Consider the following 57,671-nt stretch of genomic DNA (forward strand, 5'->3'; position numbering starts at 1 on the left):
GCCGCCGAACACCGGGGGCATCGCCGCGAGCAGTTCGCCCCGGCCCCAGAGCACGCCGATGCCGGTGGGGCCGCACATCTTGTGCCCGGTGAAGACGATGAAATCGGCGTCGAGGTCGACCACGTCGATCGGCTGGTGCGGCACCGACTGCGAGCAGTCGAGCAGCAGCAGCGCCCCCACCTCGCGAACCCGCGCGGTGATCCGGGCGGTGGCGTTGACGGTGCCGAGGACGTTCGACATGTGCACCAGCGAGACGATCTTCGTCCGCTCGGTGACCAGGTCGTCCAGCCCCGACTCGTCGAGTCGCCCCTGGTCGGTGACCGGGAACCAGCGCAGGGTCGCGCCGGTGCGCTCGGCCAGCAACTGCCACGGGACGATGTTCGAGTGGTGCTCCATCTCGGAGATCACGATCTCGTCGCCGGGGCCGAGCCGGAAGCGTGGGTCGGCGTCGGGCCGCGGCGAGGCGTTGGAGAACGCGTACGCCACGATGTTGATCGCCTCGGTGGAGTTCTTGGTGAACACCACCTCGTCCACGCTCGGCGCGTTGACGAACGTGGCGATCTTCGCCCGCGCGCCGTCGTACGCCTCCGTCGCCTCGGTGCCCAGCGTGTGCACCGAGCGGGACACGTTGGCGTTGTGCAACGCGTAGTGCTCGGCGAGCGCGTCGAGCACCTGGCGCGGCTTGTGCGAGGTGTTCGCGCTGTCGAGGTAGACCAGCGGGTGTCCGTTGACCGCCCGGTCGAGAATCGGGAAGTCCGCACGCACCGCCGCCACGTCGAAGCGCGGCACGTCGTCGAACTGCGGCATCCCCTCGGGGATCGTGATGGTGGTCATCTGCGTGACCGGCCCCTTCCTCAGGCCCGCGCCGAGCCGGCCCCGGCGACGTACCGCTCGTAGCCCTCGCTCTCAAGCTTGTCGGCCAGCTCCGGACCGCCCTGCTCGACGATCCGGCCGGCGACGAAGACGTGCACGAAGTCCGGCTTGATGTAGCGCAGGATACGCGTGTAGTGGGTGATCAGCAGCAGGCCGGTGTCGCCGGTCTCGCGGACCCGGTTGACGCCCTCGCTGACGACGCGCAGCGCGTCCACGTCGAGGCCGGAGTCGGTCTCGTCGAGGATGGCGATCTTCGGCTTGAGCAACTCCAGCTGCACGATCTCGTGCCGCTTCTTCTCGCCGCCGGAGAAGCCCTCGTTGACGTTGCGCTGGGCGAACGCCGGGTCCATCTGCAGGCGCTCCATCGCCCCGCGCAGCTCGCCGCCCCAGGTGCGCAGCTTCGGCGCCGTGCCGTCGATCGCGGTCTTGGCGGTACGCAGGAAGTTGGCCACCGAGACGCCGGGCACCTCGACCGGGTACTGCATGGCGAGGAACAGCCCGGTGCGGGCCCGCTCGTCGACGGACATGGCGAGCACGTCCTCGCCGTCCAGGGTCACCGAGCCGCCGGTGATCTCGTACTTCGGGTGACCGGCGATGGAGTACGCCAGGGTGGACTTGCCGGAGCCGTTCGGGCCCATGATGGCGTGGGTCTCGCCCGACCTCACGGTCAGGTCGACGCCGGACAGGATCGGCTTGAGCTCACCCTCGGGCAGCTTGACCGACACCTTCAGGTCGCGGATCTCCAGGGTGCTCATTATCGGGTCACTCCATTACTCGGCATCGGGCGGCCGTCGGCGCCCACGGGAAGGTAGATGTCGCCGTCGCGGATCTCGACGGCGTAGACGGGAATGGGTTCGGTGGCGGGCAGCCCGGTCGGCTCACCGGTACGCAGGTCGAAACGGGAGCCGTGCAGCCAGCATTCCAGCGTGCAGCCCTCGACCTCGCCCTCGGAGAGGGCGACCGCGGCGTGCGAGCACTCGTCGTGCACGGCGTAGAACCGGTCGTCCTCGCCGTGCACGAGGGCGACCTGCGTGCCGTCGACGTCGGCGCTGATCACCGTGCCCTTCGGCACGTCCTCGGTGGCGCAGATCCGGATCATCAGGCGCCCGTCCTGGCCAGCCGGGCCTCGATCGCCTCACCGAGCCGCTCGCGCAGCTCCTCGACCGGGATCTTGTTGATCATCTCGGCGAAGAAGCCGCGGACCACCAGGCGGCGGGCCTCGCCCTCCGGGATGCCCCGGGCCATCAGGTAGAACAGCTGCTCGTCATCGAAACGGCCGGTCGCGCTGGCGTGCCCGGCGCCGGCGATCTCGCCGGTCTCGATCTCCAGGTTCGGCACGGAGTCCGCCCGGGCACCGTCGCTGAGCAGCAGGTTCCGGTTGATCTCGTACGTGTCGGTGCCGGTCGCCTCGGCCCGGATCAGCACGTCGCCCACCCAGACCGTGTGCGCGTCCGCGCCCTGCAACGCGCCCCGGTAGCCGACGTAGCTGCGGCAGTCGGGCACGTTGTGGTCGACGAGCTGGCGGTGCTCCAGGTGCTGGCCGCCGTCGGCGAAGTAGACGCCGTACAGCTCGGCCTCGCCGCCGCGCCCGGTGTACTCCACCGAGGTGTACTGCCGGACCAGGTCGCCGCCGAGGCTGACCTGGATGTGCACCACCTTGGCGTCCCGGCCGAGCTTCATTCGCAGGTGCTGGGCCTGCACCGCGTCGGCGGCCCAGTCGGCCACGGTGACCAGGGTCAGCTTCGCCCCGTCGGCCACCGACACCTCGACGTTGTCGGCGAGGGTCGCCGAGCCGACGTGCTCCAGCACCAGGGTCGCCTCGGCGAACCGGCCCACGTCGACGAAGGTGTGCCCGAACGCCAGGTGCTCGGCGCCGTCGCCGACCACCCGCAGGACCACCGGCTCGCCGACCACCGCGTCGCGGGCGACCTCCACCAGCAGCGCATCGCCGGCACCGCCGTACGCCAGCGCGCTGACCCGGTCGACCGGGGTGAGCACGCTGCCCACCCGGGGGTCGTCCTTGCCGATCCGGGAGACGGCGACGCCGGAGGGCAGGTCGCCGTGCTCGTGCCGGACCGCGCCGGTCGAGGCCTGGGCCTCGCCGACCAGCCCGCGCAGCCGCTTGAGCGGGGTGAAGCGCCACTCCTCCTCCAGGCCGGTGAGGGCCGGGAAGTCGGCGACGTCGTACGAGCGGAGCGCCTGCGACTTGGTGCTGGGCGGCGCGGAAGCCTGGGTAGTCATCTCTTCCTTGGTCTGTTCTGCGACGACGGTGTCATCAACCGGAGGGCGGGTTGGGCTGGTCGCGACGCGACGCAACGGGTCGGGGCCGCGCCGGGTCAACCGACCGCGCCCTCCATCTGGAGCTCGATCAGGCGGTTCAGCTCAAGGGCGTACTCCATCGGGAGCTCCTTGGCGACGGGCTCGATGAAGCCGCGCACGATCATCGCCATCGCCTCGTCCTCGCTCAGGCCCCGGCTCATCAGGTAGAAGAGCTGGTCGTCGCTGATCTTGGAGACGGTCGCCTCGTGCCCCATCGACACGTCGTCCTCACGGATGTCGACGTACGGGTAGGTGTCCGAGCGGGAGATGGTGTCGACCAGCAGCGCGTCGCACTTGACCGTGCTGCGGCTGTGGTGCGAGCCCTCCAGCACCTGCACCAGGCCCCGGTACGAGGTGCGGCCGCCGCCCCGGGCGATCGACTTGGAGATGATGGTGGAGGAGGTGTGCGGCGCGGCGTGCACCATCTTGGCGCCGGCGTCCTGGTGCTGGCCCTCGCCGGCCATGGCCACCGAGAGCACCTCGCCCTTGGCGTGCTCGCCGGTCATGTAGACCGCCGGGTACTTCATGGTGACCTTGGAGCCGATGTTGCCGTCGACCCACTCCATGGTCGCGCCCTCGTGGCACACGGCCCGCTTGGTGACCAGGTTGTAGACGTTGTTCGACCAGTTCTGGATGGTCGTGTAGCGGCACCGGGCGTTCTTCTTGACGATGATCTCCACGACCGCGCTGTGCAGCGAGTCGGACGAGTACAGCGGCGCGGTGCAGCCCTCGACGTAGTGCACGTACGCGCCCTCGTCGACGATGATCAGCGTCCGCTCGAACTGGCCCATGTTCTCGGTGTTGATCCGGAAGTACGCCTGCAGCGGGATCTCGACCTGCACGCCCTTCGGCACGTAGATGAACGAGCCGCCGGACCACACGGAGGTGTTCAGCGCGGCGAACTTGTTGTCGCCCACCGGGATCACCGTGCCGAAGTACTCCTTGAAGACGTCCTCGTGCTCCTTGAGCGCGGTGTCGGTGTCCAGGAACAGGACGCCCTGCTCCTCGAGATCCTCACGGATCTTGTGGTAGACCACCTCGGACTCGTACTGCGCCGCGACGCCGGCGACCAGCCGCTGCTTCTCCGCCTCGGGGATGCCCAGCCGGTCGTAGGTGTTCTTGATGTCCTCGGGCAGGTCCTCCCAGCTGGTGGCCTGCTTCTCCGTGGACCGGACGAAGTACTTGATGTTGTCGAAGTCGATCCCGGTGAGATCGGCGCCCCAGGCCGGCATCGGCTTGCGGCCGAACAGCCGCAGACCCTTCAGGCGCAGGTCGAGCATCCAGGCCGGCTCGCTCTTCTTCGCCGAGATGTCCCGCACCACAGCCTCGTTGAGGCCGCGCTGGGCGGTGGCGCCGGCGACGTCGGAGTCGGCCCAGCCGTACTCGTAGCGACCGAGGGCGGCGAGCTGCTCCTCCTGGGTCAGGGGCTGGACGATCTGCTCGGTCATCTATCTGTCCTCACAGTGGTGACGGTTCTACCGGACTGGGCACGCCCCGGCTGGGCGGGGATGTGCGTGGTGCACACCCCGTCGCCGTGCGCGATGGTGGCCAGACGCTGCACGTGGGTGCCGACCAGGCGGGAGATCACCGTGGTCTCGGCCTCGCACAGCTGGGGGAACTCGGCGGCAACGTGCGCCACCGGGCAGTGGTGCTGACAGAGTTGGCCGCCGGAGGCGATCGTGGACGCGCTGGCGGCGTAGCCCTCGGCGGTCAGCGCCCCGGCGAGCGCCTCGGCCCGCGCGAGGGGATCGTCGCCGGCGTCCTCCATGGCGGCCCGACAGCGGTCCTCCAGGGCGGCGACCTGGTCGGCCGCGAACGCCTCCACCGCCTTGGAACCGCTGTTGCGGGCGATCCAGCGCAGCGCGGCGGTGGCGATGTTGTCGTAGTGGTGGGTGCCGCAGCGGCCCCGGGCCGCGTCCGTCAGCACGAACACCTTCGCCGGGCGGCCCCGCCCCCGGCTGCCCCGGACGGTCTGCTCGCGGGCGGTCACATCGCCGTCGACGAGCATCGCGTCGAGGTGCCGACGGATCGCCGCCGGGCTGAGCCCGAGCGCCGAGCCGAGCTGCGCGGCGGTGGTCGCCCCCCGCTCCAGCAGCAGCTGGGTCACCCGGTCCCGGGTGGAGAGGTCGGTCGCGGCGGAACCGGCGGACACGGGCGCACCGGCGACCGGACCGGTCACCGGCTGTCGCCCGGAAAGCGCCGCCGCGTTTTTCACAACGCCAACGTTACGTAATTCGCCGGAGGGCCGCAAACCCGGGGCGGTGATCCGAGCCACCGGCCCGGCGGAGTCACCCGATCGGGCTCCACTACGTTGCGTAGGATTTGCCCCGTGAAGCAATCCGTCCGGTTCCCGGCCTCCACCACCCTGCTGCGCCGCCTGGCGCTCGCCTCGATCATCGCGAACGTGGCCATCGTGGTCACCGGCGGGGCGGTCCGGTTGACCGCGTCCGGCCTCGGCTGCCCCACCTGGCCCAGGTGCACCGACGCGTCGTACACGACGACATCGGAGATGGGCGTGCACGGCGTCATCGAGTTCGGCAACCGGCTGCTCACCTTCGCCGTCGGCGCGATCGCGCTGGCGGTGGTGGTGGCCGTGCTGCTGCACGGGGCGCGGCGGCGCGCCCTGCTGCCGCTGGCGATCGGGGTGCTGTTCGGCATCCCCGCGCAGGCGGTCATCGGCGGGATCACCGTGCTGACCAACCTGAACCCGTGGGTGGTCGGCCTGCACTTCCTCGCCTCGATGGCGGTGATCGCGGTCACGTACGCGCTCTGGCGGCGCATCGACGAACCGGACGGCCCGACGACGCCCACGGTGCCGGGGCCGCTGCGGACGCTGGCGCTGGTCACCACCGTGGTGAGCGTCGCGGTGCTGGTGATCGGCACCTGGGTCACCGGCAGCGGCCCGCACGCCGGCGACCAGGGCGCGGCCCGCAACGGCCTCGACCCGCAGTCGATCTCGCAGGTGCACGCCGACGGGGTGTTCCTGCTGATCGGGCTCTCGGTGGCACTGGTCTTCGCGTTCCGCGCGGTCGGCGCCCGACGGGCCGAGCGGGCTGCCCTCGTGCTGGTCGCGGTGGAGCTGAGTCAGGGCCTGATCGGCTTCGTCCAGTACTTCACCCACCTGCCCGGGGTGCTGGTCGCAGCGCACATGCTCGGCTCCTGCCTGGTCCTGCTCGCCACCCTGGCGGTGCTCTGGTCGACCCGGGAACGCCACCCGGCCCAGACCCCGGCGCCGACCAGGACCACCACCGTCCCGGCAACCATCTGACCCCCGCGCCGCGCGACCCGCGCGCCGCCCGACCGCGCGGGCGCACTTTCACGGAAAGAGTGGCCTCGCACCCTTGCGGAGGCCACTCTTTCCGTGAATTTGCGCGATCAAAGCGGGGCGGGCTCCGCCGGGCAGGGCGGCGCGCGGGCCCGCGGGGCGGGTTGGGGTCAGCGGGGGTGGGACAGGTGGGTGAGGATCGCTTCGGCCAGGCGGCCGGGGGCGCCGTCGGCGTACCCGAGGAACAGGGACGGCTCGGTCAGTTCCAGCTCGACCAGCACGGGTGACCCGTCGGGGCCCGGGATGAGGTCGACCCGGGCGTAGAGCAGGCGCTCCGACCCGCCGGGGACCGCCGCCAGAGCCCGCTCGGCGACGGCGAGCTGGTCGGGGGTGGCCGCCCGGGAGCTGATGTCCTCGACCTTGTACAGCCCGTCAGGGCCCAGGTCGGGGCCGGTCAGCATCGGGCCCTTGCGGATCGCGTGACTGAACCGGAGCCCGTCCGGCCCGGCCAGGTACAGCAGCGCGGTCTCCCCGGCGGTGTCCACCGCCGTCAGGTACGGCTGGACCATGGTCACCCGGCCGGCCCGGGACAGCCGCCGCACGTGGGCCGTGGCCAGCTCGCGGTGCCCGGGGTCGGCCAGGTCGTACCGGCCGGTGTCCTGGCTGCCGGCGCTGACCGCCGGCTTGACCACGTACTCGCCGTGGGTGGCCGGCGGTTCCCAGCTCTCCCCCGGCAGGACCCAGCCGGTCGGCACGGTGGGCACGCCGGCGGCCGACAGTTCGCCGAGGTAGCGCTTGTCGGTGTTCCAGCGCACCACGTCGGCCGGGTTGACCAGCCGGGGCACGGTGTCGGCCCAGGCCACGAACTCGTCGCGACGCAGCGCGTAGTCCCAGGGCGAGCGGATCACGACCAGGTCGTACGCGGCCCAGTCGACCGCCGGGTCGTCCCAGACGGCGACGGTGACCGAAACGCCGCGCCCGGTCAGCGGGGCGAACAGAAGCCGCTCGTCCGGGTCGAGGTCGGACAGCTCGGCGCACGTCACGAGAGCGACCCGGGGTTCCCCCCGGGTCGACTGGTGGTGGTGTTGTTCGGTCATCTGGGTGTCAACGGGCCATCGCGCGCCGGGCCATCGACCGCCACAGGTCGTTGCTCGGGCGCATCTGGTCCATCAGCTCCCGCTCCCAGGCGTTCTCGACGGTGACTCCCGCCCTGGCGCACGCCTCCCGCGCGACGCCGGTGTCCTCCGCGAACTGGTCGCCCCAGGCCCCGTCGGAGCCTACGAGGACGATGCGCGCGCCGCGCTTGCCGACGTACTCGATGACCGCCTTCGCCCCGCCGTGCCCGGCGGCGAAGGACTTGATGCCCGCGACCAGACCGTTGGGGGTCTGGTCGGCGACGGTCTGCTGAGCCGCCAGCGTCGTATCGGAACCTTCTGCCATGACGCGAAGCCTAAGCAGAGTTCCCTTCTGAGGTGCGAGAACCATGAACTATTTGTGATGCCCATTACCCGACCGTTTAAGGAAGCCCACAGGCGCTTTGCACAGATTTATCCGACTTAGCGGGCTATAACTCAGCGACAAAGTCACCCGTTGTTACCTGAGTTGAGTGAACCCGACTCAGGGTGAAAATCATTCCGATAGGTCACCAAAGGTGGACAACTCATCAACGATGATGATTTGTCGGAGCAATACGGGAGGCCGGCGTGCACCGGACCGCCGGAGCCGGACCGCCGGAGCCGGACCGCCGGAGCCGGACCGCCGGAGCCGGGGCGGTGATGCGGCGCGGGCCGGGGCCCGAACGGCCCCGGCCCGCGCCCTCGCGGAGACCGCGTCTAGATCAGGGCGTCCACGGCGACGGCGGCGAACAGGATGGTCAGGTAGACGTACGACCAGTGGAACAGTCGCATCGGCCTGACCGCCCCGCCCCGGGCCACCTGGCGGCACAGCTTGTGCGCCTCGTACACGAAGACGCCGCCGGACACCAGCGCGGTGACGCCGTAGATGGCGCTCATCCCGAGCGGCCAGACGGCCAGCGAGGAGAGCAGGGTCAGCCAGGCGAAGCCGATGATCTCGGCGTTGACCCGGCGGGTCGAGGCGACGACCGGCAGCATCGGGATCCCGGCGCGGGCGTAGTCCGCCTTGTACTTCATGGCGAGGGGGTAGAAGTGCGGCATCTGCCAGAAGAAGACCACCGCGAACAACGCCCACGCCGCCGGGGCCAGCGAGCCGGTCACCGCGGCCCAGCCGATCAGCACCGGGGCCGCACCGCACGCGCCACCCCAGAAGGTGTTCTGCGGCGTGGTCCGCTTCAGCCAGAGCGTGTAGACCAGGTCGTAGTAGGCGATCGCGGCCAGCGTCAGCCCGGCGGCCAGCCAGTTGGTGAACGCGGCCATCAGGGCCACCGAGATCACCGCCAGCACCAGCCCGAAGATGAGCGCGCTGCGCGGCGAGACGGTGTGCGTCGGCAGCGGGCGGCGCTTGGTGCGCCGCATGAGCTGGTCGATGTCCCGGTCGATGTAGCAGTTGAGCACGCTGGCCGCGCCGGCGGCGAGCGAGCCGCCCACCAGCACCACCGCCATCAGCCACAGCGACGGCAGGCCCCCCTGGGCCAGCATCATCGCCGGGACGGTCGTGACCAGCAGCAGCTCGACGATGCGGGGCTTGGTCAGCGAGACGTACGCCGAGACCACCGCCCGGACGTCCCGCCGGGACGCCGCCGGCGTCTCGGTCACCGTGCGCACCGGCGGCTGCCCGGCAGAGTTGCTGACGGGGCGCTCGGTGATCATGCTCACGGATAGCCACCTTCCGGCGTCGGCAGGGGGGTTGGGTCGGTGGGACCCGTCCGGGTCCACACACCGATCCACACACTACGCGTCGTCGTTTTGGCTGCCCGCGCGACCCGACAACGGTGCGGGCCGTCACACCTTGGTGGAAGCCGGACCCGCACGGCGGGCGTGCGGAGATCCCTGGGCGCAGGTTTAGGGCCGCTCGATAGGGTCATCAGTGAGGGTTCCGCCCAACTGCCGAGGAGCACAACCATCGTGGCTGCCAACCGACCCGAGCAACCCGCACTCAACTGGTCCGACCTCGACCGCCGGGCCGTCGACCTCGTCCGCGTGCTGGCCATGGACGCCGTGGAGAAGTCCGGCAACGGCCACCCCGGTACGGCGATGAGCCTCGCCCCCGCGGCGTACCTTCTGTTCAACCGGGTGATCCGGCACAACCCGACCGACCCGAACTGGGCGGGCCGGGACCGGTTCGTGCTCTCCGCCGGCCACTCCAGCCTGACCCTCTACATCCAGCTCTTCCTCTCCGGGTACCCGCTGGCTCTGGACGACCTCAAGTCGCTGCGGCAGTGGGACTCGCTCACCCCGGGCCACCCGGAGCACGGGCACACCCCGGGCGTGGAGACCACCACCGGCCCGCTCGGCCAGGGCCTGGGCAACGCGGTCGGCATGGCGATGGCGGCCCGCCGCGAGCGCGGCCTGTTCGACCCGGAGTCCGAGGCGGGCGCGTCGGTCTTCGACCACGACATCTGGTGCATCGTCTCCGACGGTGACATCGAGGAGGGCATCAGCCACGAGGTCAGCGCGCTCGCCGGGCACCAGCAGCTCGGCAACCTCACGGTGATCTACGACGACAACGAGATCTCGATCGAGGACGACACCCGCATCGCCAAGAGCGAGGACGTCGCGGCCCGCTACGAGGCGTACGGCTGGCACGTGCAGACCGTCGACTGGCGCACCGGCGACGCCGACCAGGGCGACTACCACGAGGACGTCGAGGCGCTGCACCGGGCGCTGCTGGCGGCGAAGGCCGAGACCGGCCGCCCCTCGTTCGTCGCGCTGCGCACCATCATCGGCTGGCCCGCCCCGAACAAGCAGAACACCGGCAAGATCCACGGCTCGGCGCTGGGCGCCGACGAGGTGGCCGCCACCAAGCAGCTCCTCGGCTTCGACCCGGCCCAGAGCTTCGAGGTCGACGAGCAGGTCCTCGGCCACGCCCGCCGGGTGCTGGAGCGCGGCGCGCAGGCCCAGCAGGAGTGGGAGAAGGCGTACGAGGGCTGGGCGAAGGCCAACCCGGAGCGAAAGGCGCTGTGGGACCGGATGTCCCAGCGGGTGCTGCCGGAGGGCTGGACCGAGGCGCTGCCGACCTTCCCGGCCGACGCCAAGGGCGTCGCCACCCGGGCCGCGTCCGGCAAGGTGCTGGAGGCCCTCGCCCCGGTGCTGCCCGAGCTGTGGGGTGGCTCGGCCGACCTGGCGGAGAGCAACAACACCACGATGAAGGGCGAGCCGTCGTTCATCCCGGCGGCGCACGCGACCAAGGACTTCCCGGGCCACGAGTACGGCCGCACGCTGCACTTCGGCATCCGCGAGCACGCCATGGGCGCCATCCTCAACGGCATCTCCCTGCACGGCGGCACCCGCCCGTACGGCGGCACCTTCCTGGTGTTCAGCGACTACATGCGCCCGTCGGTGCGGCTCGCCGCGCTGATGAAGCTGCCGGTTGTCTACGTCTGGACGCACGACTCGATCGGCCTCGGCGAGGACGGTCCGACCCACCAGCCGGTGGAGCACCTGACCGCGCTCCGGGCGATCCCCGGCCTGGACGTGGTCCGGCCGGCCGACGCCAACGAGACCGCGTGGGCATGGCGGCAGGCGCTGGAGCACACCGACCGGCCGACCGCGCTGGCGCTGAGCCGGCAGGCCCTGCCGACCCTGGACCGTTCGACGCTGGGCGGCGCCGAGGGCGTCACCAAGGGCGGTTACGTGCTGGCCGAGGCGTCCAACGGCAAGCCGCAGGTGATCATCGTCGGGACCGGCTCCGAGGTGCAGCTCTGCCTCACCGCCCGGGAGCGGCTGGAGGCCGACGGCACCCCCACCCGGGTGGTGTCGATGCCGTGCCAGGAGTGGTTCTACGCGCAGGACGAGGCGTACCGGGAGTCGGTCCTGCCGCGCGGGGTAAAGGCACGGGTGAGCGTGGAGGCGGGCATCGGCATGTCCTGGCGCGGGATCGTCGGTGACTCCGGCGAGAGCGTGAGCCTGGAGCACTACGGCGCGAGCGCCCCGCACTCCGTGCTCTTCGAGCAGTTCGGGTTCACCCCCGACCGGATCGTGGCCGCCGCGCACGCGGCGCTGACCCGGGTGGGCGACATCACCGGTTTCACGACCGGCAACTGAGGGGAGCGTGGACGGCATGACGGACAGGATTAGCAAGCTCACCGCCGCCGGGGTGGCGGTCTGGCTCGACGATCTCTCCCGCGTGCGGCTCAGCTCCGGCGGGCTGGACCAGCTCCGCCGGGAGAAGCACGTGGTCGGCGTGACCACCAACCCGACGATCTTCGCGAAGGCGCTCGCCGACGCCGACGAGTACGACTGGCAGCTGCGCGACCTCGCCACCCGTGGGGTGGAGGTGGAGGAGTCGGTGCGCATGCTCACCACGTACGACGTGCGATGGGCGTGCGACGTGATGCGCCCGTCGTACGACGCCAGCAACGGCGTCGACGGCCGGGTCTCCATCGAGGTGGACCCGCGGCTGGCCCACGAGACCGACAAGACGGTCGCCGAGGCCAAGGCGCTGTGGTGGCTGGTCGACCGGCCGAACCTGTTCATCAAGATCCCGGCCACCGAGGCGGGCCTGCCGGCGATCACCGCGACCCTGGCCGAGGGGATCAGCGTCAACGTCACGCTGATCTTCGGCCTGGACCGGTACTCGCAGGTGATGGAGGCGTTCCTCGCCGGCCTGGAGCAGGCGCGGGCCAACGGCCACGACCTGTCCAAGATCGGCTCGGTGGCGTCGTTCTTCGTCTCCCGGGTCGACTCCGAGGTCGACAAGCGGCTGGAGAAGATCGGCTCCGACGAGGCCAAGGCGCTGCGCGGCAAGGCCGCCGTCGCCAACGCCCAGCTCGCGTACGAGCGCTACGGCGAGGTCTTCTCCTCCGACCGGTGGCAGTCCCTGGCCGACGCGGGCGCCCACCCGCAGCGCCCGCTGTGGGCGTCCACCTCGACGAAGAACCCGGACTACCGGGACGTCATCTACGTCGAGGAGCTGATCGCCCCCGGCACGGTCAACACGATGCCGGAGTCGGTCATCCACGCGTACGCCGACCACGGCGAGACCCCCGGCGACACCATCACCGGCGCGTACGACGCGGCCCGCAAGGCCTTCACCGACCTGGAGGCCGTCGGCGTCGACATGTCCGACGTGATCGCCGTCCTGGAGCGCGAGGGCGTGGAGAAGTTCGAGGCGAGCTGGCTGGAGCTGCTCGACGGGGTGCGCAAGTCGCTCGCCGCGGCGGGCCGGGGCACCGGGCGGCCCGGCCAGGCCGCGCAGGGCAACGCACAGGCCGCCCAGCAGGCGGGGGGCAACGCGTGACCGACGCTCACGGACGCGCCCCGGGGCACCACCCCGGGGCGGCCACGTGAGCGACCTGCTCGCCGGCCCGGCGGACGCGTCCGCCGGGCTGGTCGTGCACGGCGCGGATGCGGTCGACCGGTCCGCGCCCGCGTCGACCCGGGACGCCCTGGTGACCCGGGGCGTCCCGGCGAGACTGGCCGCGAAGGACCCCACGCTGTGGGGGCCGGAGGTCGAGGCCGAGGCGAGGGCCCGGCTCGGCTGGCTGGACACCCACCGGCGCAGCTGGGAGCTGCTCCCCCAGCTCGCCGAGCTGACCGCCGAACTGGCGGACCTGGACCACGTGGTGCTCGCCGGGATGGGCGGCTCGTCGCTGGCCGCCGAGGTGATCACCCGCACCCTGGGCCGGCCGCTGACCGTGCTGGACACCACCGACCCGGGCCAGGTCCGGGCGGCGCTGGCCGACCGGCTGGAGCGCACCGTGGTGGTGCTGGCCAGCAAGTCCGGCAGCACGGTGGAGACCGACAGCCACCGGCGGGCCTACCTCCAGGCGTTCCACGACGCCGGGCTGACCGAGGCGGAGGCCGGCCGGCACTTCGTGGTGGTCACCGACCCGGGCTCCCCGCTGGAGTCCGTCGCCGCCGAGCTGGGCGCGGTCACCGTGCTCGCCGACCCGCAGGTGGGCGGCCGGTACTCGGCGCTGACCGCGTTCGGGCTGGTGCCGGCCGCGCTGGCCGGGGTCGAGGTGACGGAGCTGCTCGAACAGGCCGAGGCGCTGTCGCAGTCGCTGGCCCGGGACACCGACAACCCGGGCCTGGCGCTGGGCGCTGCGCTCGGCGCGGCGGCCAGCGGGGGCCGGGACAAGATCGCCCTGATCGGCGACGGCACCGGGATCGACGGGCTCGGCGACTGGATCGAGCAGTTGCTCGCCGAGTCCACCGGCAAGGCCGGCCTCGGCATCCTGCCGGTCGTGCTGGAGTCCCCTGACGCCCCCGGCGGCGCCGGCCCGGACGTGCTCACCGTCAGCTACGGCGGGGCGCTGCCCCCCGGGGCCGTCCCCGGCGGCGGGTGCGCGCCCGACGTCGCGGTCAACGGCCCGCTCGGCGCCCAGTTCCTGGCCTGGGAGTACGCCACGGCGGTGGCCGGCGCGGTGCTCGGGGTGAACCCGTTCGACCAGCCGAACGTCGCCGAGAGCAAGGAGAACACCGCACGCATCCTGGCCTCGGCCGCGCCGGCGGAGCCGCCGTCGTCCACCGCGGGCGCGATCGAGGTGTACGCCCCGGCGGGCGGTCCCGGCGACCTGGCCGGCGCGCTGCGTCACCTGCTCGACGGCGTCGGCGACGGCTACCTCGCCGTGCTGGCGTACCTGGACCGGCTCGCCGACGCCGACGCGGCCCGGCTGCGTCCGCTGCTCGCCGAGGCGTCCGGCCGGCCGGTCACCTTCGGCTGGGGTCCGCGTTTCCTGCATTCCACCGGCCAATACCACAGGGGTGGTCCTCAGGTGGGCCGTTACCTCCAGGTGACCGGTACCGTCGACAATGATCTGCACGTGCCCGGGAAGCCGTATTCCTTCGGGGAACTTCAGGCTGCCCAGGCTGCGGGCGACCGGCAGGCCCTGGCCGGCCGGGGGCGTCCGGTGCTGCGGCTGCACCTGACCGACCGGTCGGCGGGAGTGGCCCAGCTGCTCGACGCGGTCCGGCAACTACGAACCTGACGATGGACGATGTGACACCAGCGGAGCGAGGAGGCGGCGTGAACCCGCTGCGCGACGCGCAGGACCGGCGGCTGCCGCGGATCCCGGAGCCCTGCGCTCTGGTGATCTTCGGGGTGACCGGTGACCTGGCGCGGAAGAAGCTGCTACCGGCGGTCTACGACCTGGCGAACCGGGGGCTGCTGCCACCCGGTTTCGTGGTCCTGGGCTTCGCCCGGCGCGACTGGGGCGACGGCGACTTCGAGTCGCTGGCCCACGAGGCGGCCAAGAAGCACGCCCGGACGCCCTGGCGGGAGGAGGTCTGGGCCCGGCTGGCCGGCAACATCAAGTTCGTCGGCGGCTCGTTCGACGACGACAACGCCTTCGACCAGCTCAACCGGACACTGGACGAGCTGCGCGGCACTCACGGCATCCACGGCAACGCGGCCTTCTACTTCTCCATCCCCCCGGCGGCGTTCCCCGTGGTGCTCAAGCAGCTCGCCCGCACCGGAATGGCCGACAACGACAAGTGCGGCGGCTGGCGCCGGGTGGTGGTAGAGAAGCCGTTCGGGCACGACCTGCCCTCGGCGAAGGAGCTCAACGACCTCGTCGACGACGTGTTCACCCGGCAGGACGTCTTCCGGATCGACCACTACCTGGGCAAGGAGACCGTCCAGAACATCCTGGCCCTGCGGTTCGCCAACAGCCTGTTCGAGCCGCTGTGGAACTCCAAGTACGTCGACTCGGTGCAGATCACGATGGCCGAGGACGTCGGCATCGGCAGCCGGGCCGGCTTCTACGACTCGGTCGGCACCGCCCGGGACGTCTTCCAGAACCACCTGCTCCAGCTCCTGGCGCTGGTGGCGATGGAGGAGCCGACCAGCTTCGACGCCGACGAGATCCGGGCCGAGAAGCTGAAGGTGCTCAAGGCGATCACCCTGCCGAAGGACGTCTCCCGGGGCACCGTACGCGGGCAGTACCTGCCGGGCTGGGTCGCCGGGCAGCGGGCGGTCGGCTACCTGGACGAGGAGGGCGTCCCGGCGGACTCCACCACGGAGACGTACGTGGCCGTGGAGCTGGGCATCCAGAACCGCCGCTGGGCGGGGGTGCCGTTCTACATCCGGGCCGGCAAGCGGCTGCCCCGGCGGGTGACCGAGGTCGCCATCATGTTCAAGAAGGCCCCGCACCTGCCGTTCAACGCGGCCGACATGGAGATGCTCGGCAACAACCAGCTCGTCATCCGGGTGCAGCCGGACGAGGGCGTGGTGCTGAAGTTCGGCTCCAAGGTGCCGGGCACCACGATGGAGGTCCGCGACATCGCAATGGACTTCCAGTACGGCGAGGCGTTCACCGAGTCCAGCCCCGAGGCGTACGAGCGGCTGGTGCTGGACGTGCTGATCGGCGACCGTACCCTCTTCCCCGACGCCGCCGAGGTCGAGCAGAGCTGGGCGGTGGTGGACCCCCTGGAACACGCCTGGGAGGGCACGAAGCCGGAGCCGTACCGGGCCGGCGAGTGGGGCCCCCGGGCCTCCGACGAGATGCTGGCCCGCGAGGGCCGGGCGTGGCGGAGAGCGTGAGCGGGCACAGCGAGCGAACCAGGAGGTTCCATTGATCGGGCTCTGGGACACCACCGGCAACGAGGTGGTCAAGGCGCTCGCCGCGGAGCGGCGCAGCGCGGGCGGGGTGGCCAGCGGCATGGCGCTCACCCTGATCGTGGTGGTCGACGAGAAGCGGGTCCGCGAGGCGGAGGCGGCGGCGACCATCGCCGCCGCCGCCCACCCGTGCCGGCTGCTCGTGGTGGTCCGAACCGACGTCGAGCGGGAGCGCAACCGGCTGGACGCGGAAATCGTCGTCGGCGGCCGGCTCGGCCCCTGCGAGGCGGTGGTCACCCGGATGTACGGCCGGCTGGCGCTGCACGCCGAGTCGGTGGTGATGCCGCTGCTGGTGCCGGACGTTCCGGTGGTGACGTGGTGGCACGGCGAGCCGGCGGCGGAGATCGCGACGGACTTCCTCGGCGTGGTCGCCGACCGGCGGATCACCGACACGGCGCAGGCCGCCGACCCGATCGAGGCGCTACGCCAGCGGGCCCGGGACTACGCCCCGGGGGACACCGACCTGGCGTGGACCCGGATCACCCCGTGGCGCACCCTGGTGGCCGGCGCGTTCGACACCACGGAGGCGCGGGTCACCGAGGCCAGGGTGGTGGCCCCGCCGACCGACCCGACGGCCGCGCTGATGTGCGGGTGGCTGGGCAGCCGGCTCGGGATCACCCCGCGCTGGGAGCCCAGCGACGCGTCCCCCCGGATGCGGGAGGTGCAGCTGAGCTGCGCCAACGGCGAAGTGCTCACCCTGACCCGGGAGGACAGCCTGGCCACGTTCCGGCGCACCGGGCAGGACGACCGGCAGTTGCCGCTGATGCGCCGGCCGCTCGGCGACGAGTTGGCCGAGGAGCTGCGTCGGCTGGACGCCGACCAGGTCTACGCCGAGGCGCTGGGTGCCATGGCCGGTGTCTCCGGGCTGGACGAGCGGCCCGCCCAGCGGGTGCACGTCTGGAAGGACCCGGCGACCGCGAAGCGGGCCGAGGCGGGGGTCACCGCCCACACCGGCACCAGCGCGAGGCCCTGACGACGGTGCCGGCGGGCCGGGTCCGGCCCGCCGGCCCGGTCCGCGGGCACGCGCGACGGAGGGCCGCCGGCCCCCGGGCACGACGAACAGGGACCGCGAGGGCGGTCCGGAGACGAGGGCACGAGACATGAGTGAGACGAGTGTCGCCGTCCACGCCGATGCCGAACTGCTGGCGCAGGCGGTGGCGGCCCGGTTGCTGGTGAAGCTGCTCGACGCGCAGGCGGACCGCGGCCAGGCGGCGGTGGTGCTGACCGGCGGCCGGATCGCCGCCGCCGTGTACCGGGCGGTGAACGCGTTGCCGGCACGGGACGCGGTCGACTGGTCCCGGGTCGACGTCTGGTGGGGCGACGAGCGCTTCCTGCCGGCCGGGGACCCGGAGCGCAACGAGACGCAGGCCCGGGCGGCGCTGCTGGACGCGGTGCCGCTGGACCCGACCCGGGTGCACCCGATGCCGGCGTCCGACGGCCCGGCCGGGGCCGACCCGGAGTCCGCCGCCGCCGGGTACGCCGCCGAGCTGGCCCGGGCGGCCCGTCCCGGGCACGCCGTGCTCCCCCACTTCGACGTGCTGATGCTCGGGGTGGGCGAGGACGGGCACGTCGCCTCGGTCTTCCCGGAGCACCCCGTGCACCACGACAGCCGGCCGGTCAGCGCCGTGCGGGGCAGCCCCAAGCCGCCGCCGGTGCGCACCACGCTCACCCTCCCGGCGATCAACACCGCCGAGGAGGTCTGGCTGGTCGCCAGCGGGGCCGACAAGGCCCGCGCGGTCAGCATGGCGCTGGCCGGGGCCGGCCCGGTGCAGCTCCCGGCCGCCGGGGCGCAGGGCGTCGGGCGCACCCTCTGGCTGCTGGACCGGGCGGCGGCGGCCGACATCCCGCCCCGGCTGCGCAGCCTGCGCTGAGCCCTACGGAAGGGCCCCCGCGGGGGCCCTTCCGCGTGTCCGGCGGGTGCCCCCGGCCCGGCCGCTCAGGCCCGGCCCCGTCGGCGGCGCAGGGCGGCCAGGGCCTCGGCCAGCAGGGCCTCCCCCTCCTCCGGGGTGCGCCGTTCCTTCACGTATGCCAGGTGGGTCTTGTAGGGCTCCGGGCGCGCCCGGCCCGGCGGGTTGCCCTGGTCCTGGCCGGCCGGAACCCCGCAGCGGGGGCAGTCCCACTGCGGCGGCGGCTCGGCATCCGCCGCGATCGGGACGTCGATCCGGTGGTCGTTGCGGCACCAGTAGGTGACCGACCGGCGCGGGGCCGGCGCGTGCCGCTCGTTGAAGCGTTCCGGGCCGGATCCGGTCCGGGCACCCCGAATCAGGTTGCCACTCGCCACGGCTGCTCGCTCCTGTCATCGGAGGGGACCGCCGCTCGGGCGGGCGGCGGGCGACGCGGTGCAGCGGGAAAAACAACTGCGCGCGGCCCGTCGGTGACGGACCGCGCGCAGATTGTACGACTCGGCGGGCTCGCTCTCAGGCCCCGCTGCTGAGCTGGAGTCGCAGCCAAAGCCCCAGCCCGACGATACAGGCGAACCAGACGATACCCACCAGGACCGTGTAGCGGTCAAGGTTCTTCTCGGCCACCGAGGAGCCGGCGAGGCTGGAGCTGACCCCACCGCCGAACATGCTCGACATCCCACCGCCCTTACCGCGGTGCAGCAGAATGAGCATGGTGAGCATGACGCTCGTGATGACCAGCAACACGATCAACGTGTATGCGAACCAGATCGGCATGGCTGGGGTCAGTCCTCTCGTAGCGATCCTCGCCCGGACAGGTCGGGCACTGCGGCACCGGCCGACGGACGGGCGGAGTCAAGGATAGCGAGCCGTCAGCGGGTGATGTGCTCCGGGAACCGGCAGATCTTGGCGAATTCCTCGCCGTCCAGGCTCGCGCCGCCCACCAGGGCCCCGTCCACGTCCGGCTTGGCCATGATCGAGGCGATGTTCGAGGACTTCACCGACCCGCCGTAGAGGATCCGGACCTGGTCCGCGGTCGTCTGGTCGAAGGTCTCGACCAGCCGCTTACGGACCTCCCCGCACACCTCCTGGGCGTCCTCGGGGGTGGCCGTCTTGCCCGTCCCGATCGCCCAGACCGGCTCGTACGCCACGACGACCTTGGTGATCTGCTCGCGGCTGAGCCCGCGCAGCGCGCCGTCGAGCTGGTCGCAGCAGTGCGGCACGTGCCGGAGCTGCTCGCGGACCTCCAGCCCCTCCCCGATGCACAGGATCGGGGTGAGCCCGTTGGCCAGCGCGGCGGACACCTTGTCGTTGACCAGCGCGTCGTCCTCGTGGTGGTACTGCCGCCGCTCGGAGTGGCCGACCAACACGTACGTGCAGCCGAGCTTCGCCAGCATCGTCCCGGAGATGTCCCCGGTGTAGGCCCCCGACTGGTACGGCGACAGGTCCTGCCCGCCGTAGCCGATCAGCACCTTGTCGCCGTCCACCGCGGTCTGCACGCTGCGCAGGTCGGTGAAGGGCGGCAGCACGACGCACTCGACGTCGGTGAGCTGCTTCTCGGTCAGACTCGCGGCCAGCTTCTGCACCAGCGCGTTGGCCTCGAAGTGGTTGAGGTTCATCTTCCAGTTGCCGGCCATCAGCGGCCGGCGGTTGGTCACCGCCATCAGTCCTCCAAGGCCGCGATGCCGGGGAGGGTCTTGCCCTCCAGGTATTCCAGGGAGGCGCCGCCGCCCGTGGAGATGTGCCCGAAGGACGTCTCGTCCAGCCCGAGGGCACGGACCGCCGCGGCGGAGTCGCCGCCGCCGACCACGCTGAACGCGTCGGCGGAGGTGATCGCCTCGGCGACGCCCCGGGTGCCGTTGGCGAACGCCGGCATCTCGAACACGCCCATCGGCCCGTTCCAGAAGATCGTCTTCGCCGGGGCCAGGGCCGCCGCGAAGCCGGCCACCGTCTCCGGGCCGATGTCGAGCCCGAGCCGGTGGCTGGGGATGGCGTCGGCGCGGACCGTGTCGTGCGCCGCGTCGGGGGCGAAGGCGTCCGCCACCACCACGTCGACCGGGAGCATGATCTTGCCCTCGGACCGCTCCAGGAGGTTGCGGCAGGTCTCCACCATCTCCTTCTCCAGCAGCGAGGTGCCCACCTCGTGGCCCTGGGCCTTGAGGAAGGTGAAGCACATCCCGCCGCCGATGAGCAGCCGGTCGACCTTCGGCAGCAGCGCCTCGATCACCGCGAGCTTGTCGGACACCTTGGAGCCACCGAGCACCACCACGTACGGCCGCGCCGGCTCGCCGGCAAGTTTCGCCAGCACCTCCACCTCGCGCAGCACCAGCCGGCCGGCGACGTGCGGCAGCCGGGCCGGCACGTCGAAGACGCTGGCGTGCTTGCGGTGCACCGCGCCGAACGCGTCGTCGACGTACGCCTCGCCCAACGCGGCGAGCTGGTCGGCGAACGCGCCCCGCTCGGCGTCGTCCTTGCTGGTCTCCCCCTTGTTGAAGCGGAGGTTCTCCAGCAGGGCGACCTCGCCGTCGGCGAGCGCGTCGACCGTGGACCGGGCGGAGTCGCCGACGGTGTCCTCGGCGAACCGCACCTGCGCGTCGAGCAGCTCGCCGAGGCGGGCCGCGACCGGGCGGAGGCTGAACTGCGGGTCGGGCGCGCCCTTCGGGCGGCCCAGGTGCGAGAACACCACGACCTTCGCGCCGGCCCCGGTCAGGGCGGTCAGCGTCGGCAGCACCGCGCGGATCCGGCCGTCGTCGGCGATCGCGCCGCTCTGCTTGTCGAGTGGGACGTTCAGGTCGGCGCGCACGAGCACGCGCCGACCCGACACCCCCTCGGCGAGCAAATCGTCGAGGTTGCGGATGCTCACAGAGCTGACCCTTCGTTCATGACTGCGGGGCTCGCAAGCTCACTCCTCGCACTCACAGCGAGGAACCCACCAGCTTGACCAGGTCGACCAGGCGGTTGGAGTAGCCCCACTCGTTGTCGTACCAGCCGACGACCTTGACCTGGTTGCCCACGACCTTGGTCAGCGGCGCGTCGAAGATGCACGACGCCGGGTCGGTGACGATGTCCGAGGAGACGATCGGGTCCTCGTTGTAGACCAGGATGCCCTTGAGCGGGCCCTCGGCTGCGGCCTTCAGCGCGGCGTTGACCTCGTCCACCGTGGTCTCCCGGTTGACGTTGACCGTGAGGTCGGTGGCCGAGCCGGTCGGGATCGGCACCCGCAGCGCGTACCCGTCGAGCTTGCCCTTCAGCTCCGGCAGCACCAAGCCGATGGCCTTCGCGGCGCCGGTGGAGGTCGGGACGATGTTCAGCGCGGCGGCCCGGGCGCGACGCAGGTCGGAGTGCGGCGCGTCCTGGAGGTTCTGGTCCTGGGTGTACGCGTGGATCGTCGTCATCAGGCCGTGCTGGATGCCGAACGTGTCGTGCAGCACCTTCGCCATCGGAGCGAGGCAGTTGGTGGTGCAGGAGGCGTTCGAGATGATCGTGTGCTTGGCCGGGTCGTACTGGTCCTGGTTCACGCCCATGACGACCGTGACGTCCTCGTTCTTCGCCGGGGCGGAGATGATGACCTTCTTGGCCCCGCCGGCGACGTGCGCCTTCGCCTTGTTGGCGTCGGTGAAGAAGCCGGTGGACTCGATGACCACGTCCACGCCGGCCTCGCCCCACGGCAGCTTCGCCGGGTCCTTCTCGGCGTACGCCTTGATGGCCTTGCCGCCCACGATGATCTCGTCGGCGGTCGCCTTGACCTCGTGCGGCAGGCGACCCAGGATGCTGTCGTACTTGAGCAGGTGAGCGAGCGTCGCGTTGTCGGTCAGGTCGTTGACGGCCACGACCTCGATGTCCGCGCCGGACGCCAGCACGGCCCGGAAGAAGTTACGGCCGATGCGGCCGAAGCCGTTGATGCCAACCCGGATGGTCACAGGTCCCGTCTCCTCGCGTTCTGATCCGCCGGCGTCAGCTTCGGCCGGCGAGGTGATGTGCGCCGGCCGTTGGAGCCGGCCGTTGACAGTTCATGTCGGCCACCCCGCCGCGGTCCGCAAGACCATGACCGCCCGAGGCGGTGAGCACGGCGGGGAGTGCCAGTACCGGCCCCCTTGCCGTATGCAGCGACCCTATCCGAGCGCGTGGCGGCGTGCTGCGCCGGGTGGTGATCCGCTTCGCGTTCCCGGGCCGGGTCCCGGCCCGGGGACGTGCGGCGGGGCGGGCCGGCGCCCGCCGCCGCGCGCGCCGCCGTCCACCTACCGCCACCGTCCTATCAGACCACGAGCATGTCGGGCGTGACGGCCGCTTCCGTATCCGGGATGCCCAGGTCACGGGCCCGCTTGTCGGCCAGCGCCAGCAGCCGGCGGATCCGCCCGGCGATGGCGTCCTTGGTCAGCGGCGGGTCGGCGAGCGCGCCCAGCTCCTCCAGGGACGCCTGCCGGTGCTCCAGGCGCAGCTGGCCGGCGGACGTGAGGTGGTTCGGGGCGTCCTCGGCGAGGATCTCCAGGGCCCGGGTCACCCGCGCGGCGGCGGCCACCGCGGCCCGCGCCGAGCGGCGCAGGTTGGCGTCGTCGAAGTTGGCCAGCCGGTTGGCCGTCGCCCGCACCTCACGGCGCACCCGGCGTTCCTCCCAGGCCAGCACGCTGGAGTGTGCTCCCACCCGGGTGAGCAGCGCGGCGATCGCGTCGCCGTCCTTGACCACCACCCGGTCCACGCCGCGCACCTCGCGGTTCTTCGCGGTGATACCGAGCCGGCGGGCCGCGCCCACCAGCGCCAGGGCCGACTCCGGGCCGGGGCAGGTGATCTCCAGGGCGCTGGAGCGGCCCGGCTCGGTCAGCGAGCCGTGCGCCATGAACGCCCCCCGCCACGCGGACACCGCGCAGCAGACGTTCGCGGCCACCACGTGCGGGGGCAGCCCCCGCACCGGCCGGCCCCGGACGTCGAGCAGCCCGGTCTGCCGGGCCAGGGACTCACCGTCCTTGACCACCCGGACGATGAAGTGGCTGCCCTTGCGCAGCCCGCCGGAGGCCAACACGTGGATCTCGCTGGAATAGCCGTAGACCTCGGCGATCTCCCGGCGCAGCCGCCGGGCCACCGCCCCGGTGTCGAGTTCGGCCTCCACCACCACCCGGCCGGAGACGATGTGCAGCCCGCCGGCGAAGCGCAGCAGCGCCGCCATCTCTGCCCGCCGGCAGCAGGGCTTGGGCACGTCGACCCGGCTCAGCTCGTCCTTGACCGCAGCCGTCATCGCCATTGTGCGCCCCCTCACGGACCGGTTCCGGCGTGTCGCCGGAGATTACGTACGTGCTTAACGATCGGCACCCAGGACAGGCACCAGGGCTGCGCCCAGGGCTGCCGGATCGTGATGGGGCCCGCCCTCGGTGACGGCGACCGGGGCGAGGAGCAGCCGGGCACCCAGCGATTCTGCCGCACGCTCGACGGGGCCGGGATCGCCCACCGCCTTGGAGTCCGCCAGCACGGCGTCCACCGTCAACTCGGGCAGGTAGTGCCGCAGGGTGGCCAGGTGGTCGGCCAGGGAGAGCCCGAGGGTCTCCTTCTCCGCCGCCAGGTTGAGGGTGACCAGCCGGCGGGCCGGGCTGGCCACGATGGCGGCGGCCAGCCCCGGCACCAGCAGGTGCGGCAGCAGGCTGGTGTACCAGCTCCCCGGCCCGAAGATCAACCAGTCCGCCTCGGCGATGGCTGCGACGGCCTCCGCGCAGGCCGCCGGGGCGGTCGGGGTGAGTCGCAGCGCCTCCACCCGCCCGGTGGTGACCGCCACCTGGTGCTGCCCGCTCACCGTGCGCGCCTCGTCCGGGCACGCCGGGTCGACGCCGCGTACCCGGGCCTCGATGCCGACCGGCTGGCGGGACATCGGCAGCACCCGGCCCACCGCGCCGAGCATCGCCCCGGCGTGTTCCAGCGCGGCGACCGGGTCGCCGAGCAGCTCGATCAGCCCGCACAGGACCAGGTTGCCGACGGCGTGCCCGGCGAGCCCGTCGTCGGTGTCCGCCGGGTCACCGGGGGTGCTGGCGAAGCGGTGCTGGAACAGCCTCGCGCTGCGCCTGGTGGCCGGGTGGTCGCCGGCGAGGGCCGCCAACGCCTGGCGCAGGTCCCCCGGCGGCAGGCCGCCGCGCCGGGCCCGCAGCCGCCCGCTGGAGCCCCCGTCGTCGCCGACGGTGACCACGGCGGTGATGTCCAGGTCGAGCTCGGGCGCGCAGCGGCGCAGCGCCCGCAGGGACACCGACAGGCCGTGCCCGCCGCCGAACGCGACCACCCGCGTCGGCGTCATTCCCGCCCCAGGTCGCGGTGCTGGGCCTTGGCGGCGAGGCCGGCGTGACGCAGCCGGGCGGCCAGCTCCTCGGCGATGGCGACGCTGCGGTGCTTGCCGCCGGTACAGCCGACCGCCACGGTGAGGTAGCGCTTGCCCTCCCGCTCGAAGCCGACGGTGGTGGCGTTGACCAGGTCCGCGTACGTGCCGACGAAGGCGTCCGCGCCCTCCTGGCCGAGCACGTACGCGCTGACGGCCTCCTCCCGGCCGGTGTGCTCGCGCAGCTCGGGCACCCAGTACGGGTTCGGGAGGAACCGGGCGTCGAGGACGAAGTCGGCGTCGGGCGGGAGGCCGTACTTGAAGCCGAAGGAGAGCACGGTGACCCGCAGCCGGCGGCTGTCCTCGCCGCCGAACAGCTCCTCGATCCGGCGGCGGAGCTGGTTGACGTTCAGGTGGCTGGTGTCGATGATCACGTCGGCCTGGTCCCGGGCCTCTTCCAGCAGCCCCCGCTCCACGGCGATGCCGTCGGCGAGCCGCCCGTCGCCCTGCAACGGGTGCGAGCGCCGGACGCTCTCGAACCGGCGGATCAGCACCTCGTCGTCGGCGTCGACGAAGACCACCCGGGGGGAGAAGCCCCGCTCCTTCAGCTCCCGGATCGCCCCGACCAGGTCGGTGGAGAAGGCGCGCGAGCGAACGTCGAGCACCATCGCGGTACGCCGGGCCGCGCCACCGGCCTTGACGGCCAGCTCGGCCATGTCGAGCATCAACGCCTGGGGCAGGTTGTCGACCACGTAGTAGCCGACGTTCTCCAACGCCCGCGCCACGGTGCTGCGACCGCCGCCGGACACGCCGGTCACCACCACCAGGGTGGTCTCCGCCTCCGACGCCGCCGATGTCGGGTCGCTGGTCACCGGAACCCCGGGCGTCCGCGCCTCGTTCACTGCCTACTCCCCCACGGGTGACGCCACGGTCGAGATGACCGCGCACGGCCAATCTGCGACTCTATCCCGCCGAGCCCCGCCCCCAGGCGCAGCCCGCCCCAACACCCCACCCCACCCCACCCCACCCCACCCCTCCACCCCGCCCCTCCACCCCACCCCTCCACCCCGCCCCTCCACCCCACCCTCTCCACGCCGATCTTGCACTTGCGGCCCGGACAGAGGGCGCATGAGCGACATATCGAGGGCCGCAAGTGCAAGATCGCGGTTGCGTGGGGCGGGGGCGGGGGGCGGGGACGGCGGGGTGGTGGGTGGCGGGATTGGGCACGATGGAAGAAGTCAGTCGGCGAAAGCCGCGCCACACTGCGGTTGGACATCGATCCGTGTCAATCTACTGCGTTGCGGTGGGTTGGGCGGGTGCGTCCACGCGGCCGGCGGTCACCGGCCTCCCGGTCCGGGCGTCGTCGCCAGCGTCGCCGTCGCGCCCGCGCCCGGGTCTCGTCCCCCCAGCGTGAGGAGCGCAGCGTGACGCAGACCCACAATTCCCCCCGACGGCCCGAGGTGCCGACAGGGCTCCGGCCTGACACCGGGCAGGAGGGGACGTCCGCCTTCGTCAACGGGCACTTCCCCCGGCGGCGGGCGCTGATCGTCCTGCTCAGCGTGATCGGCGGCTTCCTGCTGACCGTGGTCTGGTCGGCGGAGTTCGTGGACCAGACCATCGGCGACAACGTCGCCAACACCCTGCTCGGCCACGACGCCAAGGAGACCCCGATCCAGGGGATCGCGGCGGGCATCGTGTTCGCCTTCGTCTCCGGGATCGCCGGCACGTTCACCGCCTGCAACATCGCCGCCTTCGGCGCCCTCGCCCCGCTGACCGGCACCACCACCGGGAGCAGGTTCAGCAGGTTCGTCCAGCCGCTGAAGCCGCTTGGCTGGATGTCGGTGGGCATGATCGCGGTGTCGGCCGTCTACGGCGCGATCGTCGGCATCGTCGGCACCTCGATGCCGCAGTTCTCCACCGCCCCCACCACGCCCGGCGGCCTGTCGCCGAGAAGCATCCAGTCGATGGTCGTCTTCGGCGTGATCGGGCTGGTGATGATCTATCTCGGACTGGCCTCGATCGGCGTGGTGCGGGATCCGTTCGCCCGGCTCGCCGGCCGGTACCCCAACGCCCCGATGATCTTCATGGGCGCGCTGATCGCCGGCTTCCTGATCGGTCGGCCGTTCGGGCTGTTCCGGCAGATGTTCCGCGACGCCGCGGAGAGCGGCAACCCGCTGTACGGGGCGGCGGCGTTCACGCTCCAGTCCATCGGCAACATCGTCATCATGGCGGTGCTGTTCCTGCTGCTGGCCTGGCTCGCCGGCTCCCGACTGCAACGGTGGTTCACCGAGCGGCCGACCCGACTGGCGGTGCTGACCGCGGTCGCGTTCATCGTCGCCGGCGCGTTCACGTTCCTCTACTGGGACGTACGGCTGCTCGCCCGCCGCGAGATCATCCCCTGGTACCCGCTGGCCCCCTGGGCCTGACCCGGCACGCCGCCGCTGGTGACCGGAGCCTCGGCCACCAACGGCGGGAACCGGCCGAGACACCCGTCAGCGGCGCCGCCCCAGCGCCTTGACCCGGTCGCGGCCGAGCACGCCGAGGTAGTCCCACGGCTCGTCGAGGCAGGAGTCGACCTCGGCCGCCCCGATGACCTCGGCCAGCCGCTTCGCCAGCTCGTCGGGGTCCGGCTGGACCTGCTCGCAGAGCTGGACGTGGACCGCCCGTAGCGCACCGCCGATCTCGCCCGGTTCCTCCTCGTACGTCTCCCAGGCGTCATAAAGGGGCGGGACGAGGCGGTCCCAGACGCGCGCGGCCTGCTCGACCACCAGCAGGGTTCCCTCCGTCGCCGGCCGCTCGGCCAGCACCCGCACCTCTTCGACGATCGCCCGGCCGGCCTTCTCGACGTCGTGCAGCTCCCACCGGTCACCGCTGGTCGCCTCGTGCGCGATGTTGTCGATGCTCCGGCCGACGTCGTCCAGCTCGGCGGCGTTGAGGGGCGCGAGCCGGCCGGCCTGCGCCAGCAACCTGTTCTCCAACACCCGATCCGCAGCCGCCCACTCGGCTACCAGCAACGCGAGCCGCCGGGCGGGAATGCCGCGCGCGAGCTCGGCCAGCTCGGCGACCCTGGGGTCGATCTCCAGAGCCGACGACGAGGTGGCCGCCGCCGAGGACCAGTCGAATCGGCCCTGCACAGCGGCGACAGTGAGTGCCACCGCGTGGGCGCATAGTTCCTCACGGGCCGGGCAGTCGCACTGGGCGGTGAAGCCGTCCGCCGTGATCCCCACCCAGACCTCGTACGGCGGCTGCCCGCCCTCCCGGATCACACCGGACGCTCCCCCGCCGGCCGATGTGATCGCCGCCGGCTGCCCCGCTGCCAGAAGCTTGTCCGCCGCGTCGCAGGCCACGGCCCCGGCCTCGCCCCGCAGGGCGTCGATGTCGATACGTACCGCCATCCCGCCATCTAACCGGGCGGGGCGACGCCGCCAACATCAGGGCAGGGACCAACTCGCCAAGGTCGTCAGGCGCGCGGGCTGGGGCGACGGGGACGGCGAGACCGGACGGTGACGGCCCTGTCGTACCCGGCCAAGATCGCGCTCGAACACGGAAAGAGTGGCCTCCCGCGCTGAGAAGGCCACTCTTTCCCGGATCGAGCGCGATCTTGCGACAGCGACCCGTCGGCGCGACCGTGCCGACCGCGGCCCCGCCGACCGAGTCCCCGCCAGCGCGGGATGCGCGTGAGGGGCGCCGGGGCAGGTCGCGCGGGCCACGCAGATGCGGGCGCCGAGGCGAGGGCCGGCCTCGCCGGTCGCGGCGGCGGTGCCGAGCAGCGCCGCGCCCTGGAGCAGGCCGCGGCGGGTGAGGGTGGACGGAGGTTCGGGTGAGGTCGGCACGGGGGTCTCCGATCACGAGGGGACCCGGTGATCGCGGTCGCGACGAGGCCGGCCAGGCGACGACGATCACCGAGCGTAACAATGCTGCGGGACGGTGAGCATGCCCTGTGGTCGATGAGTTTGCGCCGGTCGACAGAGACGGGTCAAGGCGCTAATACGGATTATCAAAACGGTCCGCGCCGACCGCCCGTTGATCCGGCCGAGCTGGTGGCGGCAGAAACGGGAACTAGGCGTCGCTCAGCGTGTCTGATTCGGGGGGCGGCGCGTCCGGGGTCGGGTTGAGGGCGGCGGTGATCGCCTCGGCGGTGCGCCGGCCGACGCCGGGGACCTCGGTGATCTCCTCCACCGACGCGGCGGCGAGCCGCTTGAGCGAGCCGAAGTGGCGCAGCAGCGCCTTGCGCCGCACCTCGCCGAGGCCGGACACGGTGTCCAGCGCCGACTCGGTCATCCGCTTCGAGCGGCGCTGCCGGTGGAACGTGATGGCGAAGCGGTGCGCCTCGTCGCGCACCCGTTGCAGCAGGTAGAGCCCCTCGGAGGTGCGCGGCAGGATGACCGGGAACTCGTCGTCGGGCAGCCACACCTCCTCCAGCCGCTTGGCCAGGCCGCACAGCGCCACGTCGTCGATGCCCAGCTCCGCGAGGGCCTGGGCCGCCGCCGCGACCTGCGGCGCGCCGCCGTCGACCACCACCAACTGCGGCGGGTACGCGAACTTCCGTGGCCGCCCGGTCGTCGGGTCGATGCCCGGCCGGTCCGGGTCGGAGGCGGTCTCCTCCCCCAGCTCGCCGGTCTCGGCGCGGGCGTCGAGGTAGCGGGCGAAGCGGCGGCGCAGCACCTCCGACATGGCGGACAGGTCGTCGGTGGCGCCCCGGACGATGAACCGGCGGTACTCGCCCTTGCGGGGCAGGCCGTCCTCGAAGACCACCATGCTGGCCACCACGTCGGTGCCCTGGATCTGGGAGACGTCGAAGCACTCGATGCGCAGCGGCACGGTGCGCATGCCGAGCGCGTCGCTGATCTCGTCGAGCGCCTGGCCGCGGGTGGTCAGGTCGCCGGCGCGCTTGAGCTTGTGCCGGGCCAGGCCGTCCTTCGCGTTGCGTTCCACCGTCTCCAGCAGGGACCGCTTGTCGCCGCGCTGCGGCACCCGCAGGGACACCCGGCTGCCCCGGCGGCCCGACAGCCAGTCGGCCAGCGCGTCGGCGTCGGCGGGCAGGGCGGGGACCAGCAGCTCGCGGGGCACGTCGGCCTCGCCCTGCTCCCCGCCGTACACCTGGGTGCAGAAGTGGTGCACCAGGTCGCCGGCGGTCAGGTCCTCCGTCTTCTCCACCACCCAGCCGCGCTGGCCCCGGACCCGGCCGTCGCGCACGTGGAAGACCTGGACGGCGGCCTCCAGGGGGTCGTCGGCGAACGCGACCACGTCGGCGTCGGTGCCGTCGCCGAGCACCACGGTCTGCTTCTCCATGGCCCGGCGCAGGGCCGCGACGTCGTCGCGCAGCCGGGCGGCCTTCTCGAACTCCAGCGCCTCGCTGGCCTCGGTCATCTCGCGTTCGAGCCGGCGGACCATGGTGTCGGTGCGCCCGCCCATGAAGTCGCAGAAGCCGTCGACGATGTGCCGGTGTTCCTCGGCGGAGACGCTGCCCACGCAGGGCGCGGAGCACTTGCCGATGTAGCCCAGCAGGCAGGGGCGGCCCACCTGGCCGGCGCGCTTGAACACGCCGGCCGAGCAGGTGCGCGCGGGGAAGACCCGCAGCAGCAGGTCGAGCGTCTCGCGGATGGCCCAGGCGTGCGAGTACGGCCCGAAGTAGCGCACCCCCTTGCGCTTGGCGCCGCGCATCACCTGGAACCGGGGGAACTCCTCGTCGACCGTGACGGCGAGGTACGGATACGACTTGTCGTCGCGGTAGCGGACGTTGAACCGGGGGTCGTACTGCTTGATCCAGGTGTATTCGAGCTGGAGGGCCTCGACCTCGGTGCCGACGGTGACCCAGTCGACCGACTCGGCGGTGGTGACCATCTGCTGGGTGCGCTGGTGCAGCCCCCACAGGTCGGCGAAGTAGGAGCTGAGCCGGCTGCGCAGGCTCTTCGCCTTGCCGACGTAGATCACCCGGCCGGTGCCGTCGCGGAACCGGTAGACCCCCGGGGCGTCGGGGATCGTGCCGGGCGGGGGACGGTAGGTGGAGGGATCAGCCACGCCTGGAAGACTAGCCGCCGGCCCCGACAGCCCAGATCACGCCGAGCTGGTCGACCTCGCTGCCGGCCCGGCCGAAGAAGCCGGCGAGTCGCCCGCCGGGCGGCGCGGTGAAGGTCACCGCGTCCGAGGTCGGCGTGCCGCCGGACAGGGTGCGCCCGAGGTTGGTGGTGAACCGGGCGGAGAAGATCCGGGTCCGGCCGTCCTTCTTTCCCTGGGTGAGGGTGACCTGGGTGACGTGCTCCCCCTCGGCCAACGCGAGGCTGGCCGGGGTGCCGCCCGCGTCACCGTGGGTGCGGGTGACGCCGCCGGCGAGGCCGACGCCGACCTGGTCGAGCCGGGAGCCGGCACGCAGCGAGACGGTGGCGACCCGGGGCCCGGCGGCGTCCGCGTCGGTGAACGGGGTGCCGTGCGGGCCGCCCCAGGTGTCGCTGGCCCGCAGACCGGGGTCGAGGGCCCAGGTGAACCAGGCGGCGTGCGGGTAGTGGTCGGACAGCGGGTCGCCGGCCGGATCCAGGAACCGGGCGTGCTCGTTGTGGTAGCGGGTCAGGCCCAGCCGGATTAGCCGGTTGCTCCGGTAGAGGATCTTGTCGACCACCTCGCAGGCGTCGGTGACGTTCGCCGGGTCGCAGGTCAACGCCGGGCTGCCGAGCGCCGGGGGCACCCCGCCGCGCTCCTGGCGCACCCACGCGTCGGTGAGGCCGTTGGCGGCCACCAGGTCGCGGATGGTGTCGCCAACGCGGGTGTAGCGGGAGTTCAGGTCGCCCATCACGATCACCGCGTTGCCGGCGGAGTTGGCGGCGACGTACGCGGAGAGCTGGCTGACGTTGGACCGGCGGGCGGCGAGGTCGGCCTCGGTCGTGCCGGCGTTGGTGTGCACGTCGTAGAGGTCCACGAAGGCGCCCTCGGCGAGCCGGACCCGGGACCGGCTGAAGCCCTTCGGGGTGAGGCAGTCGAAGCCGTTGCAGTCGTCCCACTTGACCCGGACGAAGTCCGACACCGGGTAGTTGGACATCGTGTTGAGGCCGTCGCCGATGGGCACCCCGCCGCTGGTCGGCGTGCGGTGCGGGTGCCGGTCGGTGGCGTACAGGTCGGCGTGGTAGTTGAAGTCCTCCTGGACGTGCACGATGTCGTAGGCGTTGACCCGCTCGCCGATGGGCCGCGTGTTGACCGCCGGCTTGCTGCCGGACAGCGGTTCGGGCAGGCCGGCGACGTTGTAGGTGAGCACCGAGAAGGTGCCGGACGTGACGGCGGCCGGCGCCAGCGCGGATGCTGCGGCGGGCGCGGCGGCGGCGGGCGCGGACGGGGGCAGCAGGACGGCGAGCAGCGCCACGGGGGCCAGCAGGCGGGCGGGTCTCATCCGACGTCCCTTCTCGACAGCGGGACCGGGTCCGGCCGGCACCGGCTCGGGAGATCGAAGGGTATCGAATGAATCCGGCCGGCTCAACACTCGCGGCGACCGGGGGCCGATCCACAGATTGCCATCTTCCAATATCGGGGCGCGGAGATTACCATCCGGTAACTGAATGTTCTTCACGTAATGATCGGCACCCGTCCCTCGCCATGATCCCCATCCCCCCGGAGGATCACCATGCCCCGTCCCACCACCACCCGCCGCCTGCTGGCCGGCGCGACCGCCGCCGTCGGCGTCGCGGCCCTGCTCGTCGCCTCCCCCACCCCGACCCCCGCCGTCGGCGCGCCGGCCAACGCCGCCGCCACCGCCGCCACCAGCGCGTTCGCCGGAAACGACTACTGCCTGGGCGAGTGCGGCGACATCGTGCCGCCCGGCCAGAACGGCAACGCCACCCTCGTCGAGGTCCTCGCCAACCAGAGCCTCGGGACCCTGCCCCGGCACTCCGCCGACCAGCTCGGCAAGTACGCCGACCTGGTCTACGGCTACGCCGGGCTGCGCGAGGAACAGATCGGCAACTTCTTCAACGACGCCTCCTTCGGCGTTCCGGCCGGACAGGTCGAACGCGACTACTCACCCCGCTCCGACGTACGCATCCTGCGGGACAAGGCGACCGGCGTCCCGCACGTCACCGGCACCACCCGCGGCGGCACCATGTACGGCGCCGGGTACGCCGGAGCCGAGGACCGGCTGTTCACCATGGACCTGCTGCGCCACGTCGGCCGAGGAACCCTCACCCCGTTCGCCGGCGGGTCGCCGGGCAACCGGGCCCTGGAGCAGAGCGTCTGGCGCAACTCGCCCTACACCGACGCGGACCTCCAGACGCAGGTCGACGCACTGCGCACGAAGGGCCCGCGCGGCGCGCAGCTCTACACCGACGTGCAGGAGTACATCGCCGGCATCAACGCCTACATCGGCGTCTGCATGGCCAACCGCAACTGCCCCGGCGAGTACGTGCTGACCGGGCACCTCGACGCGATCACCAACAAGGGTGGCCCCGAGCCGTTCCGGATGACCGACCTGATCGCCATCGCCGGCGTGGTCGGCGGCCTGTTCGGCGGCGGGGGCGGCAACGAGATGCAGTCCGCGCTGGTCCGCATCGCCGCCCGGGCCAAGTACGGCCCCGTCGAGGGCGACAAGGTGTGGACGGCCTTCCGCAACCAGAACGACCCCGAGACAGTGCTGACCCTGCACAACGGGCAGAGCTTCCCGTACGGCAACGCCTCCCCGGACGCGGCCAGCGTGGCGCTGCCCGACGCCGGCTCCGCGAAGGCCGAACCGGTCTTCACCGACCCCACCGGCTCCGCCACCACCACCGCCGGCAAGGGCTCCGAGCTGGCCGCCGCGCTGTCCGGGCTGACCATCGACCCGGCGCACCGGGGCATGTCCAACGCGGCCCTGGTCTCCGCCGCCAACTCCTCGACCGGCCACCCGGTCGCCGTGTTCGGCCCGCAGACCGGCTACTTCTCCCCCCAGCTACTGATGATCCAGGAGTTGCAGGGCCCGGGGATCAGCGCCCGGGGTGCCGCGTTCGCCGGCCTGAACCTCTACGTGCTGCTCGGCCGGGGCCAGGACTACGCCTGGAGCGCCACCTCGTCGACCCACGACATCACCGACACGTACGCGGTGCCGCTGTGCACCACCGACGGCAGCGCGCCCACCCTGACCAGCGCCCACTACCTCTACCGTGGCCAGTGTCTGGCGATGGAGCAGCTCGCGCACACCAACAAGTGGATCCCGACGGTGGCGGACAGCACGCCCGCCGGGTCGTACAAGCTCACCGCCTGGCGGACGAAGCTCGGCCTGGTCGCCTGGCGCGGGGCCGTCGGCGGCAAGCCGCACGCCTTCACCCAGCTCCGCTCCACCTACCGGCACGAGGCCGACTCCGCGATCGGCTTCCAGATGTTCAACGACCCGTCCCAGATGGGCTCCGCCGACGCCTTCACCGCCTCGGCGAACAACGTCGAGTACGCGTTCAACTGGTTCTACGTCAACTCCACCCAGTCGGCGTACTTCAACTCCGGGCTCAACCCGATGCGCGCCGCCGGGTCGAACCCGAACCTGCCGATGAAGGCCGAGGCCGCGTACGAGTGGCAGGGCTACCAGCCGGCGACGAACACCGCGACGTACGCCCCGCTGGCCGCCCACCCCCGCTCGGTCGACCAGGACTACTACGTGAGCTGGAACAACAAGCAGGCCAAGGACTTCGGGGGGGCCGACGGCAACTTCAGCTTCGGCGCCGTGCACCGGGGCAACCTGCTCGACCGGCCGCTCAAGGCGGCGATCGCGTCGGGAAAGAAGTTCGACCGGGCGTCGCTGACCAGCCTCGTGGAGCAGGCCGGGCTGACCGACCTGCGCGGGATCGAGGTGCTCGACGAGCTGATCCGGGTGCTGGAGAGCCAGCCCGTCGGCGACGCCGCCCTGGCCGCCGAGATCGGCCGGCTGAAGGCGTGGCGGCAGGCCGGCGCGCTGCGGGTGGAGACCACCAAGGGCTCGAAGGTGTACCAGCACGCCGACGCGATCCGCACCTTCGACGCCTGGTGGCCGTTGCTGGTCCGGGGGATGTTCTCCGCCCCGCTCGGCCCGGACCTCTACCAGGCGCTGGTCAACACCCTCCAGATCAACGAGTCCCCCTCCGAGGGCCAGTCGCACAAGGGCTCGTCGTTCCAGTACGGCTGGTGGGGGTACGTCGACAAGGACCTGCGCGCGGTGCTCGGCGACCCGGTCGCCGGCGGACTCGGCCGCACGTACTGCGGCGGCGGCACCCTCGCCGGCTGCCGGCAGGTCCTGCTCGACACGCTGCGCGGCGCGGCGGCCACCCCGGCCGCCCAGGTCTACCCCGGCGACGCCACCTGCTCGGCCGGCGACCAGTGGTGCGCCGACGCGATCATCCAGTCGCCGCTGGGCGGGATCAAGCACGCCACGATCGCCTGGCAGAACCGGCCCACCTACCAGCAGGTGGTCTCGTTCCCCGCGAAGCGCGGCGACGACGTGACCAACCTCGCCGCCGGCCGGCCGGTGACGGCGTCGAGCACTCAGTTCCTCTATCCCGCGAGCAGGGCGGTCGACGGGGACCTCGGCACCCGGTGGGCCAGCTCCCGCAACGACGACCAGACGCTCACCGTCGACCTGGGCTCCGCCCGAGCCGTGGGCCGGGTGGTGCTGGACTGGGAGGCGGCGTACGCCCGGTCGTACCGGATCGAGGTGTCCGCCGACGGGACGACCTGGCGCACGGCCTGGTCGACCACGGCCGGCGACGGGGGCACCGACGTGGCGGCGTTCCCGGCCGGGAACGCCCGGTACGTGCGGATGCGCGGCCTGACCCGGGGCACCGAGTACGGCTTCTCGCTGTGGGAGATGGCGGTGTACGCCCGCTGACCCCCCGCGCGGCGGCCGGCACGGGATCATCCGTGCCGGCCGCCGCCGTCAGGCGAGGGTGATCTGGTCGCCGTCGACCTTGATCTCCTTGGCCGCCAGCGGCTTCGTCGCCGGGCCCTGCTTCACCGAGCCGTCGGTGATGGAGAACTTGCTGTTGTGGCAGGTGCAGTTGATGGTGCCGCCGTCGACGTTCGACACCGGGCAGCCCTGGTGGGTGCAGATCGGGTCGAAGCCCTTGAACGTGCCGGCCTCGGGCTGGGTGATCACCACGCCCTTGCTGGCGTACACCGCGCCGCCGCCGACCGGGATGTCGGCGGTGCGGGCCAGCGGGGCGGACGTGTCCCGGTTGCCGCCCTCGGCGTCGCCCGCGCCGGTCGCGCCCGGGCCGCCGCTGGTCGGGGCGGAGCCGCCGGCGGTGTCGTCGTCGCTCCCGCAGGCCGACAGGACGACCACCGCGCCCACCGCACCGGCACCGGCGAGGAGGGCGCGGCGTGTCTGCGTGCCCGGAGGAGTCTGCGCCTGCTCGTCACTCATGTCTGGCCTCTCTCTCGACTGCCGCCGCCGTCACGATCTGCGGCCATACCCGCTGTCCACGGATCACGGCGCCTGACGGTTCAACGAATAGACCACCGTGATCGCTTCGGGTCGGCGACGCGGCGGTGCCCGTCGCCGGGAGACCGCCGCGTCGCCGGGCCGGAGCCGGTCCAGGGGTCAGCGCGCCCCGGCCGTGGCCTTCCGGCCGGACCGGGCGCGGGTGGTGCCGTTGGCCTTCGCGGCCCGGCCGGTGGCCGCCTTGGCGCCCTTGGCCTCGCCGTCGAGCCTGAGCACCTGGCGCAGGAACTGCCCGGTGTGGCTCTCGGGCACCTCGGCGACCTCCTCCGGGGTGCCGGTGGCCAGCACGCTGCCGCCCCGGTGGCCGCCCTCCGGCCCCATGTCGATCAGCCAGTCGGCCGTCTTGATCACGTCGAGGTTGTGCTCGATGGTGATGACGGTGTTGCCCTTTTCGACCAGGCCCTCCAGCACCATCAGCAACTTACGGATGTCCTCGAAGTGCAGGCCGGTGGTCGGCTCGTCGAGCACGTACACCGTCCGGCCGGTGGAGCGTTTCTGCAGCTCGGAGGCGAGCTTGACCCGCTGCGCCTCGCCGCCGGACAGCGTCGGCGCGGACTGGCCCAGCCGGACGTAGCCCAGGCCCACGTCGACCAGCGTCTTGAGGTGCCGGTGGATGGCCGGGATGGCGGAGAAGAACTCCGCCGCCTCCTCGATGGGCATCTCCAGCACGTCGGAGACCGTCCTGCCCTTGTAGTGCACCTCCAGGGTCTCCCGGTTGTACCGGGCGCCCTTGCAGACCTCGCACGGGACGTACACGTCGGGCAGGAAGTTCATCTCGATCTTGATCGTGCCGTCACCGGAGCACGCCTCGCACCGGCCGCCCTTGACGTTGAACGAGAACCGGCCCGGCCCGTACCCCCGGACCTTGGCCTCCGTGGTCTCGGCGAACAGCTTGCGGACGTAGTCCCAGACGCCGGTGTAGGTGGCCGGGTTGGAGCGTGGGGTGCGGCCGATCGGCGACTGGTCGACGCCGACGACCTTGTCCACGTGCTCCAGGCCGGTGATCCGGGTGTGCCGGCCCGGCACGTGCCGGGCCCCGTTGATCTGGTTGGCCAGCACCGCGTGCAGGATGTCGTTGACCAGCGTCGACTTGCCCGAGCCGCTGACCCCGGTGACCGCGATGAGCTGGCCCAGCGGGAACGACACGGTCAGGTTGCGCAGGTTGTGCTCGCGCGCGCCGTGCACCACCAGCTCCCGCTCCGGCGTCTGCGGCCGGCGCCGGCTCGGCGTCGGGATCTCCCGGCGCCCCGACAGGTACGCCCCGGTGACCGACTCCGGGTTCTCCAGCAGGGCGGGCACCGAGCCGGAGTGCACGATCCGGCCGCCGTGCTCGCCCGCGCCCGGGCCGATGTCGACGATCCAGTCGGCGGCGCGGATGGTGTCCTCGTCGTGCTCGACCACGATCAGCGTGTTGCCCAGGCCGCGCAGCCGGATCAGGGTCTCGATGAGCCGGTGGTTGTCCCGCTGGTGCAGGCCGATGGACGGCTCGTCGAGCACGTAGAGCACGCCGACCAGGCCGGAGCCGATCTGGGTGGCCAGCCGGATGCGCTGCGCCTCGCCGCCGGAGAGGGTGCCGGCCGGGCGGTCCAGGGAGAGGTAGTCCAGCCCGACGTCGAGCAGGAACTTCAGCCGGGCGTTGATCTCCTTGAGCACCCGCTCGGCGATCATCTTCTGCCGGTCGGTCAGCTCGATGCCGGCCAGCAACTCGGCGCACTCGCCCACCGACAGGTTGCAGACCTCGGCGATGCTCTTGCCGGCCAGGGTGACCGCGAGCACCTCCGGCTTGAGCCGGGCCCCGCCGCAGGCCGCGCAGGGCACGTCGCGCATGTAGCCCTCGTACTTCTCCCGCGACCACTCCGACTCGGTGTCGGTGTGCCGGCGCTCGATCCACTGCACCACGCCCTCGAAGCCGGTGTAGTAGGAGCGCTCGCGGCCGAACTTGTTGCGGTAGCGCACGTGCACCTGGTCGCCGGAGCCGTGCAGGATGGTCTTCTGCGCCCGTGCCGGCAGGGCCCGCCACGGCGTGTCGACGTCGAAGTGCTCGGCCTCGCCGAGGGCCTCCAGCAGGCGCAGGAAGTACTCCAGGTTGTGCCCGGTGGACCAGGGCTGGATCGCGCCCTCGCGCAGGCTGCGCTCCGGGTCGGGGACGACCAGCTCCGGGTCGATCTCCTTCCTGGTGCCCAGGCCGGTGCACTCGGGGCAGGCGCCGTAGGGGGCGTTGAAGGAGAAGACCCGGGGCTCCAGGTCCTCGATCGCCAGAGGGTGGTCGTTGGGGCAGGCCAGGTGCTCGGAGTAGCGACGCTCGCGGTCGGGGTCGTCCTCGGCGAGGTCGACGAAGTCGAGCAGCACCAAGCCGCCGGAGAGGCCGAGCGCGGCCTCGACCGAGTCGGTCAGCCGCCGCTTGGCGCTGGGCTTGACGGTGAGCCGGTCGATCACCACCTCGATGGTGTGCTTCTCCTGCTTCTTGAGCTTCGGCGGCTCGGTCAGCGGGTGCACCACGCCGTCGATCCGGGCCCGGGCGTACCCCTTGCCCTGGAGCTCGGCGAACAGGTCGACGTATTCGCCCTTGCGGCCCCGCACCACCGGGGCGAGCACCATGAACTTGGTGCCCTCGGCCATCGCGAGCACCCGGTCGACGATCTGCTGCGGGCTCTGCCTGGAGATCCGCTCGCCGCAGACCGGGCAGTGCGGCTCGCCGACCCGGGCGTAGAGCAGGCGCAGGTAGTCGTAGACCTCGGTGATGGTGCCGACGGTCGAGCGCGGGTTGCGCGAGGTGGACTTTTGGTCGATGGACACGGCGGGGCTGAGCCCCTCGATGAAGTCGACGTCCGGCTTGTCCATCTGACCGAGGAACTGCCGGGCGTACGAGGAGAGCGACTCCACGTACCGGCGCTGCCCCTCGGCGAAGATCGTGTCGAAGGCCAGGCTCGACTTACCGGAGCCGGAGAGCCCGGTGAAGACGATCAGGGCGTCCCGGGGCAGGTCGAGACTGACGTCACGCAGGTTGTGCTCGCGCGCGCCACGGATGATCAGTCGGTCGGCCACGGTCCGTGTACTCCCGGGAGAAGAAGGCGAGGAGAATCTGTCCGCTCCGGGGCGGTCCGGGAGCTTCCGGGACGGCCCTGAGCGGTTGTGCGGGCGCAGAAGAAGCGCCTCGGCAACTCTAGCTCCGAGGTACGACAACTTCCCGCGCCCGCACATTCCCCCAGCTCACGCCGGTCGCGCCGGACCGCCGCCCAGCCCTGCAGGCAGTCACCGGCGGCGGCGTGACCCCGGCCACGGCCGCGCCCGGGCAACCCGGCCCACCCGAGCGCGCGGGGCAACGCAACGGCAACCGTGTGTCACGACCCCCGCTCGGGCGGAGTGGCGACGCGGACACGCCGCGTCACGGGCGGCCCGTTCGGTGGCGCCCACCGCGCCAGCCGCCCCGGCGCTCGGCGGCCAGCCGGGTCTCCCGGCGCCGGGTCTCGAAGGCCACCTCCCGTTGCAGCTTGCGCCAGCTGTCGTACCGGCGGGCGGTCAGCTCCCCGACGGCGAGGGCGTCGCGGACCGCGCAGCCCGGCTCGGCGTCGTGCGCGCAGTCGGCGTACCGGCAGCCGGTGGCCAGCTCGGCGATGTCGGCGAAGGTCCGGTCCAGCCCGACGGCGGCGTCGAGCAGGCCGACCGCCCGCACCCCCGGGGTGTCCAGCACCGCGCCGCCTCCGGGGACCGGGACCAGCGCCCGCCAGGTGGTGGTGTGCCGACCTTTGCCGTCGACCCGGCGGATCGCCTGGGTCGGCATCACCACCGCCCCGGCCAGGGCGTTGACCAGGCTCGACTTGCCGGCCCCGGACGGCCCGAGCAGGGCCAGGGTGCGGCCCGGGACCACGTGGGCGCGCAGCGGGTCCAGGCCGGTGCCCCGCTCGGCGCTGACCGGCAGCACCGGCACCCCGGGCGCGACCCCGGCGAACTGCCGGGCGATCGCCGCCGGGTCGGCGGCGAGGTCGGCCTTGGTGAGCACCACCAGCGGGGTGGCACCCGAGAGGTGGGCCAGGGCGAGCAGCCGCTCGACGCGGGCGACGTCCGGCTCCGGGTGCACCGGCTCGACGACGGCGGCGGCGTCCAGGTTGGCAGCGAGTACCTGCCCGCTGGCGTCCTTGCCGGCGGTGCGGCGCACCAGCGCGGTGCGCCGGGGCAGCACGGCCTCGATGGTGACCGGCCCGTCCGGCCAGGTGTGCAGGAGCACCCAGTCCCCCGCGCAGGGCAGCCGGGTCAGGTCACGGGCGGCGGCGGCCAGCACCGCCGCGCCCAGGGTGGCGCGGACCGGGCCGTCGGCGCCGAGCACGGTGCACACGCCGCGGTCGACCCGGGCCACCCGGCCCGGCCGCTGGTGGGTGCGATTACGTACGTGGGCCGCCCACTCGGCGTCCCAGCCGAGGGCGATCAGGTCGATGGTCATCGGAACCTCTCCGGTGTCGGGGTGAGCAGTGGCGCGACTCGCGTGCTACGACCGGCATGGGCACCACCTCCTCCGACGTCCCGGGTGCCGCCTACGACGCCGACGGTAGGGGGCGGGCCGACGCGCCGAAAGCGATTTCCACGGCGACGCGGCGGGGGCGGACCGCTAGGGTCGGGTCGTGACCGCAGATCCGCTGCTGCTGACCGGTGACCTCGACGACGCCACGGCCCGCCTGCTTCGCACTGCGGCCGCCCTCGACACTGCGGGCGTCGCCGGGGCGTCCCTGCTGCCCGGCTGGACCCGGGGGCACGTGCTGACCCACCTGGCCCGCAACGCCGACGGGTTCGTCAACCTGCTCACCGCCGCCCGCACCGGCGAGCACATCCCGATGTACGCCAGCACCGCGGCCCGCGCCGCCGACATCTCCGCCGGCGCGTCCCGGCCGCCCGCCGCCCACCTGGACGACCTGCGCCGCTCGGCGGAGCGGTTCGACGAGGCGGTCGCGGCCATGCCGGTCGAGGCGTGGGCGGCCACGGTGCAGACGCGACGCGGCCCGTGGCCGGCCGCCATGCTGGTCTGGGGACGGCTGCGTGAGATCGAGGTGCACCACGTGGACCTGGCCACCGGGTACCGCCCGGCCGACTGGTCGGAGGCGTTCGCCCAGCGGTTGTTGCACGAGGTCGCGACCGGTCTGTCCGGCCGGCCCGACGCGCCGGCGATGGTGCTGCGCTTCGACGGCAGCCGCCACGAGCTGGTCGTCGGCGGCCGCGGGGCGGCGCCCACGATCACCGGCCCCGCCTCCGAACTCGCCGCCTGGCTGACCGGCCGCGGTGCCGGCGAGACGCTCGCCGTCACCCCCGACGGTCCCCTGCCGAACCCACCGGAATGGATGTAGAAACGATGACCTACAGCGGAGACGTCAGCCCCGGCGGCGCGCCGGCCGTACGCGAACTCGACGGACTCACCATCACCAAGGTGTCGGTGGGGCCGATGGACAACAACGCCTACCTGCTGCGGTGCACGGGCACCGGCGAGCAGTTGCTGATCGACGCCGCCAACGAGGCCCCCCGGCTGTTGGAGCTGGTCGGCGACGCCGGCCTGGCCACCGTGGTCACCACCCACCAGCACATGGACCACTGGGTGGCCCTGGAGGAGGTGGTCGCCAAGACCGGTGCCCGTCCCCTGGTGCACGCCGACGACGCCGCCGGCCTGCCGATCGAGGTGGACACCCTCGCCGACGGGGACACCGTGACCGTCGGCGACCGCGAGCTGGAGGTGATCCACCTGCGGGGGCACACCCCGGGCTCGATCGCCCTGCTCTACCGCGAGCCGGCCGGGACCCCGCACCTGTTCACCGGGGACTCGCTATTTCCCGGTGGCGTGGGAAATACGGACAAGGACCCGGAGCGCTTCGGTCAGCTCGTCGACGACGTGGAGCACCGACTGTTCGACCGGCTGCCGGACGAGACGTGGTTCTACCCGGGGCACGGCAGGGACAGCACCCTCGGCGCGGAGCGCCCGTCGCTGCCCCAGTGGCGGGCGCGCGGCTGGTAGCGAACGCATTTCACGACGCCCGGGGTCGGCTTTTGCCAGCTCCGGGCGTTTTGCTTTCCGCATCCGAAGCCCCGCCTGCGGAACGAAGAGATTCCGCTGCGTTCCGGTGACGTGTCGACTGACGGGCACTTGCTGCACATCCGGTTTCCGTTCCGGTTCGCGCGGCGCGCGAAGGTTCTGCTGGTTTCGGCCGTCTATCGATACTTCGTAGCGCCTCATGCGGACCGCGCTTTGCGTTTGCGCGGCACAGACGCGGTTTGATCAATCGGCAAAGCTATGGGCCGGAATTTTCTGCAGGGTTTTCCGCTGCTGCACCCGCCTTGCCGGGCCGGGCATCGGTCAGGATATTCCGGACATCCCTCCATTCCTGACACTAGGTAGTTAACGCTGAGTCGAGCCCGCGAACACCCCTTGACGTATGGGGTGCAGCATTAAAGAATCAAGAATGCCCGGCGGAGGGGTAAAACCAGAGCCGACGACAGAGGCGGGCGGCGAGCAACGCCGTAGGACATGTTGGGCTCGCCGGCGCACGGTTTCCGCATCCATCGACCACTCGTTCTGCAATACCACACATCCAACATCGACGACACTGGACAGGTCGCCTGAATATCCTTTCGCGGAGGCTCCTTGCCGAAGGAAAGGATGAGCCGGCGCGCCCAAATGGCATCGCTGTCTGGCAGCAGGTGTCGGTCCGGATATGGCTGGATCCGCCCATTCGCTCCGGATTTATCAAGCGACCCGTGTGGTCGTACGGGCAGAGGCGGATCGACCTATCCGTAAGTCTGTAAGCACAAGCATCTCGGGTTGACTCCGGCGGGATTCCGCACTGGAGGATCCCGGGACTTCTCCGCGCGGGGCGGGATGCACTGCCACGCGGGCCCCGGACGGCGATGGCGAGGTCAAGTCGTCGCAACTCTACGGATTCCGGCTCGGTGCTGCGGAATCCGATGTTTCACCGTGCACTCCGTAAGGGCGGATTCGGCGCGTGTCCGGACCGAACCCGCAGTTTTCCTGCGCCCATGTACGTGATTCGTAGATTTGGGGTAGAGGATGCCGAACAAGAACCTGGTGAGGGTGTACAGCGACAGGAAGTACGTGTACACGACCCTGGTGCGCCACCAGGGCACGACGGTGGCGTTCGCGATGGACGAATCGCGGCGGATCTACTACAGCGTGCTGAACCTGGATCTGGGCAGCCGTGAGCGGGGCGAGATCGACAGCTCGTACTGGGATGACAATCCGCCGCTGCTCACGTTCCCGGGCGAGGTCACCGAGGTCGGCTTCGGTGACGTCGAGACGGTCGGCGTGCCGGCGGTGAAGCTGGGCGGGCGGGCCGAGGTGGCCGCCGGCATCCAGGTACAGCCCGAGGACCTGGACCCGTTCCTGTCCACGACGGCCCGGCTGGGCGGCCAGGCGCCGTTCCAGGTCGTCTCGGACGGCAGGTATCTGGTGCTGTTCCGTCAGTCGGTCGACGAGACGCACCCGGACGCGTTGTTCCGGCTGGCCGGCGGTGGTGTCTCCGGGGACGCGGACCGGGCGGACTACGCCCAGGCGGGCGGGGCCAAGCTGCCGCTGGTGTCCGACACGGTCCTCTGCGACCGCTTCGTGCAGGTGGGGGCGACGGTCAAGCCGGTACTCGAAGTGCGTTACCGGCGCAGCCGGAGTAAGACCTCGCCGGCCTCGGTCGGTGACAACCTGGGCACCAGGGATCTGGATGGCAACCCGTTCTACGAGCCCACCCGGCGGTTGTCGTTCGTCCGCCACGTCCGGGACGGCGAGTTCACGGTGATGCTGCTGCCCACCCAGGTTGACGGCGTCTTCCGCTGGCAACTGTTCGCCGTGAACGGGGTGACGGGCCGCATCGACGCGTTCAATGTCGAACGGGCCGATGACGGGCTGTTCAACCTGACGGGCACCCAGTTCTACACGAGCCCGGACCCGAGGTACGCCGCCTCGGTGCTCGAGCGCGAGCCCGGCGCGGACCCGTTCACCAAGAATCCGCTGGTGCCGGTCGCGCTGCCGACCGACCGCGCGGGAACGGCGTTGCGCCTCGACGGCAGGGACGACCACCTCGACCTGGGGAGCGCGCCGAGCGCGCGGCTGCAGGGCGCCTACACGGTGGAGGCGTGGATCAAGCCGGTCACCGCCGGCGGGTTCGTCGTGGCCGCCGGCGACGGGGTGAAGGCGGGGTCGTTCAGCCTGCGCCTGAACACCACCGGGGCGCTGGTGCTGACCCATTCCGGCACCGGCAACACGCTCACCTCGCCCGCCGAGAAGGTGCCGACCGGCCGCTACACCCACGTCGCGGCGGTGTTCAGCACCGATACCACAGCCAAGGGCACCCTGTACGTCGACGGCGTCGAGGTCGCCAGCGGCCCGATGTCGTTCACCCCCTCCTCTTCCTCCGCCGGGGTGGTGACGTATGTCGGTGCCCGGCCGTCGGGCAGCGGCGCGGCCGACTTCTTCTCCGGTGACGTCGACGAGGTGCGCATCTGGAGCCAGGCGCGGACGGCCGCCGAGCTGGCCCGAGACGTCCGCCGCCGCCTCGCCGGAGTGGAGCCGGGCCTGGTCGCCTACTACCGCTTCGACGAGGGCTCCGGGGTCAGCATCGCCGACCACACCGACAACGGGTTCGACGGCACCGTCCGGGGCGGCGCGGCGTGGCTGACCTCGGGGGCGCCGGTGGGGGACAGCCCGGGGCTGTCCCGGGAGACCTTCGGTTTCGCGGGTCGGTCGCCCGCCTCCGGGCTGGCTGCGGTGCTGTACTTCCAGCAGGAGGAGAGCGTCGCCGGCTACGCCGACCAGCCCAGCCCGGCCAAGCGGCAGGCGCGGGTCCTGCTGGCCTGCCCGACGGCCGACGCCGCCGCTGCGGGTGGCAATCCCCTGATCGCCACCCTCGACCTCGCCCTCGCCGCCGACGGCCGGCTCGCGCAGGTGCCCCGTTCCGTCGCGCTGTCCACCGTCGGGCGCCCGAACCCGACCAAGGACATGGACGTGCTCAGCGCGGCCCAGGCCGCGGTCACGGCCGCGCAGGCGAAGCTGATCGAGGATCGGGCTCGCATCGAGCTGGCGGACCAGGCCGTGCAGAGGCAGCTCCCGGACTATCAGTACTGGAACAACAGGTACTGGGGCTTCGTGAATTCCGGCTACTGCTACGACCAGGGGAGTTTCGTCTGGCCGCACCAACGGTCGGGCCGGGCGAGCAGTCTGCTGGGGTCGCTGAACTCGGCAAGTGCGGCCTACAACGCCACACTCCGGTCCCAGGAGGACGCGCGGGAGCAGCTGGTCCGGGACCAGGGGGTGCTGGCGGAGAGGGAGGCCGTGCTGGCGGCGCTCAGCGGCGGGCTGCAGGGCGGCGACGACGTGGTGCTGGCGATGCCGGTGGTCGCCGTCGACAACACCGGCTTGAGCATCTTCGGCGCGATGCTGGCCTTCGCGTGGAGCGATGACACCCCGGTCCTGCTCGACAGCGCGACCGGCGAGGTGGTGTTGTACTTCCGGGGTGCCGACGGGCAGTTCTTCTCCGTCTACTACGACGCCACCGCCTCGCGGGCGGTCAAGCAGATCACGCTCCCCGCCGGCCGGTTGCAACTGACCAGCCGGGACACCGGGGTCGACCTGCCCGAGCTGGGTTTCACCGTCTCGGCCGGCCCGGCCGCCGACCTCTGCACGGTGGTGGTCACCCGCACGGCCAACAGCACGACCCAGACCGAGACGTTCAACGCGGTGCCGCGACGTGCCGACCGGTTCGCCGCCGTCCTCAACGGCACCCCGACCGGGGACCTGCTCGGCACGGTCGCCTCGGTCCAGACCAGCACCGTGACCCTGGCCGCGCCGCTCGCCGTAGCGCTGGCGGTCGGCACCTCGGTCCGCGTGGCCGGGGCGGTGCACCAACTGCGCACCGCCGCGCTCGTCAATGCCACCACCCTCACCCTGGTGGCGGTGCCGGCACCGGCGCCGGCGGGCGCGCAGGTGCGCACGGTCGGCTACGACTACGCCTCGGCCACCGCCAGCCGCCCCGGGGCGCGCCTGGACGCTGGCTCGCTGATCGTCGCGGTCGGCGGCGGCGCGGCCACCACCGCCGCCGTGCCCAACGGGGCGGCCGTTGACGTCGTGGCCGGCCGGGGCAACCACTGGCGGGGCCACGCCCCCGGGCGTTCGTTCTCCTTCGACGGCACCAAGCGGCTCACTCTTCCGGCCGCCCAACGCCCCCGGGCGGCCATGGTCGGCGACCTCACCCTGGAGGCCTGGGCCAACCCGGGCTTCGCCGGCGCGCAGAGCCGCATCCTGCACGCCCACCTGCCCGGCACCCCCACCACCCGCTACACCCTCGGCGTCTCCGGCACGCCGTTCCCCTCGGCGCTGGAGTTCAACGGCGGCGGCGACCATCTCGACTGCGGCACCGGCATCGACCTGACCAGTAGCTCCTTCACCATCGAGTTCTGGGCCAAGCGCCTGGCCACCGGCCGGTCGGACTTTGTCGTCGGCCTCGGCACCTCGAACGTGAACCCGACGGGCCAGAGCCTGCACATCGGATTCCGCGACAACAACAACTTCACGATGGACTTCTACAACGATGCCCTGAACATCTCCTCCTCCTACAGCGACCTGAACTGGCACCACTGGGCGTGCGTGTACGACCGGGAAGGCAGCAACCGCATCCAGGTCATCTACCGCGATGGTGAGGAAGTCGGCCGGCGCTCCGCCACCGGGCACTTCGCCGGCACCGGCAAACTCCTGCTCGGTCGGATCGCCAGCGCTCACTGGGATCTCAAGGCGTACCTCCAGCTGGACGAGGTGCGGGTCTGGGGTCGGGCCCGTTCCGCGCAGGAGGTGAAGGCGGACAAGGACCGCCGGTTGACCGGGCGGGAGGCCGACCTGCTCGGCTACTGGAACTTCCCGGGCCGGCGGACCATCGACCTGACCGGGCGGGGCAACGACGCGACGATCGCCGGGAACCCCCGGGTCGTCGGGTCCAACTTCCCCGGCTACAAGATCCTTGCCGGGGTGGGCGACCAGCTCGTGCGCAGCCGGGACGTCTACCCGGCCGGCCAGTGGGGCCACCTGGCGGCGGCGTTCGAGCAGGACTGGGCGCTGCGCTTCGACGGTGCCGCGTGGCTGGACGCCGGCCGCGCCGACGCCCTCGGTGTCACCGGCGACCTGACGATCGAGGTCTGCCTCCGGCTCGACGCGTTGGGCAACAACCAGGGGCTGGTCTGCAAGGGAGGGCTGGCCGACGGCGCCGGCGGGACCGTGCCGTACGCCTTCTACGTGCAGCCCGACGGGGCGCTGGCCTTCACCTACGAGAACACCGCGAGCACCCCGCCGGGTGTCGCCGTCTCCACGACCAGGCTGCAGGCAGGCGTGTTCACCCGGGTCGCGGTCACCCGCAAACCCAGCCAGGGCAACCCGAACGCGTCGGACATCCAGTTCTACGTCAACGGCGCGCCGGCAGGCACCACCACCTTCACGGGCCCTGCGCCGTCCGGCAACGACGGGGTCCTGGAGATCGGCCGTTACCGCAACGGCCGGACCGGCTACGGTCTGCGCGGCGTGCTCAGCGAGGTACGGCTGTGGAGCGTGGCCCGAGAGACGGCCAAGATCGGCGTGGCGGTCACCGAGAGCACGCCCGGCCTGGTCGCCCAGTGGACGTTCCCCGAGGACGCCGGGAACACCACCGCCGACGCCGCCGGCAGCTACACCGGCAGGCTGCACGGCGTCAGCTGGGTCAAGACGCCGGACCCGGGCGGCAACCGGTTCCGGCTCTACCACGACGGCGATGCGACCCCCGCCGACCCGGTGCCGGCCACCGACGCCGCCGCGACCAGCGGCTACGGGCCCGAGCAGTTCACCGTCGGCGGCTGCTCGGCCACCGACGACAGCCTGCGCGACGCCTTCGCCGGCACCCTCGACGAGATCCGCGTCTGGCAGGCGGCGCGGACCGACGAACAAATTCTCGACAACGTCTTCACCCGGCTGCGCGGGGAGTCCGAGGACCTGGTCTGCTACTACCCGTTCGACGCCTCCTCCACCGTCACCGGTGCCCCGATCCTCGACGCCGGGCCGCGTGGCAACAACCTCACCTCCACCGTCGGCAGTGCGCCCGCCATCGTGCTCTCCACGGCGCCCGTCTCGGCCGACACCGCCGAGGTCCGCTCCGCGCTGACCGGCATCCGCACCGCCTTCCACGAGATTGTCGGCGCCTCTCCCTCTGTCGCCGAGTACGCCGACGCCCAGCGGGTCCCGCACCGGGGCATGCGGGGCGTGATGAAGCGCTGCTACAGCTACCAGCAGGCCGGCCGCTGGTACCTGATCACCGGTTACAAGGTCGGCAACCTGGTCAGCACCTGGGTCGGCCAGGCCCAGTTCGACCCGCAGCTCGTCGGCTACATCGAGGGGGCGCCGCCGGTCCCCTCCGAGAACCTGGTCAAGCGTCCGGGCACCGACGACTACGTCGACGCCGCCACCGTCTCCTTCACCCAGGCCGAGGAGGTCACCAACACGCTGTCGTCCAGCAAGGAGATCAGCATGGACGTCTCGGCGAAGATGAAGTTCTCGTGGGAGGTCTCGGCGGACATCCTCAACATCACCGCCCCCCTCGGCATCGGCATCGCCACACCGCTCGCCAAACTCACCATGGAAGGAAACCTCGAGTTCGGCCTCGAATTCTCCAACGGCTGGACCGCCGATGCCGAGGTGTCCGAGGGCAGCAACACCAGCCGGAGCAGCACAGTGGCGCTCAGTGGCGCGTGGGAGGACCCGAACCGTCCGCTCAACCCGGCCGCCGGCCAGCGGTGGGTACCGGCCAACACCGGCTACGCCCTGGTCCAGTCCGAGACCGCCGACGTCTTCGCGCTACGCCTCGAACACACCGGCGCGTTGGTCGCCTACCGGATGATGCCCAACCCTGACATCCCCAGGGACTGGAACATCATCGAGTTCCAGATCAACCCGCTGTACACCAAACAGGGCACCCTCGACGGGCTCGTCGGCTACGGGCTGAGCGGTCCCTTCGCCGACCCCGCCCACTACCCCACCGCCGGCGACGGCGCCGAGTACAGCTACTTCAAGCCCCGCGAGGCCTACGCCCTCAAGCGCCGCATCGAGCGCCAGGCCCAGCAACTACAGAGCTACTACGACTCGGTGTCCACCGAGACCCACGACCCCGACCGGGCCGCCGAGAAGGCCAAACAGGTCGCCAACAAGTCCTCGGCCCGGCGCAACCTCGCCAACACGTACGTCTGGACCGCCGGCGGCGGCTTCTTCGCCGAGTCCACCGAGACCACCGACTCGGTGACCGAGACCACCGGCGGGTCGTACTCGATCAAGGGCACCCTCAGCGGGGGCGGCATGTTCGAACTCTCCGGAGCCGCGGGCGGCACGAAAATGGGCTTCGAGGCCAGCATCGGCGGCGGCTCCAGCGTCACCCGCACCAGGGCGAAGTCGGCCAGCAGGACGTTCGGGCTCGACGTCGGATGCACCGGCGGCCGGGATCTGCAGCGCTACCAGGGCGGCGAAACCCCCGTCTACGACCCCGCGACCAACCAGCCCGTCACCGTTCCCGGCAGGGTCGACGCCTACCGGTTCATGACCTTCTACCTCGACGTCACCAAGGACAACTTCGAGGACTTCTTCGGCAAGGTCGTCGACCCGATCTGGCTCGCCACCTCCCCCCAGGCCGCCGCCCTACGCCAGGCCGACCAGGCCGACCAGAAACCACCCTGCTGGCGCGTCCTTCACCGGGTCACCTTCGTCAGCCGCCTGCTCGACCCGGTCGCCGCGGCCTCCGCCGCCCCGCCGTCCCTGGCCAAGGCGCTGCAGCAAGAGGGCTTCAGCAGCATCTACGACCTGATCCAGACCCTTGAACCCGACATCAGGAACAGCCCGGCCAACACCGCCAGCCTCGCCGACCTGACCGCCGCCACCACCGAGACCCTCACCAAAAAGCTGTACCGGCTCACCCCGCACACCCAAGAGATCATCGTCCACCTCGCCCGCTACTTCGGCATCGACCGATAGCCACACCACCCAGACCAAAACGACCCGCCCTAGACGCGCGAAAACCCGCGGCCCCCGGCGCAACGCTCATCGCGCCGGGGGCCGCGCGGCTTCGAGCAGCGAGCCGCCCACGCGCTGATACAGGGCCCGGAGCGCCCTGGGCGGCTCGTCGACGACGTGGAGCACCGCCTGTTCGACCGCTGCCGGACGAGACGTGGTTCTACCCGGGGCACGGGGCGTCAGCGAGGGCTGAGCACCTCGACGCGGCGCACCGGGGTGTCGACGGCGGGTTCGGTGGTGGGCACCTGGTAGCTGGCCACCAGGTCCAGCCGGTTGCGGGGCAGGTGGCCGCGACCGGGGTCGCCGACCAGCACGTGGCTGCCCCGGGCGGCGGCGCGGCGCAGGAACGGCAGCATCCGCCCGGCCAGTTCCTCGTCGTAGAAGACGTCCCCGGCGACCAGCAGGTCCATGTCGTCGGGGTCGGAGTCGAGCAGGTCCTCGCCGGTGGCGGCGACGGTGACCCGGTTGGCCTGTGCGTTGAGCGTGACGGCGGCGACGGCGTACGGGTCGATGTCGTTGGCCACCACCCGGTCCGCGCCGGCCAGCGCGGCGGCGATCGCCACCAGGCCCGAGCCGGCGGCCAGGTCCAGCACGCGGCGGCCGGCGACGAGCTCGGGGTGGTCGAGCAGGTGCCGGGCGATGGCCTGCCCGCCGGCCCAGACCGACGCCCAGTACGGCGCCGCCAGGGCGTGCCCGGAGGCTGCCTCCATCCGGGCCCACCAGACGATGGCGTCCTCGGCCAGGTGCAGCCGCACCTCGGGGACGAAGGGGGTGGCGACCAGCCGGAGCCGGTCCAGCCCGTCCCCGGGCGCGCCGACCTCGCGTTCCAGCTCAGACAGCGCGGCGGCTGCGGGTCCTTTCACCGGGCAAGCATGCCCGAGCGGCCCGAACTCCGGGCGGCTTTCCCCCCGGCGTGGCCGGTGTGAGATTTTTTTACCGGCCTTCCTGCGGCACTTCGACCAGCGGATCGGGGTTTCGCCAGTTAGGCTCAGGGAGGTACAGGGCGATCATCGGCCGGCGGTCGGTGGTCTCCCGCTTTGAACAGGGAGAAATGCATGGCTACCGGCACGGTCAAGTGGTTCAACTCGGAAAAGGGCTTCGGCTTCATCGAGCAGGACGGCGGGGGTCCGGACGTGTTCGTCCACTACTCGGCCATCGCGTCCAGCGGGTACCGGGAACTCAATGAGGGCCAGAAGGTCGAGTTCGACGTGACCCAGGGGCAGAAGGGCCCGCAGGCGGACAACGTCCGTCCGATCTAGCTTCGTGCCGGTGGCGGCGGTCGGGTGTACCCGGCCGCCGTCACAGCGCGTTCCGGCCCCGGGACCACTCACCCCGCCGCCGGCCAATCTCACATACGCCATCCGCCGGGCGATCTCGTCGGCCACCTGCCTTGCCAGGCTGGGGCGGCGCTGCGGCGGCAATCTTCTCCGAGGCCAGGACGCCGGCCACGACCGCCAGCTCATCCGTGAAGTCCTTGTCGAACAGGATGGCGAGCTGCATAGCGGCGGAACAGCGGGGTCTGGTTCCGGCCCGCCTTGGCCGAGTCGCGGCAGAAAAACCTAGGTGGGTGTGCCACAGGTGGCTCGCATCGCCGGTGCTGCGCCGCTCGAGCCGGTCCCACCGCCGGACCGTGGTCCCGTCCGGGGAGTGAATGATCTCGCGGATGTCCCGGGTGTCGTCCGCCCCGGCGACGCACTGCGCGACGCACCAGGCGGAGAAGGAACTCAGGTCGTGGATGTCTCCGCCCGGGATGGCTGAGAACCGGCCGCCGTCCAGCGCGGAGGCGTCGCGGCGGAGTCGCCCCGGCGGCGACCAGCGCGGACAGCGGGTGCGCGGTCAGCCGGCCGGGCGGCGGGTCGGGTCGGGGCGGGCGGCCCGGACAATGTCGCGGTGCTCCCGCATCGCGGTGACCATCGTCGCCATGAAGCGGTGCACGATTTCCAACTCGGCGTCGCCGAAGTCGGCCATCACCCGGTCGGTCCGCCGGCCCAGCGGCTGGAAGAACTCCATGGCCAGCGCAGCACCCCGGTCGGCGTAGTGCAGGAACACCTTGCGCCGGTCGGCGGTGTCCCGGTCCCGGCGGATGTGGCCGGCCCGCTCCAGCCGGTCGACCAGCGCGGTGACCGAGCCGGAGGAGAGGTTGAGCTGCTCACCCAGCCGTCCCGGGGTGATCGGCGTGCCGAGCAGCTCGGCGTCCATGACGGCGATCAGGGCGTGCAGGTCGGTGGGGTTGAGCCCGTGCAGCGCCGCGAAGGCGTGCCCGATGTGCTGGGCGTCGACGGAGTACCGGCGCAGGTCGTTGGCGATCTCGGCGACGAGCTGGTCGCGCCGGCTGTCGCGCCGCCGATACATGCCGTGCCGTGTCACGCCGTCGCTTCCCCTGCCGTCGCGGTCCCGCTTGCAGCATAGAGGAGCGGCGGATAATCTCGCCTGTCAAGATACTCGACAGGCGTGCTAAATCGCACGGCCGCGTCGCACCGCACCGCCGAACCCGGGGCCACGTCCCGGCAACCCTGAGGGAACCCGATGTCTGTGTTCACCCGCGTCGCCCGGGGGCGGCTCGCCGCCTGGCTCACCGTGGCCGTCGCGATCGTCCTCGGCGCGGCCGTCTTCGGGTTCCCGGAGCCGGACAATCCCGCCCCCGTCTCGTCCACCGGGCTGTCGGTGCAATGGCAGTCGACCCAGGTCGAACGGCTCCAGGAGGAGCTGCCCGCCAGCGACATCGAGCCGGCGATCGTCGTCGTCAGCCGCGCCGACGACGGGCCGCTCACCGAGCCGGACCGCGCCGCGGCCACCGGCATTTCGGGCGAGCTGGGTCGGTTCGCCGTCGGCGGGCGGGTCGCCCCGCCGCAGATCTCCCCGGACGGCACCGTGGCGCTCATCGCCGTCCCGCTGTCCACCGCCGGCGGCCAGGAGGCCGTCGCGACGACGGTGGCCGACCTCCGCGCGGCCCTCGACGGCCTGCCCGACGGGCTCACCGCCGAGGTGACCGGAGCGCCGGCGTTCTCCGCGGACCTGACGAAGGTCTTCGACGGCGCGGACATCACGCTGCTCGCCGTCACCGCCGGCGTCGTCGCCCTGCTGCTGCTCATCACCTACCGCAGCCCGTTCCTGTGGATCGTGCCGCTCGTCGTCGTCGCGGCCACCGAGCAGCTCACCCTGCGGGCCGTGGACACCATCGTCCCGGCCTTCGGCATCAACCTCCAGGAGGGCCAGGTCACCGGCATCGCCAGCGTCCTGGTCTTCGGCGCCGCCACGGACTACGCCCTGCTGCTCATCGCCCGCTACCGGGAGGAGCTGCGCCGCGAGGAGGACCGCTTCGCCGCCATGCGCGCCGCCCTGCGGCGCACCGCCGAACCCATCCTGGCCAGCGGCGGAACCGTGGTCCTCGGCGTGCTCACCCTGCTGCTGTCCGAGCAGGAGACCAACCGGGCACTCGCCGTGGCCTGCGCCACCGGCGTGGTGTTCGCCATGTTGTCGGCGCTGTTCCTCCTCCCCGCCGTGCTGGTGATCTTCGGCCGGGGGCTGTTCTGGCCGTTCGTGCCCCGGGTCGGCGGTCCCGCCCGCGAGGGCCGGCTCTGGGGCCGGCTCGGCGCCGCCGTCGTCCGCCGGCCCGTGCCGGTCGCGACCCTCGCCACGCTGCTGCTCGCCGGCCTCGCCCTCGGTGGGCTCGGCATCCGCACCGGGCTGTCGGAGACCGAGCAGTTCCGGGTCAAGCCCGAGGCGGTGGCCGGCGCGGAGACCCTCGCGAAGGCCTTCCCCGCCGGCACGACCCAGCCGGTCGCCGTGCTCACCGCCCCCGCCGCCGTGGCGGCCGTCACCGACGCCGCCGCGAGCGTCCCCGGCGTGGCCTCGGCCCGGCCGGGGGACGCGGGCACGAGCGTCGCCCAGGTCGACGTGGTGCTGGAGGCCGAGCCGGGCACCGCCGCCTCGGACCGGGTGGTCGAGGCGCTGCGGGACGCCGTCGCCGCGGTCCCCGGCTCCGCGCCACCGGCCGTCGAGGGCGCCGACCCGTTCACCGGCGCCGTGGTCGGCGGCACGGTCGCCGCCACCTACGACTCCGACAAGGCCGACGCCAAGGACCTGTGGCTGATCCTGCCGATCATCCTGCTGCTCGTCGGCGCGGTGCTCGTGCTGCTGCTGCGCGGCCTGGTCGCGCCGCTGCTGCTGGTGCTCACCGTCATCGCGTCGTTCTTCGCCAGCCTCGGCGCGGCGTGGCTGCTGTTCGACCACGTCCTCGGCTTCCCCGCGCTGGACAGCGGCGTCCTGCTGCTCGCCTTCGTGTTCCTGGTGGCCCTCGGCGTGGACTACAACATCTTCCTGGTCACCCGGGCCCGCGAGGACGCCCGGCGCACCGGCACCCGGGACGGCATGCTGTCGGCGCTGCGCGTCACCGGCGGCGTGATCACCAGCGCCGGCATCCTGCTCGCCGCGGTCTTCGCCGTCCTCGGCGTCCTGCCGCTGATCACGCTGACCCAGATCGGGATCATCGTGTGCATCGGGGTGCTGCTCGACACCCTGCTGGTACGCACGGTGCTCGTGCCGGCGCTCGCGTTCGTGCTCGGCGAACGCTTCTGGTGGCCGGGCCGGATCGACCGGACGCCCGAGGACGCCCCGGCGGACCGGGGCCACGGGCCCACGGAACCGGCCGCCACCCGCGACTGACCGCCCGCCCCGCCCCTACCCCGTGTCGGGCCGCTGCCCCGTACCGGCGCAGCGGCCCGGCCGCGCCCCGCCGTCGGCCGCCGGCGGCGGGCCCTGCTCGGGGATCACCTTGCGCGCTTCCCCGCCGCCGCCCGCAGCCCGGTCCCGGGTGGCCCAGGCGACCATGAACAGCGCGGTCCAGGCCGATCCGAGCAGCACCGAGGTGACGGTGCCGCTGGCGGTGCTCAACCCGAGGTAGAGCCGGGCGCCGCCGATCGCGGACACGCCGGCTGCGGCCACCGTCCAGGTGGCCACGGCCACCTGCCAGCGCGCGCTCCGGGACAGCAGCCAGGCCAGCGTGCACAGGCTCGCCGCAACGACGGCGTTCTGCGTCGGGAACAGCGCGCTCTCCTCCCCCGACGCGGCCCGCCCTGGCGCGGTCAGGTCGGTGACCACGGCGAGGACCACCAGCGGCAGGAACGCCCCGACCGAGCCCACCACGCTGAGCAGGTCGGCCCGCCACGGCCGCTGCCGCCAGGCCAACCCGGCGGCCACCACCGCGACCAGCCCGATCAGCACCGAGCTGCGCAACACCGAGACCAGGGTGAACGCGACGTCGGCCGCGCCGGTGGTGCGCCGGTCGGTGAACCAGCCGGCGATCGCGTCGTCGACCGCGGCCAGTCCGCTCCACCGCATCGCCGCCCCGAGCAGCCAGGCGACGGCGAAACCGGCGGCGAACAGGAGCGCGAGCCCCGCCAGGAGGTTGATCAACAATGTCCAGGCCGGGCCGATCCGCATGGCCAGCAGGAAGAACAGCACGCCGTGCCGGGCGGAGAGCCAGCGCACCGGCGGCAGCGCCGCCACCCGGGCCAGCAGCGCCCGCGCCGGGTCGGGGTGACGGCCCAGCCAGCGGCCGACCAGCAGCACGGCGAGGAGCCCGCCGAACAGCACCAGCACCGCCCCGGTGGCCCGCCCGAGCAGTCGGGACACCGTCCCGTACGACTCCCCGGCCACGTTGCCCAGCAGCACCGAACCGCCCACCCAGGTCGCCACCCCGGCGAGGTTCCACGGCGCGAACCGGCGGTACGGCATGCCGGCGGCCCCGGCCAGCCGGGGCGCCAGGGTCCGGGCGAAGGCGATCCAGCGGGCGGCGAGGACCCCCCGCCCGCCGAGCCGCTCCAGCAGCTCGTCCGCCCGCCGCCAGCGGGCCGGTCCCACCCGGGCGCCCAGCCCCGAGGCCCGCAGCCGGGGCCCGTACCGGCGACCCGCACGGAATGCCACCGCGTCGCCGGTCATCGCTGCGACAATCATCACCAGCAGTGCCGGTCCCAACCGGAGGGCACCGGTGTACGTGAGGAAGCCGACCAGCAGCAGGGTCGCCTCCCCAGGCACCAGCAGCCCGACGATCACGGCGGTCTCGCCGGCCACGATCGCCGCAGCGGCCAGGTAGACCAGCAGGGGCGGCAGGTCCCGCACCGAGTTCAACAGATCGTGCACGACAGCCCGGGGGTCACGGCGGCCAGCATGCCAGCCGGGATAAGCAGGGCGACAGCGGTTTCGGCACAGATCCGGGAAGCGTCGGGGTGACCCCGACTCGGCCCCTGATCCGCACAGGCGGGAGGATGGAACCCATGCAGCTTCGCACCGACCTCCGTAACGTCGCCATCATCGCTCACGTCGACCACGGCAAGACCACCCTGGTCGACGCCATGTTGCGGCAGGCCGGTGCCTACGGCGCCCGCGGTGAGACGACCGAGCGGGTGATGGACTCGGGGGACCTGGAACGGGAAAAGGGCATCACCATTCTCGCCAAGAACACCGGCGTGCGGTACCTGCCGGCAGACGGCTCCGACCCGGTCACCATCAACATCATCGACACCCCTGGGCACGCCGACTTCGGCGGCGAGGTGGAGCGGGGCCTCACCATGGTCGACGGCGTGGTGCTGCTCGTCGACGCGAGTGAGGGCCCCCTGCCGCAGACCCGCTTCGTGCTGCGCAAGGCGCTTCGCGCCCGGATGCCGATCATCCTGGTGATCAACAAGGTGGACCGCCCCGACGCCCGGATCAAGGAGGTCGTGGACGACACCTACGAACTCTTCCTCGACCTGGACGCCGACGAGGAGCAGATCGACTTCCCGATCGTCTACGCCTGCGCCCGCGACGGCATCGCCTCGCTCACCCAGCCCGCCGACGGCTCGGTCCCTGATGACAGCGAGAGCCTGGAGCCGCTGTTCCGCACCCTGCTGGACACCATCCCGCCGCCCGCGTACGACGAGGGCGCGCCGTTGCAGGCGCACGTGACCAACCTCGACGCCTCGCCGTTCCTCGGCCGGCTGGCCCTGTGCCGGGTCCGACAGGGCACCATCGCCAAGGGTCAGACCGTCGCCTGGTGTCGCACCGACGGCACCAACCAGCGGGTCCGCATCTCCGAGATGCTGATGACCGAGGGCCTGGAGCGCAGGCCGGCCGAGTCGGCCGGACCAGGCGACATCATCGCGGTCGCCGGCATCCCGGAGATCATGATCGGCGAGACCCTCGCCGACGCGGAGAACCCGGTTGCGCTGCCGCTGATCACCGTCGACGAGCCGGCCATCTCGATGACCATCGGCACCAACACCTCGCCGCTGGTCGGCCGGGTCAAGGGCGCCAAGGTCACCGCCCGGATGGTCAAGGACCGCCTGGACAAGGAGCTGGTCGGCAACGTCTCCCTGCGGGTGCTGCCCACCGAGCGGCCCGACGCCTGGGAGGTACAGGGCCGCGGCGAGCTGGCCCTGGCGATCCTGGTCGAGCAGATGCGCCGCGAGTCCTTCGAGCTGACCGTCGGCAAGCCGCAGGTGGTCACCAGGGAGATCGACGGGAAGACCTGTGAGCCGGTGGAGCGGCTGACCATCGACGCGCCGGAGGAGTACCTGGGCGCGATCACCCAGCTCCTCGCGACCCGCAAGGGCCGGATGGAGCAGCTGGTCAACCACGGCACCGGCTGGATCCGGATGGAGTGGCTGGTCCCGGCGCGCGGCCTGATCGGCTTCCGCACCGAGTTCCTCACCGACACCCGGGGCACCGGCATCCTGCACCACGTCTTCGAGTCCTACGAGCCGTGGTTCGGCGAGCTGCGCACCCGCAACAACGGCTCCCTTGTCGCCGACCGGTCCGGCGCGGTCACCTCGTTCGCCATGATCAACCTTCAGGAGCGCGGCCAGCTCTTCGTCGACCCG

Annotated in this window: 41 protein-coding genes (2 of these 41 only partly in view); 15 read left to right on the forward strand and 26 right to left on the reverse strand. The window is 72.1% G+C overall.

What is annotated here, in order from left to right; translation table 11 throughout:
- From ACQPZO_RS20995 to ACQPZO_RS21020, 6 genes are all read right to left on the reverse strand, one after another.
- On the reverse strand, positions 1–834 hold the 5' portion of the coding sequence (locus tag ACQPZO_RS20995; protein WP_433343316.1) for a cysteine desulfurase. The gene continues 471 nt to the left of window position 1, outside the view; 834 of the gene's 1,305 nt are visible here — the first part of the coding sequence; the start codon lies at positions 832–834; its stop codon lies off the left edge, out of view.
- Between the two features lie 20 nt (positions 835–854).
- Positions 855–1,628, reverse strand: a complete 774-nt coding sequence (sufC, locus tag ACQPZO_RS21000) for a Fe-S cluster assembly ATPase SufC (RefSeq protein WP_433343318.1) — start codon at positions 1,626–1,628, stop codon at positions 855–857.
- A complete protein-coding gene (locus ACQPZO_RS21005; RefSeq protein ID WP_387023905.1) occupies positions 1,628–1,972 on the reverse strand; it encodes a non-heme iron oxygenase ferredoxin subunit in 345 nt (114 codons plus the stop codon). Before ACQPZO_RS21005 ends, sufC begins: the two co-directional genes overlap by 1 nt.
- Positions 1,972–3,114 carry a Fe-S cluster assembly protein SufD gene (gene sufD / locus ACQPZO_RS21010; RefSeq protein WP_433343319.1) on the reverse strand — a complete coding sequence of 381 codons (1,143 nt, stop codon included), beginning with the start codon at positions 3,112–3,114 and terminating at the stop codon, positions 1,972–1,974. The genes ACQPZO_RS21005 and sufD overlap by 1 nt, the downstream gene beginning before the upstream one ends.
- Positions 3,115–3,209: 95 nt before the next feature.
- The gene (gene sufB / locus ACQPZO_RS21015; protein WP_161690023.1) at positions 3,210–4,640 is read right to left on the reverse strand and encodes a Fe-S cluster assembly protein SufB; all 1,431 of its coding nucleotides are present in this window, start codon (positions 4,638–4,640) and stop codon (positions 3,210–3,212) included.
- A complete protein-coding gene (locus ACQPZO_RS21020; RefSeq protein ID WP_433343321.1) occupies positions 4,637–5,407 on the reverse strand; it encodes a helix-turn-helix transcriptional regulator in 771 nt (256 codons plus the stop codon). Before ACQPZO_RS21020 ends, sufB begins: the two co-directional genes overlap by 4 nt.
- A gap of 114 nt (positions 5,408–5,521) precedes the next feature.
- Between ACQPZO_RS21020 and ACQPZO_RS21025 the strand changes: the two genes are divergently transcribed.
- Complete coding sequence (locus ACQPZO_RS21025) at positions 5,522–6,460, forward strand: COX15/CtaA family protein (RefSeq protein ID WP_433343323.1); 939 nt, start codon at positions 5,522–5,524, stop codon at positions 6,458–6,460.
- Positions 6,461–6,627: 167 nt separating this feature from the next.
- Here the strand turns inward: ACQPZO_RS21025 and ACQPZO_RS21030 are convergent, their stop codons facing one another.
- The 3 genes from ACQPZO_RS21030 to ACQPZO_RS21040 form a co-directional block, all read right to left on the reverse strand.
- Positions 6,628–7,554 (reverse strand): ATP-grasp domain-containing protein, encoded by a 927-nt coding sequence (locus tag ACQPZO_RS21030; RefSeq protein WP_433343325.1) that lies wholly within the window; start codon positions 7,552–7,554, stop codon positions 6,628–6,630.
- Positions 7,555–7,561: 7 nt separating this feature from the next.
- Positions 7,562–7,897, reverse strand: a complete 336-nt coding sequence (locus ACQPZO_RS21035) for a hypothetical protein (protein ID WP_387023893.1) — start codon at positions 7,895–7,897, stop codon at positions 7,562–7,564.
- A 392-nt stretch (positions 7,898–8,289) separates the two neighbouring features.
- Positions 8,290–9,249, reverse strand: a complete 960-nt coding sequence (locus ACQPZO_RS21040; RefSeq protein WP_433343328.1) for a heme o synthase — start codon at positions 9,247–9,249, stop codon at positions 8,290–8,292.
- A 249-nt stretch (positions 9,250–9,498) separates the two neighbouring features.
- Between ACQPZO_RS21040 and tkt the strand changes: the two genes are divergently transcribed.
- The 6 genes from tkt (at position 9,499) to pgl (ending at position 18,024) form a co-directional block, all read left to right on the forward strand.
- Positions 9,499–11,637 carry a transketolase gene (gene tkt / locus ACQPZO_RS21045; RefSeq protein WP_433343330.1) on the forward strand — a complete coding sequence of 713 codons (2,139 nt, stop codon included), beginning with the start codon at positions 9,499–9,501 and terminating at the stop codon, positions 11,635–11,637.
- A 16-nt stretch (positions 11,638–11,653) separates the two neighbouring features.
- The gene (gene tal / locus ACQPZO_RS21050) at positions 11,654–12,832 is read left to right on the forward strand and encodes a transaldolase (RefSeq protein ID WP_433343331.1); all 1,179 of its coding nucleotides are present in this window, start codon (positions 11,654–11,656) and stop codon (positions 12,830–12,832) included.
- Positions 12,833–12,878: 46 nt separating this feature from the next.
- Complete coding sequence (locus tag ACQPZO_RS21055) at positions 12,879–14,525, forward strand: glucose-6-phosphate isomerase (protein WP_433343333.1); 1,647 nt, start codon at positions 12,879–12,881, stop codon at positions 14,523–14,525.
- A gap of 2 nt (positions 14,526–14,527) precedes the next feature.
- A complete protein-coding gene (zwf, locus tag ACQPZO_RS21060) occupies positions 14,528–16,078 on the forward strand; it encodes a glucose-6-phosphate dehydrogenase (protein WP_396670816.1) in 1,551 nt (516 codons plus the stop codon).
- A gap of 31 nt (positions 16,079–16,109) precedes the next feature.
- On the forward strand, positions 16,110–17,126 hold the full coding sequence (locus tag ACQPZO_RS21065) for a glucose-6-phosphate dehydrogenase assembly protein OpcA (RefSeq protein WP_387023881.1): 1,017 nt from the start codon (positions 16,110–16,112) through the stop codon (positions 17,124–17,126).
- 127 nt (positions 17,127–17,253) lie between these two features.
- A complete protein-coding gene (gene pgl, locus ACQPZO_RS21070) occupies positions 17,254–18,024 on the forward strand; it encodes a 6-phosphogluconolactonase (protein ID WP_433343335.1) in 771 nt (256 codons plus the stop codon).
- A gap of 65 nt (positions 18,025–18,089) precedes the next feature.
- Here the strand turns inward: pgl and ACQPZO_RS21075 are convergent, their stop codons facing one another.
- The 8 genes from ACQPZO_RS21075 to rapZ form a co-directional block, all read right to left on the reverse strand.
- A complete protein-coding gene (locus tag ACQPZO_RS21075) occupies positions 18,090–18,434 on the reverse strand; it encodes an RNA polymerase-binding protein RbpA (RefSeq protein WP_396670819.1) in 345 nt (114 codons plus the stop codon).
- Between the two features lie 136 nt (positions 18,435–18,570).
- The gene (gene secG, locus ACQPZO_RS21080; protein ID WP_350888110.1) at positions 18,571–18,831 is read right to left on the reverse strand and encodes a preprotein translocase subunit SecG; all 261 of its coding nucleotides are present in this window, start codon (positions 18,829–18,831) and stop codon (positions 18,571–18,573) included.
- 95 nt (positions 18,832–18,926) lie between these two features.
- The gene (gene tpiA, locus ACQPZO_RS21085) at positions 18,927–19,718 is read right to left on the reverse strand and encodes a triose-phosphate isomerase (protein WP_433343336.1); all 792 of its coding nucleotides are present in this window, start codon (positions 19,716–19,718) and stop codon (positions 18,927–18,929) included.
- Complete coding sequence (locus tag ACQPZO_RS21090; RefSeq protein ID WP_433343338.1) at positions 19,718–20,917, reverse strand: phosphoglycerate kinase; 1,200 nt, start codon at positions 20,915–20,917, stop codon at positions 19,718–19,720. The genes tpiA and ACQPZO_RS21090 overlap by 1 nt, the downstream gene beginning before the upstream one ends.
- Before the next feature lie 52 nt (positions 20,918–20,969).
- Entirely contained in the window at positions 20,970–21,974 is a 1,005-nt protein-coding gene (gene gap / locus ACQPZO_RS21095; RefSeq protein WP_396670823.1) for a type I glyceraldehyde-3-phosphate dehydrogenase, read from the reverse strand.
- Between the two features lie 335 nt (positions 21,975–22,309).
- Positions 22,310–23,290 (reverse strand): DNA-binding protein WhiA, encoded by a 981-nt coding sequence (gene whiA, locus ACQPZO_RS21100; RefSeq protein ID WP_433343339.1) that lies wholly within the window; start codon positions 23,288–23,290, stop codon positions 22,310–22,312.
- A 54-nt stretch (positions 23,291–23,344) separates the two neighbouring features.
- Positions 23,345–24,325, reverse strand: a complete 981-nt coding sequence (locus tag ACQPZO_RS21105) for a gluconeogenesis factor YvcK family protein (RefSeq protein ID WP_433343341.1) — start codon at positions 24,323–24,325, stop codon at positions 23,345–23,347.
- Positions 24,322–25,245: an RNase adapter RapZ gene (gene rapZ, locus ACQPZO_RS21110; protein WP_433343342.1), complete on the reverse strand. Its 924-nt coding sequence runs from the start codon at positions 25,243–25,245 to the stop codon at positions 24,322–24,324. The genes ACQPZO_RS21105 and rapZ overlap by 4 nt, the downstream gene beginning before the upstream one ends.
- Before the next feature lie 522 nt (positions 25,246–25,767).
- Between rapZ and ACQPZO_RS21115 the strand changes: the two genes are divergently transcribed.
- Entirely contained in the window at positions 25,768–26,769 is a 1,002-nt protein-coding gene (locus tag ACQPZO_RS21115; RefSeq protein ID WP_433343344.1) for a hypothetical protein, read from the forward strand.
- Between the two features lie 66 nt (positions 26,770–26,835).
- On the opposite strand, the gene ACQPZO_RS21120 is transcribed toward ACQPZO_RS21115, so the two are convergent.
- From ACQPZO_RS21120 to ACQPZO_RS21130, 3 genes are all read right to left on the reverse strand, one after another.
- A complete protein-coding gene (locus tag ACQPZO_RS21120) occupies positions 26,836–27,738 on the reverse strand; it encodes an SWIM zinc finger family protein (RefSeq protein WP_433343345.1) in 903 nt (300 codons plus the stop codon).
- Between the two features lie 664 nt (positions 27,739–28,402).
- On the reverse strand, positions 28,403–30,364 hold the full coding sequence (uvrC, locus tag ACQPZO_RS21125; protein ID WP_433343347.1) for an excinuclease ABC subunit UvrC: 1,962 nt from the start codon (positions 30,362–30,364) through the stop codon (positions 28,403–28,405).
- Positions 30,365–30,374: 10 nt separating this feature from the next.
- Entirely contained in the window at positions 30,375–31,721 is a 1,347-nt protein-coding gene (locus ACQPZO_RS21130) for a jacalin-like lectin (protein WP_433343349.1), read from the reverse strand.
- Positions 31,722–31,952: 231 nt separating this feature from the next.
- Between ACQPZO_RS21130 and ACQPZO_RS21135 the strand changes: the two genes are divergently transcribed.
- Positions 31,953–35,150, forward strand: a complete 3,198-nt coding sequence (locus ACQPZO_RS21135) for a penicillin acylase family protein (RefSeq protein WP_433343350.1) — start codon at positions 31,953–31,955, stop codon at positions 35,148–35,150.
- Positions 35,151–35,198: 48 nt separating this feature from the next.
- On the opposite strand, the gene ACQPZO_RS21140 is transcribed toward ACQPZO_RS21135, so the two are convergent.
- The 3 genes from ACQPZO_RS21140 to rsgA form a co-directional block, all read right to left on the reverse strand.
- Positions 35,199–35,684, reverse strand: coding sequence for a Rieske (2Fe-2S) protein (locus ACQPZO_RS21140; protein WP_433343352.1), 486 nt, complete (start codon positions 35,682–35,684; stop codon positions 35,199–35,201).
- A gap of 177 nt (positions 35,685–35,861) precedes the next feature.
- The gene (gene uvrA / locus ACQPZO_RS21145; RefSeq protein ID WP_433343354.1) at positions 35,862–38,807 is read right to left on the reverse strand and encodes an excinuclease ABC subunit UvrA; all 2,946 of its coding nucleotides are present in this window, start codon (positions 38,805–38,807) and stop codon (positions 35,862–35,864) included.
- Between the two features lie 340 nt (positions 38,808–39,147).
- Positions 39,148–40,200, reverse strand: a complete 1,053-nt coding sequence (gene rsgA / locus ACQPZO_RS21150; RefSeq protein WP_433343356.1) for a ribosome small subunit-dependent GTPase A — start codon at positions 40,198–40,200, stop codon at positions 39,148–39,150.
- Between the two features lie 178 nt (positions 40,201–40,378).
- Here rsgA and ACQPZO_RS21155 point away from each other — a divergent pair, with 178 nt between their 5' ends.
- The 3 genes from ACQPZO_RS21155 to ACQPZO_RS21165 all read left to right on the forward strand — a co-directional run bounded on the left by ACQPZO_RS21155 (position 40,379) and on the right by ACQPZO_RS21165 (position 49,773).
- Positions 40,379–41,095 carry a maleylpyruvate isomerase family mycothiol-dependent enzyme gene (locus ACQPZO_RS21155; RefSeq protein ID WP_433343358.1) on the forward strand — a complete coding sequence of 239 codons (717 nt, stop codon included), beginning with the start codon at positions 40,379–40,381 and terminating at the stop codon, positions 41,093–41,095.
- Positions 41,096–41,100: 5 nt separating this feature from the next.
- Entirely contained in the window at positions 41,101–41,754 is a 654-nt protein-coding gene (locus ACQPZO_RS21160) for an MBL fold metallo-hydrolase (protein ID WP_433343359.1), read from the forward strand.
- A 1,074-nt stretch (positions 41,755–42,828) separates the two neighbouring features.
- Entirely contained in the window at positions 42,829–49,773 is a 6,945-nt protein-coding gene (locus ACQPZO_RS21165) for a LamG domain-containing protein (RefSeq protein WP_433343361.1), read from the forward strand.
- 218 nt (positions 49,774–49,991) lie between these two features.
- Here the strand turns inward: ACQPZO_RS21165 and ACQPZO_RS21170 are convergent, their stop codons facing one another.
- Entirely contained in the window at positions 49,992–50,675 is a 684-nt protein-coding gene (locus ACQPZO_RS21170) for a class I SAM-dependent methyltransferase (RefSeq protein ID WP_433343363.1), read from the reverse strand.
- A 192-nt stretch (positions 50,676–50,867) separates the two neighbouring features.
- Between ACQPZO_RS21170 and ACQPZO_RS21175 the strand changes: the two genes are divergently transcribed.
- Positions 50,868–51,071 carry a cold-shock protein gene (locus ACQPZO_RS21175; RefSeq protein ID WP_161690055.1) on the forward strand — a complete coding sequence of 68 codons (204 nt, stop codon included), beginning with the start codon at positions 50,868–50,870 and terminating at the stop codon, positions 51,069–51,071.
- A 577-nt stretch (positions 51,072–51,648) separates the two neighbouring features.
- On the opposite strand, the gene ACQPZO_RS21180 is transcribed toward ACQPZO_RS21175, so the two are convergent.
- On the reverse strand, positions 51,649–52,164 hold the full coding sequence (locus ACQPZO_RS21180; protein ID WP_433343365.1) for a MarR family winged helix-turn-helix transcriptional regulator: 516 nt from the start codon (positions 52,162–52,164) through the stop codon (positions 51,649–51,651).
- A 174-nt stretch (positions 52,165–52,338) separates the two neighbouring features.
- Here ACQPZO_RS21180 and ACQPZO_RS21185 point away from each other — a divergent pair, with 174 nt between their 5' ends.
- Positions 52,339–54,477, forward strand: a complete 2,139-nt coding sequence (locus ACQPZO_RS21185; RefSeq protein WP_433343367.1) for an MMPL family transporter — start codon at positions 52,339–52,341, stop codon at positions 54,475–54,477.
- Positions 54,478–54,492: 15 nt separating this feature from the next.
- Here the strand turns inward: ACQPZO_RS21185 and ACQPZO_RS21190 are convergent, their stop codons facing one another.
- Positions 54,493–55,953: a DedA family protein gene (locus ACQPZO_RS21190; RefSeq protein ID WP_433343369.1), complete on the reverse strand. Its 1,461-nt coding sequence runs from the start codon at positions 55,951–55,953 to the stop codon at positions 54,493–54,495.
- A gap of 134 nt (positions 55,954–56,087) precedes the next feature.
- Here ACQPZO_RS21190 and typA point away from each other — a divergent pair, with 134 nt between their 5' ends.
- A protein-coding gene (typA, locus tag ACQPZO_RS21195) for a translational GTPase TypA (RefSeq protein WP_433343371.1) crosses the window boundary here: on the forward strand, positions 56,088–57,671 show its 5' portion. Its footprint extends 285 nt past the window's final position; 1,584 of the gene's 1,869 nt are visible here — the first part of the coding sequence; it begins with the start codon at positions 56,088–56,090; its stop codon lies off the right edge, out of view.

Origin of the sequence: Micromonospora sp. CA-111912, assembly GCF_050948415.1 — a bacterium.
Lineage (GTDB): Bacteria > Actinomycetota > Actinomycetes > Mycobacteriales > Micromonosporaceae > Micromonospora.

Bases quoted from the DNA above. Each gene is read 5' to 3' on its own strand.
- sufC (WP_433343318.1), bottom strand. From the start codon at position 1,628: ATGAGCACCCTGGAGATCCGCGACCTGAAGGTGTCGGTCAAGCTGCCC.
- ACQPZO_RS21005 (WP_387023905.1), bottom strand. From the start codon at position 1,972: ATGATCCGGATCTGCGCCACCGAGGACGTGCCGAAGGGCACGGTGATC.
- sufD (WP_433343319.1), bottom strand. From the start codon at position 3,114: ATGACTACCCAGGCTTCCGCGCCGCCCAGCACCAAGTCGCAGGCGCTC.
- sufB (WP_161690023.1), bottom strand. From the start codon at position 4,640: ATGACCGAGCAGATCGTCCAGCCCCTGACCCAGGAGGAGCAGCTCGCC.
- ACQPZO_RS21030 (WP_433343325.1), bottom strand. From the start codon at position 7,554: ATGACCGAACAACACCACCACCAGTCGACCCGGGGGGAACCCCGGGTC.
- ACQPZO_RS21035 (WP_387023893.1), bottom strand. From the start codon at position 7,897: ATGGCAGAAGGTTCCGATACGACGCTGGCGGCTCAGCAGACCGTCGCC.
- tal (WP_433343331.1), top strand. From the start codon at position 11,654: ATGACGGACAGGATTAGCAAGCTCACCGCCGCCGGGGTGGCGGTCTGG.
- zwf (WP_396670816.1), top strand. From the start codon at position 14,528: ATGGACGATGTGACACCAGCGGAGCGAGGAGGCGGCGTGAACCCGCTG.
- pgl (WP_433343335.1), top strand. From the start codon at position 17,254: ATGAGTGAGACGAGTGTCGCCGTCCACGCCGATGCCGAACTGCTGGCG.
- secG (WP_350888110.1), bottom strand. From the start codon at position 18,831: ATGCCGATCTGGTTCGCATACACGTTGATCGTGTTGCTGGTCATCACG.
- tpiA (WP_433343336.1), bottom strand. From the start codon at position 19,718: ATGGCGGTGACCAACCGCCGGCCGCTGATGGCCGGCAACTGGAAGATG.
- whiA (WP_433343339.1), bottom strand. From the start codon at position 23,290: ATGGCGATGACGGCTGCGGTCAAGGACGAGCTGAGCCGGGTCGACGTG.
- ACQPZO_RS21105 (WP_433343341.1), bottom strand. From the start codon at position 24,325: ATGACGCCGACGCGGGTGGTCGCGTTCGGCGGCGGGCACGGCCTGTCG.
- ACQPZO_RS21120 (WP_433343345.1), bottom strand. From the start codon at position 27,738: ATGGCGGTACGTATCGACATCGACGCCCTGCGGGGCGAGGCCGGGGCC.
- ACQPZO_RS21130 (WP_433343349.1), bottom strand. From the start codon at position 31,721: ATGAGACCCGCCCGCCTGCTGGCCCCCGTGGCGCTGCTCGCCGTCCTG.
- ACQPZO_RS21135 (WP_433343350.1), top strand. From the start codon at position 31,953: ATGCCCCGTCCCACCACCACCCGCCGCCTGCTGGCCGGCGCGACCGCC.
- ACQPZO_RS21140 (WP_433343352.1), bottom strand. From the start codon at position 35,684: ATGAGTGACGAGCAGGCGCAGACTCCTCCGGGCACGCAGACACGCCGC.
- rsgA (WP_433343356.1), bottom strand. From the start codon at position 40,200: ATGACCATCGACCTGATCGCCCTCGGCTGGGACGCCGAGTGGGCGGCC.
- ACQPZO_RS21160 (WP_433343359.1), top strand. From the start codon at position 41,101: ATGACCTACAGCGGAGACGTCAGCCCCGGCGGCGCGCCGGCCGTACGC.
- ACQPZO_RS21175 (WP_161690055.1), top strand. From the start codon at position 50,868: ATGGCTACCGGCACGGTCAAGTGGTTCAACTCGGAAAAGGGCTTCGGC.
- ACQPZO_RS21180 (WP_433343365.1), bottom strand. From the start codon at position 52,164: ATGTATCGGCGGCGCGACAGCCGGCGCGACCAGCTCGTCGCCGAGATC.
- ACQPZO_RS21185 (WP_433343367.1), top strand. From the start codon at position 52,339: ATGTCTGTGTTCACCCGCGTCGCCCGGGGGCGGCTCGCCGCCTGGCTC.